The 49,631-nt window shown below is 62.6% G+C and carries 53 protein-coding genes and 2 pseudogenes (1 of these 55 only partly in view); 27 read left to right on the plus strand and 28 right to left on the minus strand.

Annotated features, from left to right (window positions below):
• From EA462_RS06625 to dnaJ, 5 genes are all read right to left on the minus strand, one after another.
• Positions 1-249 carry the 5' end (the start) of an acyl-CoA mutase large subunit family protein gene (locus tag EA462_RS06625; RefSeq protein ID WP_124177764.1) on the minus strand. It extends 1,434 nt beyond the left edge of the window, so the window shows 249 of its 1,683 coding nt (coding positions 1-249); the start codon lies at positions 247-249; its stop codon lies off the left edge, out of view.
• Positions 250-306: 57 nt separating this feature from the next.
• Positions 307-930, minus strand: coding sequence for a GNAT family N-acetyltransferase (locus tag EA462_RS06630; RefSeq protein WP_124177765.1), 624 nt, complete (start codon positions 928-930; stop codon positions 307-309).
• 123 nt (positions 931-1,053) lie between these two features.
• Entirely contained in the window at positions 1,054-1,653 is a 600-nt protein-coding gene (locus EA462_RS06635; RefSeq protein WP_124177766.1) for an FAD-dependent oxidoreductase, read from the minus strand.
• 50 nt (positions 1,654-1,703) lie between these two features.
• A complete protein-coding gene (locus EA462_RS06640) occupies positions 1,704-2,525 on the minus strand; it encodes a hypothetical protein (RefSeq protein WP_124177767.1) in 822 nt (273 codons plus the stop codon).
• 107 nt (positions 2,526-2,632) lie between these two features.
• Positions 2,633-3,796 carry a molecular chaperone DnaJ gene (dnaJ, locus tag EA462_RS06645; RefSeq protein ID WP_124177768.1) on the minus strand — a complete coding sequence of 388 codons (1,164 nt, stop codon included), beginning with the start codon at positions 3,794-3,796 and terminating at the stop codon, positions 2,633-2,635.
• Between the two features lie 184 nt (positions 3,797-3,980).
• Between dnaJ and EA462_RS06650 the strand changes: the two genes are divergently transcribed.
• Positions 3,981-4,406, plus strand: coding sequence for a hypothetical protein (locus tag EA462_RS06650; RefSeq protein WP_124177769.1), 426 nt, complete (start codon positions 3,981-3,983; stop codon positions 4,404-4,406).
• Between the two features lie 153 nt (positions 4,407-4,559).
• A complete protein-coding gene (locus EA462_RS17875) occupies positions 4,560-4,673 on the plus strand; it encodes a phosphohydrolase (RefSeq protein WP_394341816.1) in 114 nt (37 codons plus the stop codon).
• A gap of 69 nt (positions 4,674-4,742) precedes the next feature.
• On the opposite strand, the gene EA462_RS06655 is transcribed toward EA462_RS17875, so the two are convergent.
• The 3 genes from EA462_RS06655 to EA462_RS06665 form a co-directional block, all read right to left on the minus strand.
• Positions 4,743-6,893: a thioredoxin domain-containing protein gene (locus tag EA462_RS06655; protein ID WP_124177770.1), complete on the minus strand. Its 2,151-nt coding sequence runs from the start codon at positions 6,891-6,893 to the stop codon at positions 4,743-4,745.
• A gap of 72 nt (positions 6,894-6,965) precedes the next feature.
• Positions 6,966-7,961, minus strand: a complete 996-nt coding sequence (locus tag EA462_RS06660) for a methyl-accepting chemotaxis protein (RefSeq protein ID WP_124177771.1) — start codon at positions 7,959-7,961, stop codon at positions 6,966-6,968.
• A gap of 270 nt (positions 7,962-8,231) precedes the next feature.
• Positions 8,232-9,419, minus strand: a complete 1,188-nt coding sequence (locus EA462_RS06665; RefSeq protein ID WP_124177772.1) for an NAD-binding protein — start codon at positions 9,417-9,419, stop codon at positions 8,232-8,234.
• Positions 9,420-9,523: 104 nt separating this feature from the next.
• Here EA462_RS06665 and EA462_RS06670 point away from each other — a divergent pair, with 104 nt between their 5' ends.
• Complete coding sequence (locus tag EA462_RS06670; RefSeq protein WP_124177773.1) at positions 9,524-9,805, plus strand: ubiquitin-like small modifier protein 1; 282 nt, start codon at positions 9,524-9,526, stop codon at positions 9,803-9,805.
• 246 nt (positions 9,806-10,051) lie between these two features.
• On the opposite strand, the gene gatD is transcribed toward EA462_RS06670, so the two are convergent.
• Both gatD and EA462_RS06680 read right to left on the minus strand, forming a co-directional pair.
• Positions 10,052-11,356, minus strand: a complete 1,305-nt coding sequence (gatD, locus tag EA462_RS06675) for a Glu-tRNA(Gln) amidotransferase subunit GatD (RefSeq protein WP_124177774.1) — start codon at positions 11,354-11,356, stop codon at positions 10,052-10,054.
• Positions 11,357-11,416: 60 nt separating this feature from the next.
• Positions 11,417-11,614 carry a hypothetical protein gene (locus EA462_RS06680; RefSeq protein ID WP_243641375.1) on the minus strand — a complete coding sequence of 66 codons (198 nt, stop codon included), beginning with the start codon at positions 11,612-11,614 and terminating at the stop codon, positions 11,417-11,419.
• A 132-nt stretch (positions 11,615-11,746) separates the two neighbouring features.
• Here EA462_RS06680 and EA462_RS06685 point away from each other — a divergent pair, with 132 nt between their 5' ends.
• Positions 11,747-12,346: a DUF456 domain-containing protein gene (locus tag EA462_RS06685; protein ID WP_124177776.1), complete on the plus strand. Its 600-nt coding sequence runs from the start codon at positions 11,747-11,749 to the stop codon at positions 12,344-12,346.
• A 65-nt stretch (positions 12,347-12,411) separates the two neighbouring features.
• On the opposite strand, the gene EA462_RS06690 is transcribed toward EA462_RS06685, so the two are convergent.
• Positions 12,412-13,071 (minus strand): ArsR/SmtB family transcription factor, encoded by a 660-nt coding sequence (locus tag EA462_RS06690; RefSeq protein WP_124177777.1) that lies wholly within the window; start codon positions 13,069-13,071, stop codon positions 12,412-12,414.
• Between the two features lie 96 nt (positions 13,072-13,167).
• Positions 13,168-13,965 carry a hypothetical protein gene (locus EA462_RS06695; RefSeq protein WP_124177778.1) on the minus strand — a complete coding sequence of 266 codons (798 nt, stop codon included), beginning with the start codon at positions 13,963-13,965 and terminating at the stop codon, positions 13,168-13,170.
• Positions 13,966-14,215: 250 nt separating this feature from the next.
• Between EA462_RS06695 and EA462_RS06700 the strand changes: the two genes are divergently transcribed.
• From EA462_RS06700 to EA462_RS06715, 4 genes are all read left to right on the plus strand, one after another.
• Positions 14,216-14,626: a DUF5802 family protein gene (locus tag EA462_RS06700; protein ID WP_124177779.1), complete on the plus strand. Its 411-nt coding sequence runs from the start codon at positions 14,216-14,218 to the stop codon at positions 14,624-14,626.
• Positions 14,627-14,655: 29 nt separating this feature from the next.
• On the plus strand, positions 14,656-15,594 hold the full coding sequence (locus tag EA462_RS06705) for a Vms1/Ankzf1 family peptidyl-tRNA hydrolase (protein ID WP_124177780.1): 939 nt from the start codon (positions 14,656-14,658) through the stop codon (positions 15,592-15,594).
• 77 nt (positions 15,595-15,671) lie between these two features.
• Positions 15,672-16,706, plus strand: a complete 1,035-nt coding sequence (locus EA462_RS06710; RefSeq protein ID WP_124177781.1) for a DUF1611 domain-containing protein — start codon at positions 15,672-15,674, stop codon at positions 16,704-16,706.
• Positions 16,703-17,743 carry a dipeptide epimerase gene (locus EA462_RS06715; protein WP_124177782.1) on the plus strand — a complete coding sequence of 347 codons (1,041 nt, stop codon included), beginning with the start codon at positions 16,703-16,705 and terminating at the stop codon, positions 17,741-17,743. The genes EA462_RS06710 and EA462_RS06715 overlap by 4 nt, the downstream gene beginning before the upstream one ends.
• Before the next feature lie 24 nt (positions 17,744-17,767).
• Here the strand turns inward: EA462_RS06715 and cofC are convergent, their stop codons facing one another.
• The 3 genes from cofC to EA462_RS06730 form a co-directional block, all read right to left on the minus strand.
• Entirely contained in the window at positions 17,768-18,448 is a 681-nt protein-coding gene (cofC, locus tag EA462_RS06720) for a 2-phospho-L-lactate guanylyltransferase (protein ID WP_124177783.1), read from the minus strand.
• 177 nt (positions 18,449-18,625) lie between these two features.
• Positions 18,626-19,804: a tubulin/FtsZ family protein gene (locus EA462_RS06725; RefSeq protein WP_124177784.1), complete on the minus strand. Its 1,179-nt coding sequence runs from the start codon at positions 19,802-19,804 to the stop codon at positions 18,626-18,628.
• Positions 19,805-20,001: 197 nt separating this feature from the next.
• Positions 20,002-20,886: a complex I NDUFA9 subunit family protein gene (locus tag EA462_RS06730; protein WP_124177785.1), complete on the minus strand. Its 885-nt coding sequence runs from the start codon at positions 20,884-20,886 to the stop codon at positions 20,002-20,004.
• Between the two features lie 156 nt (positions 20,887-21,042).
• On the opposite strand from EA462_RS06730, the gene tmk reads away from it, so the two are divergent.
• From tmk to EA462_RS06755, 6 genes and pseudogenes are all read left to right on the plus strand, one after another.
• The gene (gene tmk, locus EA462_RS06735; RefSeq protein ID WP_124177835.1) at positions 21,043-21,654 is read left to right on the plus strand and encodes a dTMP kinase; all 612 of its coding nucleotides are present in this window, start codon (positions 21,043-21,045) and stop codon (positions 21,652-21,654) included.
• Positions 21,655-21,925: 271 nt separating this feature from the next.
• On the plus strand, positions 21,926-22,783 hold the full coding sequence (gene pstB / locus EA462_RS06740) for a phosphate ABC transporter ATP-binding protein PstB (RefSeq protein WP_124177786.1): 858 nt from the start codon (positions 21,926-21,928) through the stop codon (positions 22,781-22,783).
• Positions 22,784-23,015: 232 nt separating this feature from the next.
• Positions 23,016-23,207: pseudogene (locus EA462_RS17545) on the plus strand (DsrE family protein); the annotation flags it as partial.
• Positions 23,208-23,364: 157 nt separating this feature from the next.
• Positions 23,365-23,475, plus strand: a pseudogene (locus EA462_RS17880) (hypothetical protein); the annotation flags it as partial.
• Positions 23,455-23,769: a helix-turn-helix domain-containing protein gene (locus tag EA462_RS17885; RefSeq protein ID WP_394341819.1), complete on the plus strand. Its 315-nt coding sequence runs from the start codon at positions 23,455-23,457 to the stop codon at positions 23,767-23,769. The pseudogene EA462_RS17880 and the gene EA462_RS17885, both read left to right, overlap by 21 nt.
• Before the next feature lie 129 nt (positions 23,770-23,898).
• On the plus strand, positions 23,899-24,849 hold the full coding sequence (locus EA462_RS06755) for a phytoene/squalene synthase family protein (RefSeq protein ID WP_124177787.1): 951 nt from the start codon (positions 23,899-23,901) through the stop codon (positions 24,847-24,849).
• A 120-nt stretch (positions 24,850-24,969) separates the two neighbouring features.
• Here the strand turns inward: EA462_RS06755 and cruF are convergent, their stop codons facing one another.
• From cruF to EA462_RS06770, 3 genes are read right to left on the minus strand one after another with little or no spacing between them, the layout of a single operon-like run.
• Positions 24,970-25,866: a bisanhydrobacterioruberin hydratase gene (gene cruF, locus EA462_RS06760; protein WP_124177788.1), complete on the minus strand. Its 897-nt coding sequence runs from the start codon at positions 25,864-25,866 to the stop codon at positions 24,970-24,972.
• Complete coding sequence (locus EA462_RS06765) at positions 25,859-26,773, minus strand: prenyltransferase (protein ID WP_124177789.1); 915 nt, start codon at positions 26,771-26,773, stop codon at positions 25,859-25,861. The genes cruF and EA462_RS06765 overlap by 8 nt, the downstream gene beginning before the upstream one ends.
• Positions 26,774-26,784: 11 nt before the next feature.
• Positions 26,785-28,347, minus strand: coding sequence for a phytoene desaturase family protein (locus EA462_RS06770; protein ID WP_124177790.1), 1,563 nt, complete (start codon positions 28,345-28,347; stop codon positions 26,785-26,787).
• Between the two features lie 193 nt (positions 28,348-28,540).
• On the opposite strand from EA462_RS06770, the gene EA462_RS06775 reads away from it, so the two are divergent.
• The 3 genes from EA462_RS06775 (at position 28,541) to EA462_RS06785 (ending at position 31,070) form a co-directional block, all read left to right on the plus strand.
• Entirely contained in the window at positions 28,541-29,347 is an 807-nt protein-coding gene (locus EA462_RS06775) for a hypothetical protein (protein ID WP_124177791.1), read from the plus strand.
• Between the two features lie 119 nt (positions 29,348-29,466).
• Positions 29,467-30,528 carry a glycosyltransferase gene (locus EA462_RS06780; RefSeq protein WP_124177792.1) on the plus strand — a complete coding sequence of 354 codons (1,062 nt, stop codon included), beginning with the start codon at positions 29,467-29,469 and terminating at the stop codon, positions 30,526-30,528.
• A 71-nt stretch (positions 30,529-30,599) separates the two neighbouring features.
• Complete coding sequence (locus EA462_RS06785) at positions 30,600-31,070, plus strand: HIT family protein (RefSeq protein ID WP_124177793.1); 471 nt, start codon at positions 30,600-30,602, stop codon at positions 31,068-31,070.
• A gap of 65 nt (positions 31,071-31,135) precedes the next feature.
• On the opposite strand, the gene trpB is transcribed toward EA462_RS06785, so the two are convergent.
• Positions 31,136-32,287, minus strand: a complete 1,152-nt coding sequence (gene trpB, locus EA462_RS06790) for a tryptophan synthase subunit beta (RefSeq protein WP_124177794.1) — start codon at positions 32,285-32,287, stop codon at positions 31,136-31,138.
• Positions 32,288-32,491: 204 nt separating this feature from the next.
• Between trpB and EA462_RS06795 the strand changes: the two genes are divergently transcribed.
• A complete protein-coding gene (locus EA462_RS06795; RefSeq protein WP_165872027.1) occupies positions 32,492-32,794 on the plus strand; it encodes a HalOD1 output domain-containing protein in 303 nt (100 codons plus the stop codon).
• Positions 32,795-32,865: 71 nt separating this feature from the next.
• Here the strand turns inward: EA462_RS06795 and EA462_RS06800 are convergent, their stop codons facing one another.
• From EA462_RS06800 to EA462_RS06810, 3 genes are all read right to left on the minus strand, one after another.
• Entirely contained in the window at positions 32,866-33,054 is a 189-nt protein-coding gene (locus tag EA462_RS06800; RefSeq protein WP_124177795.1) for a hypothetical protein, read from the minus strand.
• Between the two features lie 13 nt (positions 33,055-33,067).
• A complete protein-coding gene (locus tag EA462_RS06805) occupies positions 33,068-33,262 on the minus strand; it encodes a DUF7511 domain-containing protein (protein ID WP_124177796.1) in 195 nt (64 codons plus the stop codon).
• Positions 33,263-33,525: 263 nt separating this feature from the next.
• Positions 33,526-34,650 (minus strand): S1C family serine protease, encoded by a 1,125-nt coding sequence (locus tag EA462_RS06810; RefSeq protein WP_124177797.1) that lies wholly within the window; start codon positions 34,648-34,650, stop codon positions 33,526-33,528.
• A 156-nt stretch (positions 34,651-34,806) separates the two neighbouring features.
• Between EA462_RS06810 and EA462_RS06815 the strand changes: the two genes are divergently transcribed.
• The 3 genes from EA462_RS06815 to EA462_RS06825 all read left to right on the plus strand — a co-directional run bounded on the left by EA462_RS06815 (position 34,807) and on the right by EA462_RS06825 (position 38,070).
• On the plus strand, positions 34,807-36,156 hold the full coding sequence (locus EA462_RS06815) for a tRNA pseudouridine(54/55) synthase Pus10 (protein ID WP_124177798.1): 1,350 nt from the start codon (positions 34,807-34,809) through the stop codon (positions 36,154-36,156).
• A gap of 69 nt (positions 36,157-36,225) precedes the next feature.
• The gene (rnhB, locus tag EA462_RS06820; RefSeq protein ID WP_124177799.1) at positions 36,226-36,906 is read left to right on the plus strand and encodes a ribonuclease HII; all 681 of its coding nucleotides are present in this window, start codon (positions 36,226-36,228) and stop codon (positions 36,904-36,906) included.
• Positions 36,907-37,065: 159 nt separating this feature from the next.
• On the plus strand, positions 37,066-38,070 hold the full coding sequence (locus EA462_RS06825) for a sodium:calcium antiporter (protein WP_124177836.1): 1,005 nt from the start codon (positions 37,066-37,068) through the stop codon (positions 38,068-38,070).
• A 77-nt stretch (positions 38,071-38,147) separates the two neighbouring features.
• Here EA462_RS06825 and EA462_RS06830 read toward each other — a convergent pair whose 3' ends face one another.
• From EA462_RS06830 to EA462_RS06840, 3 genes are all read right to left on the minus strand, one after another.
• A complete protein-coding gene (locus EA462_RS06830; RefSeq protein ID WP_124177800.1) occupies positions 38,148-39,788 on the minus strand; it encodes a preprotein translocase subunit SecD in 1,641 nt (546 codons plus the stop codon).
• A complete protein-coding gene (gene secF / locus EA462_RS06835) occupies positions 39,788-40,684 on the minus strand; it encodes a protein translocase subunit SecF (protein ID WP_124177801.1) in 897 nt (298 codons plus the stop codon). Before secF ends, EA462_RS06830 begins: the two co-directional genes overlap by 1 nt.
• Before the next feature lie 138 nt (positions 40,685-40,822).
• Positions 40,823-41,293: a DUF5812 family protein gene (locus EA462_RS06840; protein WP_124177802.1), complete on the minus strand. Its 471-nt coding sequence runs from the start codon at positions 41,291-41,293 to the stop codon at positions 40,823-40,825.
• 292 nt (positions 41,294-41,585) lie between these two features.
• Between EA462_RS06840 and EA462_RS06845 the strand changes: the two genes are divergently transcribed.
• Complete coding sequence (locus EA462_RS06845; RefSeq protein ID WP_124177803.1) at positions 41,586-42,887, plus strand: glucose-6-phosphate isomerase; 1,302 nt, start codon at positions 41,586-41,588, stop codon at positions 42,885-42,887.
• An 84-nt stretch (positions 42,888-42,971) separates the two neighbouring features.
• Positions 42,972-44,090, plus strand: a complete 1,119-nt coding sequence (locus tag EA462_RS06850; protein WP_124177804.1) for a CPBP family intramembrane glutamic endopeptidase — start codon at positions 42,972-42,974, stop codon at positions 44,088-44,090.
• Between the two features lie 142 nt (positions 44,091-44,232).
• Here the strand turns inward: EA462_RS06850 and EA462_RS06855 are convergent, their stop codons facing one another.
• Both EA462_RS06855 and EA462_RS06860 read right to left on the minus strand, forming a co-directional pair.
• Positions 44,233-44,691: an NOB1 family endonuclease gene (locus tag EA462_RS06855; protein WP_124177805.1), complete on the minus strand. Its 459-nt coding sequence runs from the start codon at positions 44,689-44,691 to the stop codon at positions 44,233-44,235.
• Positions 44,692-44,695: 4 nt separating this feature from the next.
• Complete coding sequence (locus EA462_RS06860) at positions 44,696-44,941, minus strand: PRC-barrel domain-containing protein (protein WP_124177806.1); 246 nt, start codon at positions 44,939-44,941, stop codon at positions 44,696-44,698.
• A 135-nt stretch (positions 44,942-45,076) separates the two neighbouring features.
• Here EA462_RS06860 and infB point away from each other — a divergent pair, with 135 nt between their 5' ends.
• From infB to EA462_RS06875, 3 genes are all read left to right on the plus strand, one after another.
• A complete protein-coding gene (gene infB / locus EA462_RS06865) occupies positions 45,077-46,882 on the plus strand; it encodes a translation initiation factor IF-2 (RefSeq protein WP_124177807.1) in 1,806 nt (601 codons plus the stop codon).
• A gap of 104 nt (positions 46,883-46,986) precedes the next feature.
• On the plus strand, positions 46,987-47,241 hold the full coding sequence (locus tag EA462_RS06870) for a hypothetical protein (protein ID WP_124177808.1): 255 nt from the start codon (positions 46,987-46,989) through the stop codon (positions 47,239-47,241).
• Positions 47,242-47,308: 67 nt separating this feature from the next.
• A complete protein-coding gene (locus EA462_RS06875) occupies positions 47,309-47,797 on the plus strand; it encodes a hypothetical protein (RefSeq protein ID WP_124177809.1) in 489 nt (162 codons plus the stop codon).
• Positions 47,798-47,823: 26 nt separating this feature from the next.
• Here the strand turns inward: EA462_RS06875 and tnpA are convergent, their stop codons facing one another.
• Positions 47,824-48,222, minus strand: coding sequence for an IS200/IS605 family transposase (gene tnpA / locus EA462_RS06880; RefSeq protein ID WP_124177810.1), 399 nt, complete (start codon positions 48,220-48,222; stop codon positions 47,824-47,826).
• Between the two features lie 43 nt (positions 48,223-48,265).
• Between tnpA and EA462_RS06885 the strand changes: the two genes are divergently transcribed.
• Positions 48,266-49,582, plus strand: coding sequence for an RNA-guided endonuclease TnpB family protein (locus EA462_RS06885; RefSeq protein ID WP_124177195.1), 1,317 nt, complete (start codon positions 48,266-48,268; stop codon positions 49,580-49,582).
• The last annotated feature ends 49 nt before the right edge of the window (positions 49,583-49,631 follow it).

The raw sequence follows: 49,631 nt of genomic DNA on the forward strand, positions 1-49,631 counted from the left end.
CCGACCACGGTACCCCGTCGAGTAGACGCCACGGGTGTACGGCGGTTGGCCCGGATAGCCCAGATCGTCGCGATAGTCGAGATCCGAGACGTCAGCCGGCGTGTACAGACGGTCGACCTCTTGGCCGCCCGTATCCGTCGTGAACGTCTCCTTTCTCTCACCGAACCGGTCGATCACTGGCTCGGCCGCCCGCTCGTGCCACTCCTCGTGGCCTGCCTGGATCTCCGCGAGGTCGTCGTCATCGAACATTGGTGAGATGATGGGGTGGTGGGGGTTTGAAGATTGATGACCGACCGATCGGGGCCGTCATCGACCCGTATCGTACTTGTACGTCGCCGTATCGGGGTCGATTCCGAAGTCCTCGGGAGGTTCGTCGCTCGAGACGTCGTCGCGGCCCGTTGGGGCCTGCTTGAACGCCTCCCGAAGTCGCTCGGGCATCCGAAACGCGTCGACGTCGATCGCGAGCGGAACCGCGTCCGGATCGACGCCGTCGCGTTTCGCCTCGAGTCGCCCCCGAAGCGGTGCCGGGAGCTGCGACTCGTCGATACGTTCGAAGCCGAACTGTGCGAGATAGCTCCCCGATCCGGTGAGCGTGTAGACGGTTTCGAACCCCTGATCGCTGGCGTAGTCGACGAGCCGTTCGATGACGTGTGCGCCGATACCCTGGTCGCGCCACCCCTCGAGAACGCCGATACTGGTCAGCTCACAGACGTCGTCCCCGTTCGCGCTGGCGCGGTCCGCGTCGCCGTCGGTCGACGAACCGTCGACTTTGTGGGTCCGAATCCGACCGAACCCGCCCTTTTCGCCGGATTCTTCGTCGATCGCGACGACGTAATCGCGCGAGCGGAACGCCGTGTCGTCGAGCCCCATCGCCTCGATGTGGTCGAGTAGCCAGACCTCCTCTCTGTTTTTCGCGTCCCGCACGTACATGATTCGATATAGGGAACGTGCGGCCAAAAGCGTTTGTGGGTCGACGAACCGTCGCTGCGCTCTCTTCGTCGGTTCGGCGCTCTCGAGTGTGATCGTCGCCGATACTGGTTCGACGTCGACCCGCTACTCGAGCGACGGGACGTCGTCGGGCGTATCGAAGTCGTGGAAATGGTCTCCCCGTTCCGTGCTCAGAATGTCCAGTGCGGCCGCCGCCCCGTCGCCAGCGGCGATCACGGCCTGCCACTTCTCCGCTCGAACCATCGCGCCGGTCGCATACAGGTTCTCGACGCTCGTTTCCATGTTCAGATCGACGTCGACGGTGCCGTCGTCGTCGAAGGCACACTCGAGATTCTCTGCGATCGACCGATCCGCTCCGGTCGCGAGGACGAGGTACTCGCCGGTGGAGACGTCGTCATCCGTTTCGACCCGGAACCGATCGGCGTCCGTCGCCTCGGTATCGGGGTCGTCGGCCGTATCCACCTCGATTTCGGTGACCGGTTCCCCGACTCGCACGTCAGCGCCGCGATCACCGACCTGGCCGCGCGTCAGTTTCAGAAACTCGTCGCCACTGATGCTTCGAATGCCCGGGTAATTGAACAGGTGTGCCTTGTGTATCCACGTCTCGTCGCCATCGAACACGACGGTCTCGAGGCCGTTTTTCGCGGTGAACAGTGCTGCGCTCAATCCGGCGGGGCCGCCGCCGACGACGATAACGTCCGACATACGCCGTCGACCACGACCGGGCGGATAAACGTTCCTCCCGCTCGATTCACTCAAAACAGGGGGTCGTCAAGCGAAACCGAGTCGGGGACGATCCGCTCCGGTTCCGGAACCGGCTCGCTCGAGACGGCGTACTCGCCACGAGCCGGTGGTTCGATCGATCCGTCGAGCTCTCCGTCCTCGAACGCGCGCTCTTTCGTTTCGTCCTCGAGCGCGCTTACTCCCTCGCCGTCAGCGAGAACGACCACGCCGTCCGCGAGCAGCGGCGCGATCACGCCAGCGACGACGGTCTCGAGCACCGGCCACGGTTCGCGGACGACAACGCGGTCGCCCGCCGCGAGGCCGTATTCGTCGATGACGTCCCGAGCGGCCTCGAGGGCCGTTTCGTGGCTCACCAGCCGGTCGCCGTCGCTCACCATCGCGACGCTCGGGTCGATCGATCGGGGCGGGAACGAGGGGTTCTCGCTCCAGAGGCCGGCGTCGAAGTGCTGGACCGCGGGCTCCGTCGGTTTCTCGCCGTAGCCGAGGCGCTGGGCGCCGGGCGGGAGATCGTACGTGCCCGACTCGAGGACGGTGACGGGGGCAACGAGCGCCCGAAACCCGTCCTCACTCGAGAGGTCCGATGGCGGCTCGAACCGCGTGGTTCCCTCGAGAAGCGTCGTTCCGAGAAACGAGACGAGCGCGAGCGGGCCGTCACCGACGACGCCGACGGTCGTCCCCTCCCGAACGCCCGCGTGGCGCAGGAAATTACCGGCTTTCCAGGCGGTCGTACAGAGCCAGTGTGCGTCGTACTCCCGTCCCGTCCTGTCGACGAGCGCTGTCCGCTCGTCGCGTCGATCGCGGGCGAACAGCTCGTCGACTGTCGCGACATCCATACGCGGATCTGGAGCGCCGATGAAAAAAGCGCGCCGACTCGAGATCGCGGGTAGTTACACCGTTCTCCGACGAGAACAGCGAGGCGGGTCGACCGATATTCGATCCGTCAGAACGCCCGTTTGATCTTCTCGAAGAAGCCTTCGGCCACCTCGATCTCGTCGCCGCCGGCTTCGGCAAACGCCTCGAGTGCCTCGCGCTGTTCTTCGTTGAGCGTCTTCGGCGTGACGATCTGTACCTTGACGAAGAGGTCGCCCTGGCCGCGACCGCGCAGGCGGGGCATTCCTTTGCCCTCGAGACGGAAGATCTCCCCGCTCTGGGTTCCCGTGGGGACGTCGAACTCGACCGTGCCGTCGAGCGTGGGTACGGAGACGGTGTCACCGAACGTGGCCTGTGGGAACGAGATCGGGAGCCGGTAGCGAAGGTCGTCGCCGTCGCGTTCGAACTGCTCGTGGTCGCGGACGATGATATCGATCAGGAGGTCTCCGTTTGCCCCGCCCTCCGGACTCGGTGCACCCTCTCGTTCCATCCGAAGGGTCTGGCCGTCCTGAATGCCCGGCGGAACCTCGACGGTCAGGGTGGCTTCGTTTCGAACGTAGCCCTCGCCGCGACACTCGCTACACGTCTCGGAGTACAGCGTTCCGTCCCCCTCACACCGCGAGCAGGTCGTCGTCTGTTGGACGCGCCCCAGCGGCGTCTGCTGGACCTGCGTTACCTGGCCGCGACCCTGACACTCCGGACAGGTTTCGGCGTCGGCACTCGGCGGATGGCCCTCGCCGTCACAGGCGTCACAGCGCTCCGGGCGTTCGACCGTGAACTGCTTTTCTGCACCCTCGAACGCCTCCTCGAGATCGATCTCGATGTTCGTCCGAAGGTCGCGCCCCGATCGCGGTCGACGGCGTCCGCGGCCGCCACCGCCGCCGAAGACCTGCTCGAAGATGTCACCCAGGCCGCCACCCATTCCGCCGCCGCCCATTCCGCCGCCGCCCATTCCACCGAACGGATCACCGCCCATGCCGCCCCCGCTCGCGTCGTATCCGTGTTTTTCGGCCTGTTCGTAGCGGTCGTGTCCCATCCGGTCGTAGGCGCTTCGCTTGTCCTCGTCGGTCAGGACTTTCTTTGCCTTCTGGATCTTTTTGAACTTCTCTTCGGCGTTCGGATCGTCGCTGACGTCGGGGTGATACTCCGTCGCCTTCTCACGATAGGCCTGTTTTATCTCCTCGGCCGAGGCGTCGGGGCCCACGCCGAGAACGTCGTAGAAATCCTCGCTCATTCGTTGTCACACCGTAAACCGTTGATCCACTTGAAACGCCCGCTCTCGGCCGGAAGGGGGCCACTGGAACGACCGCCACTGTCGGGCCGCCACACGGCGATCCCTCCGTCCGATCTCGTCGTTCAGCAAGTCGCTCGTCGATCGACCCGCAGATTTGAGGTGGTCCGGCTCGAACGTCCACTCGATGCCAGAGAACGGACGGTACAAGTTCTTCGGCGTGTACGTCTCACAGCCGGTCTACGACGCACTCACGGCGTACCTCTACGAGGAGGCCGGAATCGTCGACTTCGCGGAGTACTTCGATCCAGCCGAACAGACGATCCCGGTGGGTGATCCCGGCGCTGACGCGACCGCCGAACTCGTCTCGAGCGTCGTATCCGACTTTCCAGCCCTCTACGACGAGGCGGAGTTCGACGCGACGAGAGACGTGGATCCGAACTCGTTCGTCCTCGTTCGTCTCGCCGCCGAGCCGGGAACGGTTGCGAACGCTCGGGAACGGTTCCAGGCCGCAGCGACGGTTCGGGACACGGACCTCAGAACGGTCCAGACGGCGGTCCTCGAAGCGTGGCTCTCGCGGACCGACGCGGACGATCGAACCGAGCCGCCGTGAACGCTACGATGGTCCACGAGCCACCGCGTTGGATCTCGACCCGGCGACGTCGAGAGACGCTCGAGTGCGCCGACGGACCGTCGCACTCGGAAATAATTAACTCAGTTTCGTATTAGGGTAGTTTTACATAGGTCCACGTCGAAGTTGCCTTCGATGCCCGAAGTCACGATCTCGGATCGCCTGTACGAGAAGCTCGAGGAACAGTCCGACGACGCGGTCGAGGACGCGCTGTGGGAGCTGATGTACCACTCCCACCGGGATTACTAGTCGCCACAACGAGACGGAGGACCGCCACGACGGGACGATACTAGGACGATTGGCCGTGGATTTTTCGGTTCAGATCGGTGCCTGAGAGTCCGACCGATCGTCAGCACCGAGCCACTCTATGGCCTCCTCGACGTCCTGCGTCGGGGGCGAGCAGGTCCGGTTCCGACAGACGTAGAGCGTTGGCTCCCCGTCGCGCGCTCTGCGTCCGGCCCAGATCGGCGGGGCGTCCTCGAGTCCGAGGCGGTCGAGCCACGCTTCGAGTCCGTCGTCGGTCGCTGGCCGGAGCGCGAACAGACGGTCAGGGTAGTAGTTCTCCGCGACGCGCTCGCGCCACTCCGCCGGGAGGTCGGACGCGGCGACGGTGATCTCGAGTGTGCCCGACTCGAGGCGGCCGGCCGCGAGACAGAGCGAGGTGTGCTGAAGCGCGTTGGCCTCGATGCGGTTCGCGTGCGTCTCGAGAACCGTCGTCGCGATCTCTTCGAATCCGTCGTCGGAAAACCCTTCGAGGGCCAACAGGACGGAGAGTGCAACGCCGGCCGCAGCTGGCGTCGACTGATCGGTGAGTTCCTGGGGTCTCGTGACGAGCGACTCGCCGCTCTCGGGAGTGAAATACAGCGTTCCGCGTTCGTCGTCCCAGAACTCCGCTTCGATGACCCGGGCTAACTCGAGTGCGAACGCGAGGTGGTCGACGCTGCCGGTCGCCTCGTAGCACGCGAGCGCGCCGCGAGCGAGGAACGCGTAATCCTCGAGGTAGCCGGCTACGGCCACGTCGCCGTCTTTGTACCGCCGCGACAGCCGGTCGTCGTCGGCGTCCCAGAGGCGATCGCGGACGAAATCGAGGGCGTCGACGGCCATCGCCGCGTACTCGTCGTCTCCGAGGACGAGCGCGGCTTCGGCGCACGTCGCGATCATCAACCCGTTCCAGCCGGCGAGAACCTTCTCGTCGCGATTCGGTCGGGGGCGCGTCTCGCGGGCGTCGAACAGCCGTGCTCGGGCCGAGTCGAGCCGGTCGCGCACCTCGGATTCCTCGAGTTCGAAGCGGTCTGCAAGCTCCGGCACGCTGACCGCGCGATTTGGCTGAGTCGCCCCCTCGAAGTTGCCCGATTCGGTAACGTCGTAACGCGCACAGAAGAGATCGGCGTCGGTCTCGTCCTCGAGGACGGTCCGCACTTCCTCGGGCGTCCAGACGTAGAACGCGCCCTCTTCGTCCTCGCCGTCGGATGGATCGGGACTCTGTGCGTCGAGCGTGCTGAAGAAGCCGCCGTCGTCGTGAGTGAGTTCCCGCGCGACGAACGCGAGGGTCTCGTCGACGACCTCGGCGTAGCGCTCGTCGCCCGTCAGCTGATAGCCCGCAAGGAACGCCCGCGGAATCTCGGCGTTGTCGTAGAGCATCTTCTCGAAGTGAGGAACCGTCCAGTCTCGATCGACGCAGTAGCGATGGAAGCCGCCGCCGACGTGATCGTACAGGCCGCCCGCCGCCATCGCGTCGAGGGTCTCCTCTAGCACCTTCCGGTACTCATCACGCCCGGTTCGATCGGCGGCTCGAGCGAGAATCCGCAGGCGGGTGGGTTGGGGGAACTTGGGACCCTCGGAGCCGAAGCCGCCGTGGCGTCGGTCGGCGCTTCGCAGGGCCGCGTCCGCCGCCGTCTCCGTGACGTCGCTCGAGGGGGGCTCCGCTCCGACGACGGAGTCCGGCGTCTCCTCGAGTCGGTCCCTGGCGGCGTCGGTCCACTGATCCGCGCGGTTCTCGACTTCTTCGCGGTCGTTCTCCCAGGAGCGCCTGACGTTTTCGAGAACCTCGAGAAAGCCGGGCTGACCGCGTTTCGCTTCCCTGGGGAAGTACGTTCCGACGTAGAAGGGACGGCCGTCGGGGGTGAGCCAGGCGGAGAGCGGCCAGCCGCCGCGCCCGGTGACGAGCTGGCAGACGGTCATGTAGATGCTGTCGACGTCCGGGCGCTCCTCGCGGTCGACTTTGATCGGCACGAACTCTTCGTTCAACGTCTCGGCCACCGTCTCGTCCGCGAAACTCTCCGACTCCATGACGTGACACCAGTGACACGCCGAGTAGCCGATCGAGAGAAATATCGGCACGTCACGCTCTCGGGCGGCCTCGAGCGCCTCTTCGTCCCAGGGTTGCCAGTTGACGGGATTGTCCGCGTGCTGGCGCAGATAGGGGCTCTGTTCCTCACCGAGACGGTTACGTCGGGTCGGGTCGGTCACGGACGAGGCTACGGCCGGGCGCTGTAAAAGACCGGTGTCCAGTCAGCGTGGCACGCCCTCGCCTCCGATCGCTCACTCGGCGGGCGACGCGTTCGGCGCGAAATCGTCCACGAGGTGCTCGAGCGTTCGATCCATGGTCTCGATGTGATCCGTCTGAGACTCGACTTCGGAGGCGATCACGCCGGTGTCTTCAGCGATGCGTTCGGCGCTTTCGACCGTCTGATCGACCATGCTGGCGACCTCTTCGGTGCTCGAGGCCTGCTGGTCGGTCGCCTGTGCGACTTCGTCGATCCCGTCCGAGACGTCCTCGATGGTGTCGTGGATCTCCTCGAGGATGTCGACGGCGCGGTCGATCGATTCGATACCGCGATCGATCCGATCGTTGTTCTCGTCGAGGCTTTCGACGGCGTTTTCGGTGTTCGATTCGACCTCGCGGATCATGGTCTCGATCTCGGTCGCGCGCTTTTGAGAGTCCTCCGCCAGGGATTTCACTTCGCTCGCGACGACGGCGAAGCCGTCTCCTGCTTTGTCTGCGTGTGCCGCCTCGATGGAGGCGTTGAGCGCGAGGAGGTTCGTCTGTTTGGCGATGTTGTTGATCACCTCGACGATCTCGTCGATCTCCCCGACGCTTTCCTGGATGGCGTTGACGTCTTCGGTGACCCCGTTGGCCGTCCGCTGAATCGCACCCATCGCGGTCCCGAGTTCGTTCGCGGACTCCTGGCCGGCCTCTGCGAGGTCGCGTGCCGACTCGCCCGCTGCAGCGACCTCCTCGGACGACGACGCGATCTCCTCGACCGACGCCGACAGGTTCGACATCTCCTCTGCGACCAGCATCACCGACTCGTATTGCTCGTCGGCTTCGGCGTGAATCTCCTCGAGTCGATCGCTGATTTCGACGGTACTCTCCCCCAGCTCCGCGATCGACGACTGAATCTCGTTTGCCCGCTCGTCGTCGTACTCGGATCTCGAGGCGAGATCCTCCACGTCGGACGTATCGATGTCGGTATCGACGTCATCGTCGGGTTCGTTGGACTGGTCGGCCACCCCGCCGGAGTTATCGAACGACATCTCCCTCACGTTTCAAGTCGCCTACTGTCCACCCTCCCTGCGCGGTACTCGGCCGGAAAAACGTCCCGACGCCACTGAATCGATCGTTGATCAAGATGTCTCTATTTAGGCGATCAGGCGCTAAAACGTGTCGGCCAATTAGTTTGGTATTGGTTCGATGGCGTTCCAACTGAGACGGTCTGCTGTCAGTCAGTTCAGACAGTATGAGACGGCCGTCACACGACCTGCAGTTTCTTCCGGCCGATCGGCCACTCACCCACGGTGGCGACGCTATTCGTTTTCGGTTAGCAGTCGTTCGAGCAGTTCGGAATCGTCTCTGCCGAGGGCCGATCGAACCAGCAGATGTCCGCCGAGCAACGCAGGGCTAATTACTGCGTCCGCACCTGCTCGCTCGAGTTTCTTCGTGTTTTCGAGATCGGTCGCCGCGGCGACGACGCGGGTGTCGGGTGCGAGCTGACGAGCGGTAAGGATCGAGAGCGCGTCCTGTGCGTCCTGGTTCGTCGCGACGAGGATCGCGTTTGCGTTCTGGATCTTCGCGCGCCGAAGCGGCGTTTCGTCGCTTGGATCGCCGACGACGACGGGAATGCCACGATCCGAGAGATCGTCCATCACATCGCGGTTTTTCGCCACGACGGCGAACTCCCGGTCGGTCGCTGACAGTTCGTCGACGATCGGTTCAGTCAGTTCGCCGTAGCCGAGCACGAGGATGTGCTCGCTCAACAGTTCGAGTTCTGAGTCGGTCATTTTTCCGAGTGTCTTTGTAATTCGTGCCTGGATCGCCGGGCCGACGAGCGCCCCGATTGCAATACCGAAACTCGCCACGCCGAGGACCAGAACGGACATCGTGAACAACATTCCCTCCGTCGAGTCGATGTTGGGCGTCACGTCCCCGTAGCCGACCGTACTCGAGGTGATCAGCGTAAAGTAGAACGCGTCGAGGACGGTATCGATCCCGTCGAAGTGATCCCGGAGCGCGTAACCGCCGATGGTTCCGTACGCCTGCACGCCGACGAGCGCCGAACCGGCTGCGATCTGCGTCGTCCCGAGGGCGAGCGGTTTGGTAAATCGATCCCGCGTCAGCAACAGCGCCGGGATCGAAACGAGCGAGAGTACAATCAACGGAAGCGAGTACGGACTCACCTGGAGGAGACCCTGTACTGCAGTCAGCGGAAGCAATAGCAAAGTGGCCCACCACCCGGCGCGCAGCCCACGACGGAGAGCAAGCGCGCTCCCAACCATCAGAAACCCGGTCAGCGCGCCGGTGAAACTCGCGGTGTCCTGGACGGCAGCGGGGATGTACGGTGTAAACGGCTCGTAGACGGTGTCGGTTCCGATGTTGAGGATCGCCGTCGCGACCGAGAGCAGCGCCACGACCAGCACGAACGCGACGGTCGCTCGAGTCGTGAGCGCCCGTCGCCAGTTTTCGGGCAATCGCTCCCGAAGCGGCCGGTCAACCATACACTTCCCCTTCCGCGTCGACGACAATTAAGCCGATGTTTTCTCGCCCGCGCTCGGGACTCGAGAGCGGTAGCTACTTGCTTCCGGCGGCGATAGCGCCACCTATGTCCACGGAGTGGAAACTGTTCGCTGATCTCGCGGAACGAGCGGGCGACAAACGCGTCACCGTCGACGCCTCGGCGGGTGACACCGTCGGAGACGCCCTCGAACAGCTCGTCGAGGGCCGAGCTGAACTCGAGGCGCGCGTCCTCGAAGACGGGGAGCTTCGGTCACAGATCAACGTGCTTCGCAACGGAACGAACGTCCTCGTCGAGGAGGATGGTCTCGAGACGGTACTCGAGGGCGACGACGAACTCGCGCTGTTCCCGCCGGTCAGCGGCGGTTAGTTCGCGGCGATTCTCGCGACACGGTGAGATCGATTCCGAACACGAAATCCGGTTCCGCTGCGATCGATACACCAGCGTACGAAGCGTCGCTGACGTACTGTGGCGTTTCATACGGATTACTGTAACGATTTACCGGCGCACCCGCGACCCGGGCGGCGGGTGCGTCGGCAATGATTTACAGTAAACCGTATCAGGGATCAGAACCCGCGTTTCCTCTGCCTCGAGCGAGCGCTTTCGCGAGTCACCTCACTCCCAGGGAACGGATCGCCGCTGGAGTTCGCCGGCGAGGGACGTCTCCATCGCCGCTTCGACGTCATCGGCGTTCTCGAGCGCCCACATGAGCTTGACTTTCGCCGTTCCGGGGAGCGTATCGCCGGCCTCGATGACGCCCGCATCGAGGAGATCCCGACCGGTGTCGTAGACTCGATCACAGACCCGGCCCTCGAGACACTGGCTGGTCATGACGACCGTCGTTCCGTCCGCGATCAGCTCTTCGATGCGCGGAATCAGGTCGGTGTGAACGTGACCGAGCCCGGTTCCCTCGAGGACCAATCCCGCCGATCCCTCGACGACATCGAAGAACGCGGGGTCCATCCCGGGCGTGAACTTCAGGAGTTCGACGTCGCTCTCGAGCGATTCGATCGCGATCGGGGAGTCTCGTGGCTCCGACGCTCGATCGTCCGATCCGTCCGACGAAGTGTCGCCGTCGACGCGCGACCTGTACTCCCGGCGGAAACTGATCTCGCCGGTGTCGTAGTCCACCGCACCGAGCGGCTTTGCACCGACCGTCTCGAAGGCGTCACGCCGGGAGGTGTGATTCTTGCGGACGCGAGTTCCTCGGTGGAGCGCACAGACGTCGTCGCTTTCGGATCCGTGCATGCAGACCAGAACCTCGGCACAGTCGCCCTTCGCCGCTTCGACGGCACAGACGGCGTTCATCACGTTGTCCGAGGAGGGGCGATCGGCCGACCGCTGGCTGCCGGTGAACACGATCGGAACGGGCGTCTCGAGCGTGAATGCGAGAGCCGACGCCGAGTACTGCATCGTGTCGGTTCCGTGCATGACGACGACGCCGTCGGCACCGGCGTCGATCTCCTCGGAGACGGCCTCCGCGAGGTCGCTCCAGATCGTGGGATCCATGTTCTCCGAGAGGATGTTCGCCACGACCCGGCCCCGGTAGTTCGCGCGGCCGGCGAGGTCCGGAACGGCACGAAGGACGTCCTCGGCGTCGAACTGGGCAGTCACCGCACCGGTCCGGTAGTCGACCGTCGAGGCGATGGTTCCGCCGGTCGAGAGCAGTGAGATCGTCGGCAACTCGTCGTCGAACGCGATCTCGGAGGTTCCGTCTGCGTCCGTTCCCGCGGCGTCCGTGCCGTCGATCTCGTAGACGTCCTCCGCGAGAACGTCTACGTCTGTCCCGTCTCGATCGACGCCGACGTTGTAACCTCCGTCGAGTTTTACGACGAGGTGGTCGTCCGTGCTGGAGGGGAGCAACACGCCTTCGTACGTTCGGTCCGCGCGGTCGACGCGGACGCGATCGCCTGGGTTCATGGATCGAGATTTCGTCCCATCGGACTTGAAGCCACGCTTTCGTCCGTCGCGGATCGGCGGCTATATCAAAATTCCAACGGCGATCAGGCCGACTCCGAGCAAGAAGAGAACGCCGACGATCAGCGCCGTCAACAGTCGAACGGACGCGAGGGAGCCCTCGGTGAGGTCGAGACGTGGATAAAGGTACCGCACACCGGAGAGGAGGCCGACTCCGACGGCGATCGACATGACTCCGAACGCAACCAGTTCGACGTTCACCCTCACCTCTATCATGCTCGCCGTGAAAAAACGTGATCCCTTTTCTCAGCCGACAACACTCTGTTTCGTTCCGACGGACGGTTCACTGGTGGATGGGAAAAGTCCATGGTGCCCGGTCGAGACAGCTACCGTATGACCGACCGCTCTGACGAGCTCACTGAACGTCGAGAGACGGACTCGAGTCAGGACATCCTCGAGGAAACCGATCGACTGCTCTCGGAGTCGGAAGCCGGTGACGCGTCGTCCGAACGCCGCTCGCACGAGCGGGCGGACCGTCAGCACGCGGACGAACATCGAGAGACGGCGACGGAACATCATCAGCCGATGGACGAGCCATCGACGGCGACCGGCGGCTCGAGATTTCGGCCGAGCAGGTCACTGGGAGAGTACTTCTCCCCCAAAGCGTTTTTCGCGCTGGCCCTCCTCGTCAGCGCCGGTCTCCTCGCCGGACAGACGCTCTCTCCGATCGGCAGCATCGGACGGATCGGCGGTATGTTCGCCATCGCGTTCTTCGTTGGCCTACTCACGTCGAAACGACGCTATCTCGAGGTGAGCGCCGTAGGCGTTTCGGTGGGCGCAGTGGCGATGGTTCTCTTCGATTTTACCCTCGCCGTGGTGGGCTCCGGTCGACTCCTGGTCGCCATCGGTGCGGCGGTCGGTCTGGTCGCGACCGTCGCCGGCTACTACTTCGGTCGAGACCTGCGTGACGGACTGGTACGTGACGTTAACTAGTCGAGACACTCGCCCTGACTGGGGTCGCTGAGGGCGCCGACGTTCCGACGGCCGAAACGCGTCGATCACCCGTTGGTCGTCAGCTCCCAGCCTCGTTCCGTTCGACGAACGATACCCTCGTCGGCCATCCGCTCGAGTAACTCGGCGACGACCTCCCGCGGGACATCGAGGTCACCGCCGAGTTCACCGACCGACCGCGGTTCGGTTCGAATTCTCGCGAGCAGATCCGCGTAAATGCGGCTCTCCGGCCCACCGCCGACCTCCTCCGAGACCTGATCGAGGACGTCACAGAGGCGGCTCTGGACCCATCGCTGGGCGAGCGAGAGTTCGTTCTCGAGCTGTTCGAGGTCTTCGAGCGCGCCGAGGAGTTCGTCGAGCTCGTCGGTGTTGTCCCAGGAGATGTCGAGCGAGAGGTGCCGACAGGTCGTGATGTCGAAGCTATTGTTCGCGGGATACGCGCTCTTGCTCGCGAATCCGTAGGGTGAGACGTTGACCTCGAGTCGAACGTTCCGGGCGATGTGGAAGTACTTCCGGCGCTGATCGTCGACCCTGCTCTCGATCAATCCGGCCTCCTCGAGTTTTCGAAGGTGCTCGATGACCGCTTTGGGACTCACGCTGAGATACTCGGAGATTTCGGTTACGTAACAGGGTTTGCGGGCGAGGAGTCGAAGGATTCGCCTTCTGTTCTCGTTACCCAGCAAATCCAACAACGCCGCGGAGTCCATCGGGTGACGGTAAGGCCTCAGCGCTGAAAAGCGTGTCTGCTCGTCGGAGAACCGTCGGTGGAAACGGACGAGGCCGGCGGAAATCGCCCCTCCTCGTCACTGTCCGGGCGTTTCATCTGCCGATCCAGCACCGGTATCCGAAGAGGCGGTATTCGGTCCGTTCGAAGTCCCTCGGTCGTCCTCGTCCGCCCCGGTCTCGTTCCGGTCCGTTCCATCATCGGTCCCATTCGGAGTCGGTCCGTCGTCTGCGGTCTGGGTTGTTCCGTTACCGTCTCCGGTTTCCCGGTCGTCCGGTGTAGAGTCCTGTCCGGGAGGCGTGTCGATTCCGCTCTGTCCGGGAACACCGTCGTCTCCGTCGGTCGACGGACCGCCCGGTTGTCGATCGAAGCCGGCGACACCCCGTGCGATCGTTGCGACCTCGGGCCCGGCGAGTTCGGACGCGTTCGCCCGAAGCTCGTCGAGTCGATCGCTCTCGAGGCCGGTTTCGTTCGCCCGCGGGATGGTCCGGTCGACCGACTGCTCGAGAGATGCGACCTCGACGGACAGTCTCGTTATTCGGGCGTTGTACTCCGCACTCGAGAGGTTCGTCGCGTTCTCGCGAAGCTCCTCGCGTTCGGCCTGAAGCGCCGCCAGACGCTCTTCGAGGTCGTCCGTCCGGTCGCGTACGAGATCCGCTCGAGTGTCGTTGGCCGCGCTCTCGTATTCGGTTTCGAACAGCCCGGACTCGACGGTCGATTCGGCGTCTGCGGCGCTCGATTGCATGAACGACGAAACGGAGACGGTTTCGTTCGAATCGGCGTCGGAATCGGACTCGGTTTCCGCGGCCGATCCGACGACACCGGCCACCGGAGCAACCGTTAGCCCGACCGTAATCAGGACGACCGCTACGACCATCCGAAAGCCACGCATTGGGAGAGCCCTCGACGGAACATTGTAAAAAGGCGACCAGTCGTTCGAACCGTTCACGTGATATCTTGGACACCCGAGCGACTCGGAAAGCGTTTACGGTCCACTCATAGAGTTTTATTCACAGTGTCGGTGGTAAACACCGTCGATCGGATCGTCACCAGTACGGGTTGATAGCACGACTACTTACGTTTGTTCGAAAATAGTTAAACCGATCGAGATCGTGTGCCTAGTTAGCATGTTCGAAGTGTTCTCTGGAAGCTACTATCTGGGACGTCTCTACGTGACGCCGACGAACGCGGAGTCCGCGTTCATGCACAGCGATCAGCACGAACGGATCAACGAAGAAGTGTACGCGACCGGCCACGGGGTAGAACGGCTCGATGCACCGCTCGTCATGAAACTCGAGAACCGCCACTTCCCGGTTCACGGCGACGACGCCGTCCCGTCGGATACGCTCGCCGTTCCGGAGACGATGCTCGAGGAAACCCGGATTCGAAATCCGCCATCGCTTCGCGAGGTATTTCTCGCCCGACGCGAACGCGCCCGGCAGTTGCTCGAGTTCGCGGGTGGATGGCAGCCGTCGGGTGACGACTCGGACGCGACCACCGGCTCGAGTTCCGACGACTACCCGAACGCCGGAACGTAAAAGTACCCTCGCTTCGCGTGTTCGCCCGGATGTTCGACGTCGACCGGTTGCTCGGACGCGCATCGCTCAAAGAGCGGATCGACGAACTCGAGGACGAAACGGAGCGCCTGCGGTCGCGCTACGAAGCCGAATCCGAGCGCAGGGCAACAGCAGCCACGGCCAGACAGGAGGCCGAAGAGACGATCAACCGGCTCGAGGATCGGATCGCCCAACTCGAAGGGGAACTCGAGCGCGTCGATGGCGTGGACTCCGGACTCGAGTTTCGCTCGCGCGAGCGGATGCGGGGAACCGAACTCGCGGACGTACTCGACCGGCTCGCGTCGATCCGAACCGCCCCGGAGGGAGCGCTCACGGCTGTCGTCTCCGACGGCGAGACGGGCGTGGGCCACCGCGGCGTCGACCTCGATGACGTCCTGGGCGAACGGGCCGCGCTCCTCGACGACGCCTCGCCGTGCGTGTGCTACGTCGACGATGCTGGCCTCGTCTCGGTCGCGCTGAGGCCGCCGATTCTGCCGGCGATAGAGCCGACGTGGGACGACCGCTTCGCCGTCGACCGCGAGTGGTTCCTGGGGACCGACCGGTACGTCCTCGCGCTGGTCAGAGCAGATCTGTTCGCACTCGGCGTTTACGACGGCGACGAACGCACCGCGTACCGCGGCTTCGAAAGCGACGTCAAAGGAGCGCACTCGAAGGGAGGGTTCTCGCAGGCCCGGTTCGAACGGATCCGCGACGATCAGATCGACGACCATCTCGAGCGCTGTCGAGCGACCCTCTCCGAGTACCGATCCGATCGTCCGGGCGACGAACCGCTTTACTTGACGGGACAACGTGGCGTAATCGACACGCTCGTCGACGACGGGACTCTCGAGCCGGACGCGACGACTGCGGTCGATGCGACGGGCGATCCGAAGTCGGCGCTCGACGACGCCCATCGCTCGTTCTGGACGACGGACGTTCTCGTTCTGTAACCGTCTCGAGGGGTCGGCGGTGCGGACGCCCTCAACCGTCGTCCAGACTTAAGTCCTCCCCGTCGCTAGCCGCGTGTATGCGCGTTGCAATTCTCGCTCACGAGCTGTTTCCCAACGAGGCGAAAACCGCACTCGGCGTCCTTCGGTACGCCGACGACGAGATCGTCGCGGTGTTAGATCGCGACAATCCGAACCGACGGGTCAACGAGTTCGTCCCGGACGTTCAGGATGCACCGATCGTGACCGGGATGGACGACCTCGAGGACGACGAGGTCGACGCACTGCTGATCGGCGTTGCCCCCATCGGTGGCGGCTTCGAAGAGAGCTGGCGCGAGGACGTCCGGAAGGCACTCGAGCGCGGTCACGACGTCATCTCCGGCCTCCATTACTTTCTCAGTGAGGACGATGAGTTCGATCGGTTGGCCGAGGCGAACGACTGTGAGCTCAGAGACGTTCGAAAGCCGCCCGAAGACCTGTCGGTGAGCGACGGTATCGCAAGCGACGTCGACGCCGAGGTGATCTTGACCGTCGGAACGGATTGCGGAGTCGGCAAGATGACGGCGACGATGGAACTGGTTGCCGACGCCCGCGAGGCGGGCTACGACGCGGCCGTCGTTCCGACCGGACAGACCGGGATCATGATCGAAGGCTGGGGAATGCCGGTCGATCGCGTCGTCTCCGATTTCACCGCCGGGGCCGTCGAAGAGATGATCCTCGAGGCCGGAACCGACCACGACTACCTCTTCGTCGAAGGACAGGGAAGTATCGTCCACCCGGCGTACTCGGGTGTCACCTGTGGTATCCTCCACGGAGCGATGGCCGACCGACTCGTCCTCTGTCACGATGCCGGACGGGAGGCGATTCACGGCTACGAATCGTTCTCGCTCCCGCCGCTCTCGCGCTATATCGACCTCTACGAGGACCTCGCTGCACCCGTCAGCGAGTCGCGCGTCGTTGCGGGGGCGCTCAACACCTCGGGACTCGAGGATAGCGTGGCTCGCGAGGCCGTCAACGAATACGAAGCCGCGATCGACGCACCGGCGACCGACGTCATCCGCTTCGGAACGGACGGCGTTCTCGAGACGCTTCTGGAATCCGGGTCGGACCGATGAGCCTCGAAACGTCCGTTCACCGGCGGTCGCTCCCGCTCGAGTATCCGTTTACGATCGCGCGCGGAACGGTAACCGAGACCGACGTCGTGACCGTCCACGTCGAGGACGGGGAGGGACGGATCGGGATCGGTGCGGCCTCGCCGGCGTCACACTACGGTGAGACCGCCGCCACGGTCGAGGCCGTCCTGCCGGATCTCCTCTCGATCGTCGAGGACGTAGACGATCCGAGCCAGCACGCGCGGATCGAGCGGCGAATGCGCGAAACGCTCCGGGAGAATCCCGCCGCACGGGCCGCCGTCAGCATCGCGCTTTACGACCTCGAAGCGAAGCGACTCGAGGTCCCGCTCTATCGCTACTGGGGCCTCGATCCCGCCGAGAGCCTCGAAACCTCCTACACGATCGGAATCGACGATCTCGAGACGGTACGCGAGAAGACGGAAACGGCTCTCGACCGCGGTCATGGGACGCTGAAAGTCAAACTCGGAACCGGCCGAGACGACGAAATCGTGCGAACGATTCGGTCGGTCGCTCCAGACGCGCGGCTGTTCGTCGACGCGAACGAGGCCTGGTCACCGCGTGAGGCGGTTTCGACGATCGAACGACTCGCTGAGTACGATCTCGCTTTGGTCGAACAGCCCGTCCCGGCTAGGAACCTCGAGGGACTGAAGTTCGTCTCCGATCGATCGCCGGTTCCGATCGCCGCCGACGAATCCTGTGTGACGCTCGCGGACATCCCGCAGATAGCTGACCGCTGTGACATCGCGAACCTCAAACTGATGAAGTGTGGCGGCCTGCGGGAGGCCTGGCGGATGATCCACGCCGCTCGCGCACACGATCTCGACGTGATGTGTGGCTGTATGACCGAGTCGAACGCCTCGATCGCGGCTGCCTGTCATCTCGCTCCGGCGCTCGATTATGCCGACCTCGACGGCTCACTCTTGCTTTCCGACGATCCCTACGACGGCGTACCGATCGTCGACGGTCGGATCGATCTCGAGGCGCTCGAACGTCCGGGGTCGGGGGCGGCTCCGACGTAACTCGGCTGACACGTACTTTCTCGATCAGCGGCTTCGAGAGTCCGCGGAGGTGGAATCCAGAGAGCGTTCGGTATCGACTCGCCCGTCGGTTCGCTCGAGTTCGAAGCCGAGCGCACGGAGGCACTCCGGTGACCGACCGGTGCCGTGAATCAGGACCTCGACGAGGTCCGCGGGTTCGTCGATATCAGTTCCGAGTCGAAAGGAGTCGATCGTCTCGAGGCTCGCACCCACTCCGTTCGCGGCGGCGCGGTGGTCGAGGTAGGACGCGCCGTGGTAGTCCGCTCGAAAATCGGGGTGGCGAACCACGAGCGCGTTCGTTCCGCCACCGCGACCGGGTGCGATCACGACGTCCGCGTCGGGACCGAACAATCCCTCGAGCGACTCCGGCGTTGCCAGCGCGAGATCGGCCATAACGACGGCAACTGGTTCGCCGGTCCGACCACGGCGCGGAAGTCGGGCGTCGACGGCGTCGGTCAGCGGTCGATCGTCGACCTCGACACGAACGGTAGAAGGGACGCCGACGAGGTCGTCATCGGACGAGAGTGGCGACGTCGCGACCACGGTCAGATCGTGGCCCGTTCGCGCGAGCGCCTCGAGCACGTCAGCGAGCATCGCTCGAGCGAACCGCGAGCGCTCGGCGGCCGAAAGCACGGATCGAAGGCGAGTTTTCGGCGTTTCAGCCGCGAACGGGACGACGACCTGCATTACTTCTGGCGACGGTTACGCGCACGGGCTGAAAAGGGCGTCGGAGTGAGCACGGAAACGAAACCGGATCGTCAGATCGGTAGAACACCGACACCGATCGAGCCGACCGCGAACCGTCGCCGCGTCGCTTCGTGTCCCCCGACACGTACTGTGTGGCCTGGTCTGTGCGAACCGCCGTTAGAACAGCGGTTCGAGTTCGTCTTCGTCGTCTTCGACGAGTTCCTCCAGGTTGTCCTGGCTTTCGGACTGGATGTCGTCAATGTTGTCCTGTGCCTCGATGGCGACCTGCTGGAGGCGTTTGATCCGCGGCACGTTCGTGACGCCCGAGAGCAAGATCGCTGCGGCGACCTCCGGTTCGCCGCGCGGGAAGTCCCCGCCCCGGACTTCCATGCTTCCGGTTTCCTCTTCGAGCCATTTTCGTCCGCGTTCGATTCCCTTTCGGTTTAAGTACTCGGACGGACCGGAGAGAACGAGCAGGGCGCGCTCGGTTCCCTCGATTTCACACGGAAGGGTGAGTCGGCCAAGTGCGGCCTTTCGGACGAGGCTCGTTATGCGATTCGTCGTGTTCGCGGCGTCGAGGTCGTCGCCGCTGCGGTCGTCGGTCGTAAACCGCGAGAGGAGCCCGCCACCGGAGTTGAGTTCGACCCCCTCGCTTGCGAATCCGACGGTCGAGACGCCACCGCCCGAGAGCGTGTTGATGATCTCGGAGGAGTCGACGACGCTCTCTGCCACGTCCTGCCCGCCGGTCACCTCGCCGGCCCCAAAGAGAATACCAAAGCGACGGACGATCTCCTCGTTGATCTGGTCGTAGCCGCCCTCGACGGACTCGCCGGTCTGTCGCCAGGAGTCGTTGTCGAAGACCAGCAGGTTGTCGACTTCGCGGACGAACGTCTGGAACGACCGCGCCGCATTGAGCGTGTAGATTCCACCCTCGTCGGTTCCCGGCAGGACACCCAGTCCGTAAACCGGAATCGTATAGATCCGTTTGAGGTGCTTTGCGAGGACCGGTGCGCCGCCCGATCCGGTGCCGCCACCCATGCCGGCAACGATCAGGAACGCATCGACTTCGTGGGTCGGAATCGAATCGATCGCGTTCTGAACTTCGTCGATATCCTCTTCGGCGATTTCCGCGCCGAGCTCGTTGTCCGCGCCGACACCGTGGCCTTTCACCCGGGCCTGTCCGATGAGAACGCGATTATCCTGCGGGATGCGCTCGAGACCCATGAGGTCAGCTTTCGCGGAGTTAACCGCGATCGCAGCGCGGACGATCCCGCTGTCCGTTCGATCGTCGTAATCGAGGAATCGATCGACGATCTTACCACCGGCCTGTCCGAATCCGATCATCGCCAGCTTCATTGTTTGTCAGGGGGCTCCGTTGGATTGGACCAGTGCGATTAAGACTATAAGTCTTTTGATGATGTGAATTTCTCGCACAATACAATGTCGCCACAAAACGGATGACTGCACCGGTATTTTCGCTCTACCGTTGATATATAATCTATCTTATGATGAATCGGACGTTCAACTTTATACGCAGCCAGGTTGACAAACGATTAGTTCGAATCAGCGCCGAGATAGGTTCGCAACGTCGTGAGGTCGTCCTCGTCGAGACCGAAGGCTGACACGTCGTTCTCTCCGACAGTGTTGTCGATTTCGAGCGACCGGGCCTGATCCGGGCCGAACGGAACGAACGGAACCGGGCCAACCGCGGCGAGACCGATCTTGGCGAGCGCCATCGGCACCGGGAGGATCGAAACGGGTTTGTCTTCGGCCTCGTACGCCAGCTCGGTGGCGTCGGCAAGCGTCACGACCTGCGGACCGGCGACCTCGTAGACGGCTCCGATGTGGTCGTCACTCTCGAGTGCGCCAGCGAGCACCGTGACGAGATCACCGACCCAGATCGGCTGGAACCGGGTTCGGCCACCCCCGGGCAGTCCGGTCACGTACGGCGTCGTCACCTGCGTGGTGAACTCGAGGAACTCCGCGCCGTCCCCGAAGACGACCGAGGGTCGGAAGATCGTCCAGTCGAGACTCGACTCCCGGACGACCCGTTCGGCTCGACCTTTGGCACGGATGTGATCGATCTCGCTGTTCGGATCGGCTCCGAGCGCACTGATCTGGACGAGCCGGTCGACGTCTCCCGCCTCGGCGGCACGGACGAGGTTTTCGGTGCCACCGAGATGGACGCGTTCCTGTGCGTTGTCGGGCGCTTGATACAGCGGCGAGAGCGCGACGAGGTTGACGACCTTGTCGTGATCCGCGACGGTGTCTACGATCGAATCGTACGCGGTGACGTCGCCTACCGCCAGCTCGACGCCGTCCCGAACATCATCGTCGGGAGTACGCGAGAGTGCCGTCACGTCGTGTCCGCGCTCTACCAGTTCGGCACAGAGGTTCGTTCCGATGAAACCGGTACCGCCTGCGACGAGGACCTTCATATCTACCGATGGTCCCGAAACGGTAAATAATTGACCGGCGACGCCCTGACTGTGGCGGCCCGAACACCTGCCGCTCCGGACGCCGTGTCGAACCCTCGAGACGGGGTCCCGTCGGAGGTCGAACGATACATGTATTCGGCCCGAGGACATCCGAGCATGCTGGTCACGCTCGAGGGTCTGGACGGAAGCGGAAAGACGACGGTCTGGGAGTCACTACAAGAAGTCCATCCGGAAGCGACGTTCACCCGCGAGCCGACCGACTCGTGGTACGGCGATGCTGTCTATCGCTCGATCGAAGACGACGATGCCGATCCGCTCGCGGAGCTCTTTCTCTACACCGCAGATCACGCAGATCACCTCTCGCGACTCGTCGAACCGGCGCTGGCGCGGGGCGATCACGTCGTCTCGGATCGCTACTCCGATTCTCGCTTTGCCTATCAGGGTGCAACGCTCGAGGCCTGGGCCGAACGCACGACCGAGCGCGGACTCGAAGATCCGCTCGAGTACGTCGTCGACGTTCACGAGCCGATCTCGATCGAGCCCGATCTGACGATATACCTCGACCTGGACGCGGAGACGGCCGCGGAGCGTGCGGGGACGACGAACAAGTTCGAACGCGCCGACTACCTCGAGTCGGTCCGGGAGAACTACGAACGGCTGATCGAACGCGACCCGGACCGGTTCGTCCGAATCGACGCGACTCGATCGCCGGAGGCGGTCCTCGAGCGGACGATAGACGTGCTGGAAACGAGGGGAGTGGATCGGTGACGGACGAACGGGGACGCACACGAATTTCCGTCCCCGTGGATCGACGGATCCGCCACCGACGTGCGAGTGTAGCGAAACCGACCGACGACAGTTCGTCCAGCTCGACCGTCTCGGCCAGGAACAACGGGAAGTAACACGTTCTCGCGCTCCGAATTCGCTGGGTTCGGCTCTCGGGGAAGACCATACATTGTCATACATAGTCACGGATGACAAAACGTAGACCACATAGCACGCTATTTACTCTCCGGCGGCCGTTCTGGAACTATCGTCTATGACTGCCAACGGCGGCCCGCGAACGGTATCGAAGTCGGGGACAGACGACGCCGAGATCGAATCGGTAACGGCGAACGACGTCCCGCTGGGATCGCCGCGCATCTCGGACCCCGTCATCGAGTCCCGTGATCTCGACGTCTACTACGGCGACGATCAGGCCCTTCACGGTATCAACATGGGGATTCCCGAACGAAAGGTCACGGCGCTCATCGGTCCGTCGGGCTGTGGGAAATCGACGTTTCTGCGATCGATCAATCGGATGAACGATCTCATCGATATCGCCCGAGTCGACGGCGAGCTTCGGTTCCACGGGAAAAACGTCTACGACGAGGACGTCGACCCCGTTGCGCTCCGACGGAAGATCGGGATGGTCTTCCAGAAACCCAACCCCTTTCCGAAGAGCATCTTCGACAACGTCGCCTACGGGCTCCGCGTTCAGGGAAAAGACGACGACATCGAAGACCAGGTCCACAGCGCCCTCGAGCGCGCCGCGTTGCTCGACGAGGTCGAAGATCAACTCGACTCGAGCGGACTCGACCTCTCCGGCGGCCAACAACAGCGGCTCTGTATCGCCCGTGCGATCGCGACCGATCCCGAGGTCATCCTGATGGACGAACCCGCCTCGGCGCTGGATCCGGTCGCGACCTCGAAAATCGAGGACCTGGTCGAAGAGCTATCGGCGCAGTATACGGTCGTGATCGTCACACACAACATGCAACAGGCGGCCCGGATCTCCGATACGACGGCCGTGTTTCTCACCGGTGGCAACCTCGTCGAGTTCGACGACACCAACAAAATTTTCGAGAATCCGGAAAGCGACCGCGTCGAGGACTACATCACCGGAAAGTTCGGGTGAGACGGATCGATACATCCACACTACGCCCCGAACACCGATTTCGATCCACGAGCGGCTAGTAAACGGCTACCCCGACGACGTCACAGCGACCGACGGTACCGACGCACCGGACAGAACATCGCGCCGTTTTTGCCGAAGAGATGGCTCCGTTCACAGCGGTTACATCAGATCCGACCGAAACCCCCGTCTCGCGCGAAACGCCACGGAGCGTGTTCTCTAGGCGAATCAGCTCGGCCTCGAGGCGACAAAGGAGTTCGCGCATGCGGAGGGCGACGAGGTCGAACTGATCTTCGACGGGGCCGGAACGCAGTGGACCCCGGAACTCGAGGACGAGGATAGCGACTATCACGAACTCTACCAAGCCGTCCAGGGCTACTCCGCCGCCTGTGACTTCCGTGCCGGCGCGTTCGGCGTCGAAGACGCGGACGGCCACTGGCGTTCGTCTCCGTGGATGCGGTCGGCGGCGTCACCGAGAGTGCAGCCGAACTCGAGGACGTGACAGTCCTCTCGGAACACGACGGCGAAACGTTCTCGAGGTAACGCTTGCAGGCGGAGTCGTCACGGCGCTTGCCGACCACGGGGCGATGATCCAGCGAATGGAGACCGACCGCGACGTGACCGACGTGGTCCTCGAGTTTCCGAACGGCCAATCCGCCAGATCGACGTACGATATGCTCGAAGATCGATTCGATCGCGTCGAACTGATACGGTACACCGAGGTCGAACGGCCGGTACAAACGCCTGCGAACGTTTCGGCGCGCCTCGAGTCGACGCTAACCGATCGACAGTTTCTGGCGCTTCGAAAGGCCTACTTTGCCGACTACTTCGAGTGGCCGCGCGCCGTCTCCGGCGAAGACCTCGCAGAATCGATGGGAATCGCTCGCTCGACGTTTCACCAGCACCTTCGTGGGGCACAGCAGAAGTTGCTTGAAGAGCTCTTCGACGGGGGTTTGGGGGCGGGAGCGACCGTGAATAGTAACGGTTAGCGGGATGGATAGCAACGGACGACTGAGGCGTGAGCTACGGTGTTTCCCTACTAGTGAGGGCTAGCTCTTTTATATATCTCTGTTGTAGGGATAGACCTGACAGCTGTCAAGCGGTCAACGACATAGAGAATGCAACAGGAACACATCGACGCAGGGAAGGCGATACAGAAGCGTACCGGAAAGACGTTCTACCTGGCAACCCGGTTTCTCCCCGAGCGGGTCCGGCACGCGACACACGTCCTCTATGCGTTCTTTCGAATCGCAGATGAGGTCGTCGACGACGCAGGCGGCGTCCCCCCCGAAGACCAGCGAGCGGAGCTAGAAACGCTACGAGCGCAGGCACTCGGTGAGACGGAGCCCGAAAATCCTGTTCTGAAAGCGTTTCAGAACCTTCGCGGGCGCTACGACATCGCAGACGAGGAGATAACGGAGTTCATCGACGCGATGGCGACGGACATTACCACGAGTCGGTATGAGACATACGCCGACCTCGAGTCCTACATGCGCGGTTCGGCCGCGGCCGTAGGCGTGATGATGACCGCGATCATGGAGCCGGAGACGGAAGAAACCGCCCTTCCGCACGCGATCAAGCTCGGAGAGGCGTTCCAGCTGACGAACTTCCTGCGGGACGTTCGCGAGGACGTGCTCGAGCGCGACCGGATCTACATCCCACAGGAGACCCTCCGAAAACACGGCATTTCGAGCGAGGAGATCGAGGCGCTCGAGTGTTCCGACGGCTTCAAAGCAGCCATGAGCGAGGAGCTAAAACGAACAGAGAAACTGTACAGAGAGGGCGTCGCCGGTATACGCTATCTCCCCACAGACTGTCAACTGCCGGTCTTGCTCGCCGCCGTTCTCTACGCCGAACACCACGCACTCATTCGATCACAGGGGTACGACGTACTCGCGAGCGAACCGTCGCTGTCGACCTGGCGGAAACTCCTGTGTCTCGCGAAGACGCGCTGGCACTGGCACTGGAACCGCGATCCCGAAGCCGTCTTCCAGCGGGTTTCGGCCGTTCCCGTCTCGGACGCCGAAGCGCTCGATTCGAGGTTCGGTGGTCGAATACCGACACGGTGACGAGCGTCGTGCCAGTGGCGTCTTTTTCGAGTGCCTTTCATACGGTCTGTTGTAAGTCAGTACCGGCGTATCCGGAGACCGGGTGCCGGGTGCGTCGGTAAACAGTTACAGCAGACCGTATCAGCGACGACCGGGGAACGACGTTCGGACCATCTCGAGGTCGTAACGGTCGGTTCCGAACAAGCCGAGACAGAACAGTCCTGCGACGCCGGCGGCGAGCCAGTTGCTATAGAGCAGGTTGATCGTCCCCCAGAGCAACACGAAGCTCACCAGATCGTCGAGAACGAACTCGCAGTCGCGAACGCGCTCGAGCAGGGCTCGACGATCGAACGCGAGATCGACGAGTACGACGGCCACCGTCCCAGAGAGGACCCAGCCGACGTAGTTCGACACCGGGACGCCGTAGTAGACGCCCGGCGGAACGAACGCCCAGAAGCCAATTGCGACGGCGGCCGGATCGAGCACGAGATCGATCGCGACGACGGCGGCGATCGCGGCCGGGATCCGGTAGTGAGCGGCGTCGCTTCGGTCGCCCAGGATCAACAGCGTGAGCAGGTACGCGTTGATGACGAGCGGAATAAAAAACAGCGGCAACGCCAGCGGCACCGCGTCTAACAGCATCGGTCCGAGCTGAATCGTGTATTCGAACGCACCGTAGGGCCAGTCCGTTCGAACGCCGACGATCTCGATCGCGTAGGTGTAGACGGTGAGAACGCCGAGACAGGCCAGCGCCCATCCCCCGATTCGCGGGAGCAGTCCAACGACGAGCGGCGACCGCATCACGAGCGTTCCGAAAAGAATAAACAGCGGATTGTACGCGAGCGGGGCCGGTAACAGCCCTTCGGCGCTCGCAACCAGTGTCACCGCGCCGACGAACGGGAAGACGACGGCGATCGTAAACCGGTTCTCTCGAATCAGGCCCTCGAGTCGGTGCTGTACGCTTCCTCTCGTCCAGCTTCCCCGTTCGTTCGCAGAGCCTGCTTCCGTCGCGGATTCGGTGTTTTCGGGATTACCCACGGACGATCACCAGGAGTCCGCCGATCGTCAACACCGCGCCGACGACCGTGTTGATCGCCGGAAACCACCAGTACGCACGGTCGACGGCCACGCTCGAGCCGGCGACGACCGCGGTGAGTGCGGGGTAGGCGAGCATGACGAGACCGAGCCGGTAGTCTACGGCGGCGAAGGCGGCCGCGCTGGCGAGCCAGCACGCACCGCAGTAGGCGTACGTTCGATTCTCATCGAGGACGGTCGCGGTCGTACGAATGCCGGCCTCTCGATCCGGTTCGATGTCCGGAACCGCCGAGAACGTGTGCATTCCCATTGCCCACAGCCAACCGCCGAGGATTGCGAGCACCGGTGGCTGAACGCCCGAGACGGCGGCGTAGGCCACGATGCCGGGCGTGACGTACAGCCCGTTCGAAACCGAATCGAGACCGGGCGTCGTCTTGAACCGAGCCGGCGGCGCGCTGTAGGCCGCACCGAGGACGAGAAAGGCCACCAGCCACGGCCAAGCCGCCGTCGGAAGAACTACGAGAAACGAGAGGGGAACGACTGCACAGAGTGCAACGACGACGGGAACGTAACGCTGGCCGCCATAGCGAGCCTCGCGCTCCGATTTCTTCGGATTCTCCGCATCGATCTCGCGGTCGTACACGTCGTTGATACCGTAGAGGAAGACGTTCGCCGGAACCAGAAAATACGCGAACAGAGCAACGGTGACGGGCGAAAACAGCTGGCCGGTCGTCTCGGCCGCGTAGGCGACGCCGACGAGAACCGGTCCGGCGAGATAGAGCCAGAATCGCGGCCGCGACAGCGTCAACAGGTACGAAAGCTCACCGCGAAACCTCCCGATACCGCCGTTGTTTCCGTCACCGCCCCCGTTCCCGCTCTCGCCGCTCGCGGTCGTCGAATCCGCACTCATACTCGCCGCGCTCACGTTGCCTCCGGAGTTCCGTGATCTGTGACCACCGCATCGGCGGTCAACTGGCCGCTGATGAGACACATCGGCATCCCGATTCCGGGTGTCGTGTCCCCGCCGACGAAGTAGAGGCCATCGACCTCGCTCGAGCGGTGGGGCGGCCGGAACAGCGCCGTCTGACGGAGCGTGTGCGCCAGTCCGAGGGCCGTTCCCCGAAAGCTGTTGTACCGCTCGGCAAAATCGTCGACACAGAATCGCTCCTCGAAGACGATCCGGTCGCGAAGCTCCGTGCCGGTGTGAGCCGCGATATCCGTGAGGATCCGATCACGGTACTCCTCGCGAATCTCCGGCGTGTCCTCGAGTCCGGGCGCGATCGGAACGAGGACGAAGAGCGCGCTGTGATCGGGTGGGGCGACGTCCGCGTCGGTTTTCGAGGGGACACAGAGGTAGTAGGCGGGATCGTCCGGCCACTGGGGGTCCTCGAAGATCCGATCGAAGTGATTCTCCCACTCTGGCGGGAGTACGAGCGTGTGATGTGCCAGTTCGTCGACGTCGCCCTCGACGCCGAGATAGAGCAAAAACGCCGACGGAGCGTAGGTCCGTGACTCCCAGTAGCCCTCGTCGTAGCTCCGATTATCCGGTGTGAGCAGGTCCCGCTCGGTGTGTGCATAGTCCGCGTTACTGACGACCAGATCCGGTCGAAGCGGTCCCGTCGCCGTCTCGAGGATGAACGCGCCTTCGCGACCTTTGATCGCCGTCACCGGGTGTCCGGTCTCGTACTGGACACCGAGTTCCCGGCCGAGTTCTTCGATCGCGTCGATCACGCGACCGATCCCACCCTCGGGATACCAGACGCCGAGGTTGAAATCGACGTGGCTCATCAGATTATAGAGGGCCGGTGTGTTACTCGGAGAGCCGCCGAGAAACACGAGCGTGTACTGCATAATCTGCTGGAGCCTGGGATGGTCGAAGTACTCCTCGACGTGACCTTGCATCGAGCCGAGCAGCGACAGGCCGCGTGCCTGTCGCGCCACGTCGAGATCGAGAAAGTCCCGTACGCGTGAGCGATCCTCGTAGACGAAGTGTTTCATCCCGACCTCGTAGTTCTCTCGCGACTTCTCGAGGTAGCGCTCGAGCGCGTCGCCCGCACCCGATTCGTACTCCTCGAAGAGCGCTTTCGTTCGCTCGAGGTCGGGCGTGATGTCGATCCGGTCGCCGGTCGAATGGCTCGGCTCTTCGTGTGTCGCGCCGCTCGGGGCGTCCGCAGGAGGTGCGTTTTCAGCTCCCTTGAAAAAGATTCGGTAGTGCGGATCGAGCTGTGTGAGTTCGTAATAGTCCGTCGGCGTCCGATCGAAGTCCGCGAAAAACCGCTCGAAGACGTCGGGCATCAGATACCAGGAGGGCCCCATATCGAACCGGAATCCGTCCCGCTCGAGCCGGCTCGCCCGACCGCCGAGTTGCTCGTTTTTTTCGACGACGCGTACGGTGGCTCCCGAATCAGCCAGATAACACGCGGTAGAGAGCCCACCGATTCCGCCGCCGATCACGACGACGGACGCTCCGGAAAGCGATTGCATGTTCGTATCGACTGTCGGAGCGGTGATAAATGTACGTCACACCTATGTAGGGTTTGCAAACGTCCACGAATCCGTACACCTCGTCGGATAGCCGATTCGACGGGACGTCGAACGCCGTCGACGGTAGTCCGTCGCTATTCGCGGTCAATTGGTGTGCCTAACAAAGCGCACCGAACGGCGAGTCATCGACGAGATGTCGGACAGGGATCGGACAGGATACGAGGAGTCGGTCGTGATCGTACTCGTGACCGCATCGGTCGTCCTCGGTACGTTCGGACTGACTGTGGCCGTCGCCGGCCCCGACTTCGGCGGCTCGAGTGCCACCGACGTCCTCGAGACGGAAAACGAAAGCACCGACGGGACAGGCTCTGCGAACGATGCCACCGATCCGATGGATGAACACGGGTCGCTGGACCCGGAGAACGCCGACGAAACGGACGGCGTAACCGACGCGGACGACTCCGAAGGCGACGACGGCGAAGCCGACGACGACCGTTCGAACGAACTCGAAGAGTCGAACGAAACTGACGGTGAGACGGATGACGACGATCGGAATGAGACGGATGACGACGATCGGAATGAGACGGATGACGGCTCGGGAGTGGTCGACGGTGAGGCCGACGAGGAAGACGACAGTCCGGACGATGGTGAGGATAGCAACGACGAGGCGGGCGCGGATACGGACGCCGAGGGTAGCGACGAGAGTTCCGACGACGACGGTGATTCGGACGAAGCCGACGACGATCGGGACGGAACGGACGACCTCGATGGCGTCGGTAGTGACGACGAGGCCGCCGAAGCGAGTGGAGACGACAGCGAAGCGGAGGATGGCGATAGCGAGAGCGCTGACGAAGCGGACGACGATACGGTTCCCGGCGTCGATACCGAGCCCGGACCTGATTCCGACGATGTCGGCATCGGAGACGGCGTAACCGACGTTCTCGAGGAAATCACGTCGGTCGTCGAGGATGCGGTTTCGTTCGGTGAGGAACTGGGCTGACTCCTCGAGAGCGGAGGAGATGGCGAAAGCGGGGGTGACCGAGCCATACGAGGAGCGGCACCCGGACGAAGCGAGCGAAAGAAGTGACTTTTTATCCCGGCGATGCGTCCCGACCGCATATGCGCGTCGCGTTCGTCTCGTTCGAGACGATCTATCACCGAGACACCGAGACGAACCAGCGTATTCACTCGCTACTCGAGTTGCTCCGTGATCGGGGACACGACGTTCACCACTTCTGTGCGGCGTTCTGGGACGGCGAGATAGACGTTTTCGAACGCGACGAGATCACCTACCACGGCGTCTGTCACAGTCTCGAGGCAAGTTCCTCGTTCCTGCTCCGGCTTCCGGTTGCAATCGCAAGGACGTCGCCGGACGTGGTTCACGTCGGTGCTCGTCCGCCGGGCCAGGCGGTCGCGGCGAGCTGGGGTGCGACGATCGCTCGCGCGCCGACGTTGCTCGAGTGGTACGGCGACGGCGGCGTGTCGAACACCTGGTGGAGCCGCCGCGCGGCCAACTCCGTCGACCGAATCATCACGCCGTCGGACCTGGTGACGACCTGGGTTCGAGAGCTGGGTGTCGATCCCGGTAAGATCGACGTCGTGGCGAACCCGATCGATCTCGAGCGGATCAGGGCGGTCGATCCCGCCGAAAACGTCGACGTGATCTACGCCCGCAGACTAGACGAGGACGCGAACCTCGAGAGCCTGTTTCTCGGCCTCGCGGAACTGCGCGGCCGGGACTGGCAGGCGACCGTCATCGGTGACGGACCCGAACGCGAGACCTACGAACGACTCGCGACCGATCTTCGGATCGACGACCGGGTCACGTTCGCCGGGGATGCCCCGCTCGACGAGCGGATCGCGGCCTACCGGGGTGCACACGTCTTCGCACAGACCGCCGAGCACTGCGTGTTTCCGACGGAGATGCTGTGGGCGCTGGCATCGGGCTGTATCGGCCTCGTCGAGTACCACGCAGAATCGAGCGCACACGAACTCGTGGAAGGATGGGACCGTGGGTTCCGAACCACGAGCGAAGAAGAACTCGCCGACGCTATTCTCGAGGCCAGTGATCTCGAGCACCGCGAGTACGACGAGCGGTTCGAAGAGTACGATATCGACGACGTCTGCGACCGCTATCTCACCACCTACCGTGCGTTACAGAAGTCGTCGGGACTGTTGTGAGCGAACAGCACCCACACCGATCGATCGCCACGAGAGAATAGCTCTCTGGTGACACTCGAGAACGTGTCGGTATGGACGACTGTACGTTCTGCCGGATCGCGGCCGGAACCGAGCCCGCATCCGTACTCTTCGAGGACGAACGGACGATCGCATTCCTCGATACACAGCCGGCCGTCACGGGACACAGCCTCGTCGTTCCTCGTGAGCACGAAGTCGAGTTGCTGACGGCGGAGTCATCGACGACGGAAGCGGTGTTTCGAACGGTTCGAACGGTCGCGAGCGCCCTCGAAACGGCGTTCAAGCCCGACGGATTCAGCGTCTTTCACAGCACCGACAATCTGGTCGGGACCGTCGAACACGCACACGTTCATCTGGTCCCTCGGTATGAGACGGACGACGTCTCGCTGTCGCGACACGGGTTCGACGACGAAGAGGCGGCGACCGTCACGGGTTCGAAACGCCTTGAAAACGGACGCCGTGTGAGCGACACGGCCGGGTATACGGTTCCTGAAGAGCAGGTCGTTTCATACGGATTACTGTGACGATTTACCGGCGCACCCGCGACCCGGGCGGCGGGTGCGTCGGCAATGATTTACAGTAAACCGTATCAGAGATCGAACTTCGTCGCGGCGGTCTCCATGTCCTTGTCGCCCCGCCCGGAGAGGTTCACGAGGATCGTCTCGTGTTCACCTGTTTCGGCCAGTTGAATCGCTCGAGCGATGGCGTGACTGGACTCGAGAGCCGGGATGATTCCTTCGGTCTCGGAGAGTTCACGGAGCGCGGCGAGGGCCTCTTCGTCGGTCACGCCGTGGTATTCACAGCGGCCGACGGCCCGGAACATGGCGTGTTCGGGACCGACACCCGGATAATCGAGGCCGGCCGACACCGAATGGACCTCGACGTCGTCGTCGATGACGCGCGTTTTCATTCCGTGGATGACCTCGTCGGTTCCATTCACGAGCGGCGCGGCGTGGCGTTTCGAGTCGGAACCCTCGCCGCCACCTTCGGCTCCGTAGAACGCCACGTCGTCGTCACGGAACGCGTGGAACAGACCGATCGCGTTCGATCCGCCACCGACGCAGGCGACGGCGGCGTCGGGTAGCTCGCCCGTTCGATCGAGAATCTGCTCGCGGGCCTCCGTCCCGATGACGCTCTGGAAGTCCCGAACCATTCGCGGGAACGGGTCCGGGCCGACGACGCTCCCGACGAGATAGTGGGTGTCGTCGACGTTCTGAGCGAAATCCTCGAGCGCGGCGTCGACGGCGTCGGCAAGCCCTTCGCCACCGCGGGTCACTTCGTTGACCCGGGCCCCCATGAGTCGCATTCTGAAGACGTTCATCTCCTGGCGCTCGACGTCCTTTTTTCCCATGTAGATCTCCGTCTCGAGGCCGAGCAGGGCACCGACCATCGCGGTTGCAGTGCCGTGTTGGCCCGCACCGGTTTCGGCGATTATCCGCCCTCGACCGGCGCGTTTTGCGAGCAGCGCCTGTCCGAGACAGTTGTTGATCTTGTGTGCGCCGCCGTGGAGGAGGTCCTCGCGCTTGAGATAGATCTCGGCACCGTACCGATTGCTCAGGTTCTCGGCGTAGTACAGCGGTGTTGGTCGGCCGGCGAACGATTCCAGACGGTCGCGAAACTCGTCTTGGAACGCGTCGGTTCCGGCGACGTCGTCGTAGGCGCTCGCGAGCTGCTCGAGTGGGTCCTGAAGGGGGTCAGGAACGTATCTCCCACCGTAGCCGTCGAATTCTCCGTCGGGCATACTCGTCCACTTTCGCGTTCACCGTAAAGTAAGTTCTGTGCCGACTCGAGAGCGACCGCTACGGTTCCAATCCGCCAGACGAATCGTGCTAATGTGAACACTCGACATGCTCTCGAGTGGGAACGAACGGCGTCAGACGGAGAGCAGACGTGCGTCAGTGGACGAACACCCGTTTTTATATGTCAGTGTCTGGCAGCCCCGGATATGACTCATCCGCAACTGTGTCTCGAAATCGCCGAGGAAATCGCTTCGCAGGAGGGAGTGACTCCCGAAGCGCTCTCCCCTCCGCTGTACGAGGTCGTCGATACGGAGGCCCTCCAATCTCTCTTCGATCCGAACGATCCCGACCGGTGTCCGGTTTCGGTCGAGTTCACGTACGAGGGATACACGGTACGTATCGACGGAGCCAACGACGTCACGGTCACGCCCTGTCGGTCCGACAGCGTAGATCGAGACGGCGACGGTGGACTGCCCGCCGACGCACGGTCGTTGTGTCGCTCTGGCTGATACGGTCGGCTGTACCGAGTTCTCGGAGCGACCACGGGACGGCACCCGGTCGATCCGGAAATGACTTCGGATTATTGCGATCGAGACGCCGGATACTCGTGGCCGACGACGAGCGCGAGAACGTTGATCGCGAGGAGGCCGAGAAAAACCGAGAGCATGGTCACTGAATCGATTCCAGTGAAAAAGACCGGGAGGTACGCAACGGGCAGGAGAGTTCCGAGCCAGAACCCGGCCGCGGTAACCGAGTCGTTCAGGTGCATGGCTTCGAGAGTCTCAGCGTACTGACTCGAGATCGACGAAGTCGTCCCCACGCGCCGTAACCCAGGCGGATCGAAGCTCCGCTTCGGTTGCATCGGTGGGAAAGACGGCGCATTCGTCGGGATCATCGTCGTTTTCGACGACAGCGTGCTCGAGTCTGATCGACGGGTTCGGAGCATCGGACGGGCGAGAGTCGACGTCGGGAGTCATGTGATAGCGGGCACCTCCACGTACCAGCAGAGCGTACGCACAGACACACCATTGTTATCGACGTATTACTCGAGCGAAGGCAGCCACTCCCGCTCCGGACGGCCACGTTACTGCCAGTTCGATCAGGTGAAAAAGAGTTCCACGAGAAGTAACGTGTTCGGTGTGGGACGACCGGAACACGCCGAGTAGGCAACCCCTACGATCACGAAATGCGAACGTTCGGCGGCGAAGAGCAGTGCGTTGAAGCGTCCGCTCGGCGGGTCCTAGCCCTGCGAGCGCGCGCCGAGATCCAGCGACTCGGACGTCTCGGAACCGTCGCGCCGAAGCGTTATTTCCAGCGTCTCTCCGGGACTCGTCTCGAGGGCGAGAACGGTCGAAAGTGCGTGTCGGTCGGGAATCGGGTGTCCGTTCATCTCGACGATAACGTCGCCGCCGATTGGAATCGGTTCTCCGTGCTCTCTGGTAACCCGGTCGGCACCCTGAAGAACGCCATCGGCCGGGCCGCCGGAAACGACCTCGGTGACGATGACGCCGGTCGCCTCCTCGAGATCGTTCGTTTCAGCGATGATCCGATCGACGGACGCGAGTCGGATCCCCATATACGAGTGTTCGAACTCGCCGGTTTCGATCAGTGCAGGGACCACCCGATCGGTCAGGGCGGCGGAGATGGCAAAGCCGATGTTGTCGCCGCCGCCCGCGTTGATGACGCCGACGACGTTCCCGTCCAGATCGACGAGCGGACCGCCGCTGTTTCCCGGATTGACGGCGGCGTCGGTCTGGACGACGTTCGGGAACGAGAAGGTTCGTCCGGGCGCATCGACGGTTCGTTCGACGCCGCTTACGATACCGGAGGACATCGAGCCCTCGAGGCCGTAGGGATTTCCGATTGCGAGTACCTGCTGGCCGACCGACGGACTGTATTCGGCCACCGAGAGCGGTGTTGCCGACGATGGAACGTGGTCTGCTTCGAGAACGGCCAGATCGCTGAACGGATCGGTACCGACGAGTTTGGTGTCCGTCCAGTCGCCGTTGATGTACTGGAGATCGACCTCTTCGCCGTCTGCAACGACGTGGTCGTTCGTCACGATGTGGCGGTCGTCGTATACGAACCCAGATCCCTGGCCGCGCCCTTCGCCGCCCGTGAGCGGGTTGTCGACGCCGAACACTCGGACCTGTGTGACCGAATCGATGATCGCATCGTAGACGTCGGTGAACCCGGCGTCGGTTTCGAGTTCCCCGTCGGTTTCGTGCGTTGCACTCTGTTCCTGTGAGGAACTCCCCTCGACGGCGCTGTCGCGCTGGGGTGCCGCACAGCCAGCCAACACGCTCGCGAAACCACCACCCGCGAGCGAGAGGAGACGCCGGCGATTCAATCGATGGTCATCCATACTCGACGGATAGGACCCCACCCATTTGAACGCCGGGGGAACGTTCGTGACGCGCGTCGACGACGAGAGCGGACGCCAGAACCGAGTCGATCGCGACTCGACATCGTGGCCAGACGAAGGGAAAGCGTGTTACCCGCGGCCACCCACTCTCGCGACATGATCACGGAAGACGTTCGCGCGCTGTTGGCGACGGGGGCCGTCTGTGACTCCTGTCTCGGTCGTCCGTTCGCTGAACGGAGCTTTGGACTGACGAACGCCGAACGCGGTCGGGCGCTTCGAACCACGGTCGCACTGGCCGACGACGACGATTTCGAACCGGACACCCCTGGCGATTGCTGGGTCTGCGAAGGATACTGCGGAACGTTCGATGCGATCGCTGATGCCGTCGTCGACGCGCTCGAGGGAGTGGCGTTCGCGACCTACCAGGTCGGCTCGCAGGTTCCGCCGCTGGTCGAAGAGAACGAGCGGCTCCTTCGCGATGACGCCGACCTCAAGCCAGACGTCGGTGAGTCGATAAAACGCGAGGTGAACCGGGAAGTCGGTCGACGGATCGGCGCACGAACCGGGACCGAGGTCGATTTCGATCGACCGGACGTCCTCGCCGTCGTCGATCTCGAGGGGTTCGACCCGTTCGAAACGCTCGAGTCGAACCGAGTCACGAGTCACGCGGTCGACGTCCAGGTCAACCCGGCGTTCGTCTACGGCCGGTATCGAAAACTCGAACGCGACATTCCCCAGACCGAGTGGCCCTGTCGGGAGTGTGGTGGCAGCGGCGTCCAGCTTGGCGACGACGGCGAAGAGCCCTGTGACTACTGCGGCGGCTCGGGCTACATGTACGAGACGAGCGTCGAGCAAGTCGTCAGACCCCACGTCGTCGAGGCGATGGACGGCGACGAGGGGACGTTCCACGGCGCTGGTCGGGAGGACGTCGACGCTCGAATGCTCGAGGGAGGGCGACCGTTCGTCCTCGAAGTGAAACGACCGCGGATCCGCGATCCGGACCCGGCCGACCTCGAACGCGAGATCAACGCTGCGGCCGAGGGGGCGGTCGAAGTCGACGGGCTCCGGCTCGCGACCTACGAGATGGTCGAGCGCGTCAAAGAACACGACGCGAGCAAACAGTACCGCGCCGACGTCGTCTTCGAGAACCCCGTCGACCGCGACGCGTTCGAGGCCGTACTCGAGGAGCTCTCGGGAACGACGGTCGAGCAGTACACGCCCCAGCGCGTCGACCACCGGCGGGCGAACCTCACGCGCGAGCGAATCGTCTACGAGATCGGCGGTGAACTGCTCGAGCCGACGCGTGCGGAGGTCAGAATTCACGGCGCAGGCGGCCTCTACGTCAAAGAACTCATCAGTAGCGACGACGGTCGTACGGATCCGAGCCTCGCCGGGTTACTCGAGACCGGCGCGGAGGTGACCGCACTCGACGTCACCGGCGTCGACGGAGAAGACGAACCCTTCGAACTCGAGGAGTACTTCCGGGACGAACCGCGCGCGACGTGACGCCTCTCGCGACGGACGAGCCGTCCGGACCAGAAAACGATTTACCGGCCGGGACCCCACCGTGAGCGTATGCCATTCGGCGTCGACGAGGCCGGAAAGGGACCCGCCCTGGGATCGATGTTCGCCGCGGCCGTCTCCCTCGAGGATCCCGAGTACCTTCCGGAGGGAATCGCTGACTCGAAGCGACTGACGCCGGAACGACGGGAGGAACTCGCCGCGACGCTGCGCGACGACGACCGGATCGCCGTCGGCGTCGCTGAGATCACGCCGGCGCGGATCGATCACCCGGAGACCGACATGAACTCGCTGGCCGTCGACGCCCACGCCGGGGCGATCGACGACGCGTTCACCGACTGTGACCTCGACCCGTCGGAGGACTCTTCGATCGGCGGCCTCTGTGACGCCTGTGATACCGACGCGGATCGGTTCGCCCGCCGAGTGACCGAGGCGTGTTCGTCCGAGACCGACCGTCGGCTGGATCTCGAGGCGCGCCACGGCGCGGACGAGGATTCTCCGATCGTCGGTGCGGCGAGCGTGATCGCGAAGGTCGAACGCGACGCCCACGTCGACGCCATCGCCGCGGAGCACGGCGACGTCGGTAGCGGCTATCCGAGCGATCCGACGACTCGAGAGTTCCTCGAGACCTACGTCGACGATCACGGCGACCTCCCGCCGTTCGCGCGCGAGTCGTGGTCGACGTGTGCCGACGTGCTCGCGGCCGCAGAGCAGACCGGGCTCGAGCAGTTCTGAGGGCGAAACGGAACTCGAGCAGTTCTGGCGGTCGTCCGAACCATCCGCCGTAGGTGCGATATCGATCTGATTTCGCTCAGTTGAGGAGGGGGGAATCCGTCTCGACCGCTTCAGGGAGCACGTCGGCGTTTCATGGTCGTGGCCGGCGCAGGGAGAGACGTGCTCGAGGTCCTGACGCTGCTCGGATTGGCCGTCGTGGCGACGGCGGTCGTGTGGAAAGGCAGCGCGTGGCTCGAAGAAGCGACCAACGATCTCGCGGCGGGCTACGGGGTGCCGTCGATCGTTCAGGGGGCGGTCATCGCGGCCGTGGGCTCGAGTATGCCCGAGTTGGCGAGCGTGCTCCTCGCGACGTTGCGCCACGGCGAGTTCGAACTCGGCGTCGGGGCCATCGTCGGCTCGGCGGTGTTCAACCTCCTCGTCATCCCCGGAATCGCGGTACTCGTCGGCGGGCGGATGGACACCAATCGCGACCTCGTCTACAAGGAGTCGCTGTTCTACATGCTCGCGGTCGCTGCGCTCCTGTTGACGTTCTCGCTCGCAGTTATCTACTACCCAGTCGAGGGCGATGTTCTCCAGGGGACGGTGACCCGACCGCTCGCGCTATTCCCGCTCGCGCTGTACGCGCTCTATCTTTTCACACAGTATCTGGACGCGACCGGTTCCGGCGTAGAACCAGCCGACGTGTCGCGTCTCGGAGCCTGGAGCTGGTTCGCTTTCGGACTCGTACTCATCGTCGTCGGCGTCGAAGGGCTTGTTCTGGCCGCGATCGGACTCGGGGAGGCGTTCTCGACGCCCGCATTTCTCTGGGGGATGATCGTCGTCGCCGCCGGTTCGAGCGTTCCGGACGCTTTCGTCAGCGTCGCCGCCGCTCGGAAAGGGCGGGCAAGCGTGAGTCTGGCGAACGTCCTCGGGAGCAATACATTCGATCTCCTGGTTGCGATCCCGGCCGGCGTCCTCGTCGCGGGCTCGCTTTCGGTCTCGTTTACGCACGTCGTCCCCATGATGGCCTTTCTGATCCTTGCGACCGTCGTCTTCTTCGCCATCGTCCGAACGGACATGCTACTCTCGAAGCGTGAGGCCTGGACGCTACTCGCGCTGTACGGCGTCTTCGTGTGCTGGCTGGTACTCGAGAGCGTCGGTGCGACGAACGTCGTTCCGTCCTGACTGTCGGGCGACGCTCGAGACCCCGAACGCGACCACGCGAACGCGAGAATCAGCGAACCGAAATCGTTCGTCCGTCGTTACTTGTCCGTCAGCAGACGCTGAAGGATATCACCGTAGGCCGGCCGGGTGATGAGCACTCCGATGAGCACCCCGAGGATCGTGATGATCGCGAACCCGCGGAGGTCTCCGAGGCTCAACACCGCAAGCGGCGACAGCGCGATGATCGTCGTCGCCGCGGCGGCCCCGATGATCCAGAACGCCTTCCGGAAGCGAGATTCGAACACCCGCCTCGAGTTGACGTCACCTTCGTCCATCACCTCGTCAGCGATGATGACGAGGTCGTCAACCCCCGTCCCGACGACGGCGATGAACCCGGCGACGTGCGAGAGATCGAGCGGCATGCGTATCGCGGCGGCGAACCCGAGCAGGATGAGCACCTCGGCCATCGCGGTGAGGAACATCGGCGCGGCGACGCGCGGATCACGGTAGCGCAAGAAGATCATCCCGCAGACGGTCAACACCGCGAGGCCGCCGATGAGCAGCGAGTAGAGCTTGAACTGATCGGCGAGGGCGGGCTGGAGCGTGAACGTCTGATCGCGCTCGAAGTCGAGTGGCGCGGTCAGCGCACCGGATTGCAGGTTGACCGCAAGGAAGTGTGCGTCCTGCTGGGACGGAACGATCATTTCGAAGGTCGGATCGTTCTCCCACGTTCCGGTTCGCATGTTGTCAGCGAGACCGTCGCCCATGCTGTGAGCGTCTATGACCTCGTCGTCGACGACCGTGAGCAGACACCACTGGGGATCGTCGGGATCGAAGTCGAACTCGTCGGCTTCGCGATCCTGAATGTGACATCGTCCCTGCCCTTCGCCGGTAAATCCATGCTCGTTCATGGCCGCCTGGTATTCGGAAGCGGGACTGTTCTCGTCCTCGTCTTCCGTCCCGTCGACCGTGATCGGAACGTAGTGGTATCCGCGCTCGTCGTTGTACGACGCCACGCCGGAGTCGGCAATTCCTTCGCCCTGCAGAACGGTCTCGTTCGTCTGGTTTCCGTCCTCGTCGGGATAGTACGCGACGATTCGAACGTCGCCACGATCGCTCAACAGATCTCGGAGCTCATCCGGAGTCATCCCCGGCACTTCGGTGACGATGTAGTACTGGCCGCCGAGCGTCGCCTCCTGATAGGCGGACCCGCCGTCCAGACCGGCCTCGTTGATACGCAACTCGATCGTCTGGATGATCTCGTCGCGGGTCTGCTGGGTGACGCCCTCCTCGATGTCGTCCTCGGAAACCTCGAGGCCGACGTCCGCGGACTCGAGGGCCGCCGCGAACTCGGCGGGTGTCACCTCGTCGGTGAAAATCTCCGCAGTGAAGCGGTTTTCTTCCTCGTGGAACCTGACGGTGGCGTCCCTGGTCTCGAGATCGGTGTTCTCGTAGTCGTACTCGTACAGTGCCGAAGCGACCTGCCGTTGCTCGTCGTGTTCGATGTCGAGGTTGTCGGCGGTCATTCCGGTCGGCGGTGCGCTCACCCGGGTTCCGCCGTCGAGCCCGAGGCCGTACTCGATGTTCGTGGGGTTGTCGTCGACGCTCTCGTTTTCGCCGGCTAGCGAGTCGTCAGCGACTATCCCGCCGGGAACGAACAGCGCGACGAGTGCGACGCTGATGAACGCCACGAGCAGGACGATCCGCCAGTGTTCTTTGAGGAACGAGACGGGACTCATTACGATCTCACCCCCTCGAACTTGTACCAGCGAAGCAGGCTCACGTTCAGCAGGTACGTGTTCATCAAGTCGGCCGCGAGCCCGACGAAGAGGACGATCCCGATCGACGCGAGCAACTCGACGCCGAACAGCGTCGCTGCGATCCCCATGACGAGCATGGCCGCCATCGACGTCACCGTCATCGTGATACCGGTTCGCGTCGCGCGGTGGGTACTCTCGTAGAAGTCACCACTCCGCCGAAGGATGTGGTTGTTCAACAGGATGTCCGAGTCGACCGAGTATCCGATCAACATTAACAGCGCCGCGACGGTTCCGAGCGAGAGCTGGATGCCGGCCACCGCCATGAACGCGAGCGGAATCATGATGTCCGAAAACGCCGAGGCGACGATCGCGATGGAGGGAACGAACGTCCGAAAGAGCACGAACGCGAGGACGCTCATCCCGAGAAAGGCAACGGCGATCCCTAACAGTGCGGTTTGCTGTGTCTGCTCGGCAAAGCTCGCGGAGACCGTCGACTCCGACTGGACGATCGCCGCGTCGCCGTCGGCCTCGAGATTCGTCTCCGCTTGCGTGCTCAGTGCCTGAATCGCGTCCCTGTCTTCGACACCGGCGAACTGCACCGTGTACTGGTTGTCGACGCCGGGTGCCTGGATCGCCTGAACCGAGTCGGGCTCGATGTCGAACGTCTCCTGAATCTCCGCTTCGGACGACGTCGTTTGAACGGTCAGTTCCGCTCCGCCAGCGAAGTCCATCCCCAGCTGTACTGGCGCACCGGTGACCAGAAACGAGCCACTGAGGACGAGCAACGCGACCGCAAGGATCGCAAGCGGAACCGCCGCGAGCTGGCGATTGCTGTACCGGGAGTACTCAATCTCCGGTACGTCGAAATAGCCCATTATCGGACCACTTGTAGTCATCCGAAGTAAGCCTTCTCAATTTCTACGGCATGTTTCGTCTCGATCATATGGGACCTGCAAGGCTGAAACCCCCGCCCTGTAACGATCGAGAGCTGTTTTGGGAACAGCGGTTCGAGTTCAATCGGGAAGGTAGCGAACGCTCACGACGCCGTCGGCGGATCGTCGCACCTCGACGCGGACCGCCTCGAGTCGAGCCGCTCTCGCGATCGTTTCGTCGTCGTGGAGGACGTCCTGTGCCGCAGCGTCAACCTCGTCTTCTGGGACGCGAACGACGTGAATCGCGCCAGTACCGGCTCGCTCTTCCGTAACGAGCTCGCCGACATCGACGCCGGCCGCCAGCTCCTTCGAGTGCTGGGTCGGCTCGAGATCGGTGTCGACCAGGTCGATCGATCGCCGGTTTTCGACCGCGATCACCTGCCAGGTGACCTCGAGTGGCGGATCGGGCGCGACGGTCGCCTCGAGAACGTCGTGAACCTCGAGGCCGGGATTGGTAGCGAGGGTGTGGACCTGTGCGGTCTCGACGTCGCGAACGATGGCCGACTCGTCCTCGGCGTGGGTGACGACGAACGTGCTCGTCTTTTCGCTCATGGGTGTTCGTACGCGAAGGATCGGTTTCGGGGTTTCGTCTTCGTCCGAGAATATGTCGCGACGATCGGTGCGGGTTCGAGAGGAACGAACCGCGATCCAGCATCCGCCGGGAACGTCCGCCTTCGCCGCCGGCACCCGCTTCGGAGGACCGTACGGGGTTCGATGATCACCGGATTGGTGGGCCGATAACCCGATGCAACCGCTAACTGTCAACGACCGTGGAGATAGCAGACAGTAGACCGTATCAGTCCGTGACGGAACGGTTTTAGCTCCGGCGGCCGCGCTCTGGAGTATGAACGTCGATATCGGTAACGCACTCGCGTCCGTGTCCGCACCGGGCGTTTCGAGGGGATCGCTCGAGGCCCTGGACGAACAGGTAGCCGCGGCACACGAGCGCATCGAAACCGGACGGGCGAACCGAGAACACGGCTACGAAGCCCTGAATCTTCCCGACCGGACCGATCCGGAGACGATCCGATCGGCCGTCGAGCCGATCGCCGACGCGGACGCGATCATCACCGTCGGAATCGGCGGCAGCGCACTCGGCGCGGCGACGATCACGGACGCGCTCGCTGGGGAAAGCGAGACGGAGGCGATCTACCTCGACAACGTCGACCCCGAATGGGTCTCGAGTCGCCTCGAGCGACTCCCGCTCGAGAGGACGGCAATCAACGTCGTCTCGCGCTCGGGAACGACGGCCGAAACGCTCGCGAACTTCCTCGTCGTCCGCGATGCGTTCGAGTCCGCCGGCGTCGACTGGACGGACCGAACGATCGTCACGACCGGCGACTCCGGCCCGCTTCGAGACCTCTCGGACCGTCACGATCTCCCCTCGCTGAAGGTTCCCGACGGCGTTCCGGGTCGGTTCTCCGCGCTTTCGTCGGTCGGACTGGTCGCGCCAGCCGTCTGCGGCCACGATCTCGAGGCGCTACTCGAGGGCGCGGCGGCCGAAGCCGACTCGCTCAGTGGATCGCTGTTCGAGTGTCCGGCGTACGCCTACGGAGCGACGACGTACGCACTCGATGCGCGCGGTGCGGGCATCAACGCGATGGTTCCCTACAGCGAGTCGCTCGAGACCTCCGCCGAGTGGTTCGCCCAGCTGTGGGCCGAAAGCCTGGGGAAAGACGATCTCGGACAGACGCCGGTTCGGGCACTCGGTGTAACCGACCAGCACTCGCAGCTCCAGTTGTACCGGGCCGGGCCGCGGGACAAGTTCGTGACGTTCGTGACGACCCGCCAGCGCCGCGACCGATCGATCCCCGAAACGGACGTCGAGGACCTCGCGTACCTCGGGGATGCGACGCTCGGGGAGTTGCTCGAGGCGGAGTTCGAAGCGACGGAAGCGAGTCTCGCCGCTGCCGGACGGCCGAACGTCCGCATCGAACTCGAGTCCGTCGACGAGTACGAACTCGGCGGGTTCCTCTACGGAATGGAGGCCGCCTGCGTGCTCGCGGGCGAGCTGTACGGTGTGAACACGTTCGAACAGCCGGCCGTCGAGTGGGCGAAGAAGGCGACCCGAGGGTTGCTCGGCGGCGGCGCGTTCGAGGAGGCCGAGGCCGTCGCTGAGAAAACCGAACTCCGAATCGAGCGATAATCCGTCGCCGTCCAACCGGCGGCCGAACCGGAACGATCGTCCAGTTGCGGAGGCCATATGTGATCGCAGGCGAAACGTCGACCCATGACCGAGACTGTGCGGACCGATGCCGGCTCCGGTACGTCCGCGGTCGTTTCCGGCGTTGGAACCGGATTCGCGGCCGTGACGATGGCAGCCCTCGTCGTTCCGATCCGTCGCGGCGTCGAAGCACCCAGCGTGTGGGCCGGAGCCGCCTTCGCCATCGTCTGCGTTCTCGCCTTCCTCGCCAGTCGTCGCACGGGAATCGACCGACGGATCGTCTCCGCCGTCGCCGCCGTCTCGAGCGCCGTCGTCGTGATCGTTTCTGCGTACGCGCTGAATCAAGGGATCACCGCCTCGGTACCTCTCCCCATCGGTAGCTGGTCCCTTTCGCTCGTCTTCGTCGCGTTCTTCACCGCCGGACTCACCGCCGGAATCGGCGTCGCACAGTTCGTCGGAATCGACGGAGGCGGGCTCAAAGATCGAAGCCTGCACACCACGTCGCTGACGGTGCTCGGGCTCGGTGGACTTGTCGCCGCACAGGTCGCGACGGCGTTGGTCGCGCTCCCGTTGATGCTCGTCATCGGGACGCTTTCGCTGACACAACTCGTCGTCGTGAGTCAATTGGGGATGGCCCTGGGAACGGGTGCCGTCGCGATCGGTTATCTCGTCTATCGGGGCGACGGACTGTCCTATCTCGATCTCGAGATGCCGACGGTTCGGGACGCTCTCTGGATCGTCGCCGGCGTATTCGTCCTCTTTGGCGCGCTCATGGCGATTTCGGCGGTGTTCTACACCGTCGGTGTCGAGAGCTCCGAGCACGGAACGGCCCAGCAAGCACAGACGAATCCGGAAATCCTCCTGGTGTTGATCCCCGCCTCGCTGTTGATCATCGGCCCTTTCGAGGAGTTGCTCTACCGGAACGTGATCCAGAAATCCCTGTACGAGACGTTCTCTCGCTACGGTGCCGTCGTCGTCGGCAGCGTCGTGTTCGCGATCGTCCACGTTCTGGCCTACGGCACCGCTGGTCCGGGCGAGGTCATCGCGAGTCTCGGCGTCATCTTCGGGCTCTCGCTCGTACTGGGAACGATCTACGAGCGGACGGAAAACCTCGTGGTACCCGCCGTGATTCACGGAATCTACAACGCGATTCTCTTTACGAACCTTTACGCGATGTATGCGTGAGCCCGCCGTCTCGTCACGATCTACGAGTCTGTAACGACTGACTCGTCACAACCGACGTGTCCTGTATCGACTGTCTCGTCGCGGTCAGCGTCCAGATATCGCTCCGGAGACGGTGTGCGAGTGGCTCGAGAACTGATCCCGATCAGGTGGGGTTTTTCCGCGTGAGTTCGGAGCCACAGATCGGACAGCGATCTTTCTCCTCGTCGAACTCGCGTCCACAGCCCTGGCACTGGAACGTCCAGTGGCGCTGTTCGTCGATACCCTCCCGGGCGATGACTTCGACGGCGACGTTTAACTTCTCGGAGACGTTCTGCATCGCGTAATCGTCGGTGACGAGCGTCCCGTCGAGTTCGAAACTCGCGGCGACGAGTCGAACGTCGGTATCCGAGAGCACCTCGAGATCGCCGGACTCTTTTGCGGCGCGTCTGACCTTCTCGGTCGTATCCTCGTTGGGGATGTGAATGTGCATCCCAGAGCCTTCCATCGCGTCGTAGCGATAGGCGCTCTCGTCCTCGAGTTCGTCGCGAACGAGCGGGATCGTTGCAGTCTGTTCTGTCGTGTGAAAGTCGTGAATAAAAGCCGAGGAGTCGAGAATGTACATACCGTTAGCGCTTGACGACGATGTAGTCTTTGACCGCCTGAACGCGGTTGACGGGGACGAGGAACCGACCGGCCTCGTCGACGTCGAAATCGATCGCGTTGGACGGGAGTGCCTCGTCGGGTTCGACGATGAGGTTGTGAAGGGATCCCGATTTGAGATCCATCGTGATGTTGTAGAGCAATCCGAGCTCGGTTCCGTCGGAGCCCATGACGGATTTACCCGAGAGGTTTTCAGCGAGTATATCGCTCATGCATACCCGTATTTACTAATCGGTATTAAATACCACGGGGACCCCACACGACGGTGAACTCCGAGAGCGCCGTGACGATGGGTTTAACTACCGCCCTGCGGACGCTCTAGACAAGACCTTCTTTGGTGGTTCACCATGTCGGAACCGGACGCAGACACTCTCGACCCTACATCCCTCAGAACTCCGATCGTCGCCGTCCTCGGACACGTCGATCACGGAAAGACCAGTCTCCTCGACAAGATCCGCGGCTCCGCGGTCATCGAGGGCGAAGCAGGCGCGATCACCCAGCACATCGGTGCAACGGCGGTCCCGCTCGACATCATCTCGACGATAGCGGGTGATCTCGTCGACCCCGACGACTTCGACCTGCCGGGCTTGCTGTTCATCGATACGCCCGGTCATCACTCCTTTACCACGCTTCGCTCGCGCGGCGGGGCGCTCGCGGACATCGCCATCCTCGTCGTCGACGTCAACGATGGCTTCCAGCCACAGACGCTCGAGGCCCTCGACATCTTGAAGCGCTCGGAGACGCCGTTCATCGTCGCGGCGAACAAAATCGATACCGTCCCGGGCTGGAACCCGAACGAGGACTCACCGATCAACGCGACTTACGACGCCCAGAGCGACCGCGTCACCGGTCGGCTCGACGAGAGCCTCTATACGATCATCGGCAACCTCTCGGACGAAGGGTTCTCCGCGGACCTCTACTGGCGCGTGCAGAACTTCCAGCGCAACGTCGGCGTCGTCCCCGTCTCCGCGATGACGGGCGAGGGCGTCCCCGACCTGCTCGCGGTCATGATGGGGCTCTCCCAGCGCTACATGAAAGCGGAAATGGAGATCGACGTCCAGGGGCCGGGCGTCGGTACCGTCCTCGAGGTCAAAGAGGAGAAAGGGTTCGGGACGACGATCGACACCGTCCTCTACGACGGGACGATCCGCGCCGACGATCAGGTCGTCATCGGCGGAATGAACGATCCGATCGTCACCGAGGTTCGCGCGTTGCTCCAGCCCCGGCCGCTCGCTGAGATCCGAACCGAAAGCCGATTCGAAAAGGTCGAGGAGGTGTCGGCTGCGGCCGGGATCAAAGTCGCCGCCCCCGATCTGGCGGATGCGATGGCCGGCGCACCGGTTCGCGTCGTTCGAAACCGAGAGCTCGAGGAGGTCGTCCACGAGGTCGAAGCCGAACTCGCGGACATCGCCGTCGACACCGAAGAGCAGGGCGTCGTCGTCAAAGCGGACACCCTGGGGAGTCTCGAGGCGATGGCCGACGCGCTTTCGGAGGTCGAGCTTCCGATCGTTCACGCGGAGGTGGGTGACGTCGCCCCGCGGGACGTCTCGGTCGCTTCGACGGCCGAAGACCCCAAACAGCAGGTTATCCTCGGCTTCAACGTCGACGTACTCAGCGACGCCGAACGACGCGCCGAGATCGACGACGTGACGGTCTTTACCGACGAGGTCATCTACCAGCTGATCGAGGAGTACGAGGAGTTCGTCGACGAACTCGAGCGCGCACAGCAAGACACCATCCTCGAGAACATCGTGCGACCGGCCCGGTTCCGGATCCTGCCGGATCACACGTTCCGCCAGAACGACCCCGCGGTGGTCGGCGTCGAGGTGAACGCCGGAACGATCCAGAACAACGCGAACGTCGTGAAGTTCGAGGGGACCGAGCCCGAGCGCGTCGGCCAGGTCAAAGGCATCCAGGAGCAGGGTGAAGACGTCGACGAGGCCCGTGCGGGCAACCGCGTCTCGGTCGCGATCGACGGGCCAACCGTTGGCCGCCAGATCGAAGAGGACGACGAACTCTGGATCGAAATTCCCGAGAAACACGCGAAGATCCTGGAGCAAGAACTCACGAGCGAGATTCCGGGCGACGAACTCGAGGCGCTGAACATGTACCTAGACAGGCAGCGAAAACGCGACCCGTTCTGGGGCAAATAAACGCTGGGGTACTTCATTTGTACTTTATTACACCTGGGTTTTAACATATTTGTTGAATTAACTACATTCTGAAGTAGTCTTCACTCTAATATTCAACTGCGAATATGACTGATGAGACCCCGAACTCCGAGAGTGGCAACGATACCTCAAAACCATCTAAGAAGACGCTGAAGCCGAACAAACTGAAAATTAAGGCTTGCGACCTTGAGGTGGAAGCGGAGTCGAACGAGGAGACAGTCGAGGAGATCGTGGGGTATCTCTCGCCGAAAATGGAGTCGCTAATGCGTCATCATCTCGCCGGTCAGTTATGTCACTTCTATTTCCCACATTTCTTGTATGTGCTACTGACGCCCGTATAATGCCATAGCACGGTTTTAGGCTGAATTATGTCATCAGTTACTTATTGGATAAGTCTCTACTGACACCATGAACCGCAGAGATCTACTTGCCTTTGTTGGCTCTGCCACAGCCGTTAGTCTCTCAGGATGTTCAGGCTCTCCAGAGGTGTCGGAGGGTCAGAGCGATGACCAAACTGATGATGGAACTGACCAGAGCGATGACCAAACTGATGATGGAACCGACCAGAGCGATGACCAAACTGATGATGGAACCGACCAGAGCGATGACCAAACTGATGGTGAAAATGGAATTAACGATGAAGATGGTGAACCTGTAATTCTATCCTATCCTGCTAAAGACGACTGGGGGGTTGAATCTAACCATACTGAGAACGGTAAACGGATTAATAGTGAGGGTAATTTAGAGATGTCAAATAACGATTCTCATGGTCAAACAAGGTACAGCACTAATCAGTTTGATAATGATGGTGAAGAAATAGAAGTTACGGTAACTATCGAAGACGCTGACGGATATGAAAATCTAAAGGGAACAGCGAGAGTTCCACGGGTCACCTGACCCGTGGGTGAATCGCGTACGCTTGCCTAATGTTCAGTCTCCTCGATGTACCGACGAACCACATCCTCAGAAACTGCACCCGTTGTCCCGACGTAGTATCCGTCCTTCCACAGACCACTTCCCCAGAAGTACCGCTGTTTGATCTCGGGGTGACGCTTGAGAATCGTTCGTCCCGAGTAGCCCTTGAATTGCTTCGCTATCTCGGCAGGACTCCATTTCGGGTCGGCCTCGACGAACAAGTGAACGTGGTCGGTGGCAATCTCTCTGGACACAATCTCGTGACCGAACCGTTCAGCAGTTCCTTGGAACAATTCCGCAAGTTCGTCTTGAACTAACTCCAACACCTCGTGCCGGTACTTCGGGCACCACACGAAATGATATTTACACAAACTAATCGAATGTGCATGACTCTTGTAACTTTCCACCATAATCCCTACTTTTATCATCATTTGATACGATAGTCAAGATATGGGTATCGAAGAAGTCACGAAGACCGCACGCACCCGACTCTGCATAGAGTCTGGTGAGCGGTCGTGGCTCAAAGATGCCCGTTACACCGCACGAGACATCGCCAACGACACACTCCGACTCAAACAACAAGGCTACAACAAGACCGAGATTCAACGCGAGGTTGACCGCGATGACTTCCTTCGGAACAACAAGTGCGCGGTCGTCGGCAAAGCCCTGCAAGCGTGGGACTCCTACAAAGAACTCCTCAACTGGTGGTACGACCAAGACGACACCAACGTTGGAAAACCGTCGCCACCAGCCACAGACAAGAAAGGAGCCTACCCACTCGTCATGGCACACAGCGAAGGGTACCGCCTCACCTACAATGACGAAACTGACCGTCTTAGGTTTCGTGTGAGTCCGAAGCCGTACAAGAAGGTGAGAGGACATCTTCGAGGGAGACAAGAAGACCTCAACCTCATCGAGGCAGCCTTGACCGAAGAGGAGTGGTCGTTGGGACAGGCCGAGCTTCTGTACCGAGATGGCGTGTACTACCTACACGTCACGGTCAAAACAGAAGTTCAAGTGCCTGAACCCGAAGACGCTGACACACTCGTCGGCGTCGATATTAACGAACGCAACATCGCTCTCACCGCTCTTAACCGTGAGACGATGGACACGCTCGGAACACTCGTGCTTGATTACGGCTCGGTGAAAGCCGAACGCCAACGCTACCACACCATCACGAAACGCTGTCAAGAACATGGGCAACACTCTATCCACAACCAACTCGGTGAAAAAGAAGAACGCTACACCGAGTGGATTCTTCACCGACTGTCGCGAGTCGTGGTGGAGTTCGCCCAACAGTTCTCAAACCCGGTCATCGTGTTCGAGGACTTGAGCGGGATTCGAGACGCCATCAAGTACGGCACGTACATGAACCGTCGTCTGCACAAACTGCCGTTCCACAAGTTCGAGCAACAAGTTCGATACAAAGCAATGTGGAATCAGATTCCGTGTGAGACGGTTGAGTCGCCGTACAACTCGAAGTCGTGTTCGTGCTGTGGACACCGTGGCTACCGCCAAGGTCGGCGGTTTCGGTGTACGAACGACTCGTGTGCAGTTCAGCAAGATCACGCTGATCGAAACGCGAGCGTGAATGTGGCGTGGCGATCGTGGGCGAAACACGCTGGTGTAGACGTTGAATCAGTTAATTACCGGACTCGCAAAACCCAACCGTTTGTTCGGAAGGTGAGCCTGTCTGGGTCGGGGCGCTCTGTAAACCGCCCATCCTCATCCCGCGAAATCGCTTCGCGTGGAGTGCTTACGACGTAGGCTGAGGGAATTACAAAAGCCACGGGTCACCTGACCCGTGGTTGTTTAC

This window comes from Natrarchaeobius halalkaliphilus, from assembly GCF_003841485.1.
Taxonomy (GTDB): domain Archaea; phylum Halobacteriota; class Halobacteria; order Halobacteriales; family Natrialbaceae; genus Natrarchaeobius; species Natrarchaeobius halalkaliphilus.

What these genes read in the sequence shown, in the direction of transcription:
- EA462_RS06630 (WP_124177765.1), bottom strand. Translation starts at nt 930, where the DNA reads ATGTACGTGCGGGACGCGAAAAACAGAGAGGAGGTCTGGCTACTCGAC.
- EA462_RS06635 (WP_124177766.1), bottom strand. Translation starts at nt 1,653, where the DNA reads ATGTCGGACGTTATCGTCGTCGGCGGCGGCCCCGCCGGATTGAGCGCA.
- EA462_RS06640 (WP_124177767.1), bottom strand. Translation starts at nt 2,525, where the DNA reads ATGGATGTCGCGACAGTCGACGAGCTGTTCGCCCGCGATCGACGCGAC.
- dnaJ (WP_124177768.1), bottom strand. Translation starts at nt 3,796, where the DNA reads ATGAGCGAGGATTTCTACGACGTTCTCGGCGTGGGCCCCGACGCCTCG.
- EA462_RS06650 (WP_124177769.1), top strand. Translation starts at nt 3,981, where the DNA reads ATGCCAGAGAACGGACGGTACAAGTTCTTCGGCGTGTACGTCTCACAG.
- EA462_RS17875 (WP_394341816.1), top strand. Translation starts at nt 4,560, where the DNA reads ATGCCCGAAGTCACGATCTCGGATCGCCTGTACGAGAAGCTCGAGGAA.
- EA462_RS06660 (WP_124177771.1), bottom strand. Translation starts at nt 7,961, where the DNA reads ATGTCGTTCGATAACTCCGGCGGGGTGGCCGACCAGTCCAACGAACCC.
- EA462_RS06665 (WP_124177772.1), bottom strand. Translation starts at nt 9,419, where the DNA reads ATGGTTGACCGGCCGCTTCGGGAGCGATTGCCCGAAAACTGGCGACGG.
- EA462_RS06670 (WP_124177773.1), top strand. Translation starts at nt 9,524, where the DNA reads ATGTCCACGGAGTGGAAACTGTTCGCTGATCTCGCGGAACGAGCGGGC.
- gatD (WP_124177774.1), bottom strand. Translation starts at nt 11,356, where the DNA reads ATGAACCCAGGCGATCGCGTCCGCGTCGACCGCGCGGACCGAACGTAC.
- EA462_RS06685 (WP_124177776.1), top strand. Translation starts at nt 11,747, where the DNA reads ATGACCGACCGCTCTGACGAGCTCACTGAACGTCGAGAGACGGACTCG.
- EA462_RS06690 (WP_124177777.1), bottom strand. Translation starts at nt 13,071, where the DNA reads ATGGACTCCGCGGCGTTGTTGGATTTGCTGGGTAACGAGAACAGAAGG.
- EA462_RS06695 (WP_124177778.1), bottom strand. Translation starts at nt 13,965, where the DNA reads ATGGTCGTAGCGGTCGTCCTGATTACGGTCGGGCTAACGGTTGCTCCG.
- EA462_RS06700 (WP_124177779.1), top strand. Translation starts at nt 14,216, where the DNA reads ATGTTCGAAGTGTTCTCTGGAAGCTACTATCTGGGACGTCTCTACGTG.
- EA462_RS06705 (WP_124177780.1), top strand. Translation starts at nt 14,656, where the DNA reads ATGTTCGACGTCGACCGGTTGCTCGGACGCGCATCGCTCAAAGAGCGG.
- EA462_RS06710 (WP_124177781.1), top strand. Translation starts at nt 15,672, where the DNA reads ATGCGCGTTGCAATTCTCGCTCACGAGCTGTTTCCCAACGAGGCGAAA.
- EA462_RS06715 (WP_124177782.1), top strand. Translation starts at nt 16,703, where the DNA reads ATGAGCCTCGAAACGTCCGTTCACCGGCGGTCGCTCCCGCTCGAGTAT.
- cofC (WP_124177783.1), bottom strand. Translation starts at nt 18,448, where the DNA reads ATGCAGGTCGTCGTCCCGTTCGCGGCTGAAACGCCGAAAACTCGCCTT.
- EA462_RS06725 (WP_124177784.1), bottom strand. Translation starts at nt 19,804, where the DNA reads ATGAAGCTGGCGATGATCGGATTCGGACAGGCCGGTGGTAAGATCGTC.
- EA462_RS06730 (WP_124177785.1), bottom strand. Translation starts at nt 20,886, where the DNA reads ATGAAGGTCCTCGTCGCAGGCGGTACCGGTTTCATCGGAACGAACCTC.
- tmk (WP_124177835.1), top strand. Translation starts at nt 21,043, where the DNA reads ATGCTGGTCACGCTCGAGGGTCTGGACGGAAGCGGAAAGACGACGGTC.
- pstB (WP_124177786.1), top strand. Translation starts at nt 21,926, where the DNA reads ATGACTGCCAACGGCGGCCCGCGAACGGTATCGAAGTCGGGGACAGAC.
- EA462_RS17885 (WP_394341819.1), top strand. Translation starts at nt 23,455, where the DNA reads ATGCTCGAAGATCGATTCGATCGCGTCGAACTGATACGGTACACCGAG.
- EA462_RS06755 (WP_124177787.1), top strand. Translation starts at nt 23,899, where the DNA reads ATGCAACAGGAACACATCGACGCAGGGAAGGCGATACAGAAGCGTACC.
- EA462_RS06765 (WP_124177789.1), bottom strand. Translation starts at nt 26,773, where the DNA reads ATGAGTGCGGATTCGACGACCGCGAGCGGCGAGAGCGGGAACGGGGGC.
- EA462_RS06770 (WP_124177790.1), bottom strand. Translation starts at nt 28,347, where the DNA reads ATGCAATCGCTTTCCGGAGCGTCCGTCGTCGTGATCGGCGGCGGAATC.
- EA462_RS06775 (WP_124177791.1), top strand. Translation starts at nt 28,541, where the DNA reads ATGTCGGACAGGGATCGGACAGGATACGAGGAGTCGGTCGTGATCGTA.
- EA462_RS06780 (WP_124177792.1), top strand. Translation starts at nt 29,467, where the DNA reads ATGCGCGTCGCGTTCGTCTCGTTCGAGACGATCTATCACCGAGACACC.
- EA462_RS06785 (WP_124177793.1), top strand. Translation starts at nt 30,600, where the DNA reads ATGGACGACTGTACGTTCTGCCGGATCGCGGCCGGAACCGAGCCCGCA.
- trpB (WP_124177794.1), bottom strand. Translation starts at nt 32,287, where the DNA reads ATGCCCGACGGAGAATTCGACGGCTACGGTGGGAGATACGTTCCTGAC.
- EA462_RS06795 (WP_165872027.1), top strand. Translation starts at nt 32,492, where the DNA reads ATGACTCATCCGCAACTGTGTCTCGAAATCGCCGAGGAAATCGCTTCG.
- EA462_RS06800 (WP_124177795.1), bottom strand. Translation starts at nt 33,054, where the DNA reads ATGCACCTGAACGACTCGGTTACCGCGGCCGGGTTCTGGCTCGGAACT.
- EA462_RS06805 (WP_124177796.1), bottom strand. Translation starts at nt 33,262, where the DNA reads ATGACTCCCGACGTCGACTCTCGCCCGTCCGATGCTCCGAACCCGTCG.
- EA462_RS06810 (WP_124177797.1), bottom strand. Translation starts at nt 34,650, where the DNA reads ATGGATGACCATCGATTGAATCGCCGGCGTCTCCTCTCGCTCGCGGGT.
- EA462_RS06815 (WP_124177798.1), top strand. Translation starts at nt 34,807, where the DNA reads ATGATCACGGAAGACGTTCGCGCGCTGTTGGCGACGGGGGCCGTCTGT.
- rnhB (WP_124177799.1), top strand. Translation starts at nt 36,226, where the DNA reads ATGCCATTCGGCGTCGACGAGGCCGGAAAGGGACCCGCCCTGGGATCG.
- EA462_RS06830 (WP_124177800.1), bottom strand. Translation starts at nt 39,788, where the DNA reads ATGAGTCCCGTCTCGTTCCTCAAAGAACACTGGCGGATCGTCCTGCTC.
- secF (WP_124177801.1), bottom strand. Translation starts at nt 40,684, where the DNA reads ATGGGCTATTTCGACGTACCGGAGATTGAGTACTCCCGGTACAGCAAT.
- EA462_RS06840 (WP_124177802.1), bottom strand. Translation starts at nt 41,293, where the DNA reads ATGAGCGAAAAGACGAGCACGTTCGTCGTCACCCACGCCGAGGACGAG.
- EA462_RS06845 (WP_124177803.1), top strand. Translation starts at nt 41,586, where the DNA reads ATGAACGTCGATATCGGTAACGCACTCGCGTCCGTGTCCGCACCGGGC.
- EA462_RS06850 (WP_124177804.1), top strand. Translation starts at nt 42,972, where the DNA reads ATGACCGAGACTGTGCGGACCGATGCCGGCTCCGGTACGTCCGCGGTC.
- EA462_RS06855 (WP_124177805.1), bottom strand. Translation starts at nt 44,691, where the DNA reads ATGTACATTCTCGACTCCTCGGCTTTTATTCACGACTTTCACACGACA.
- EA462_RS06860 (WP_124177806.1), bottom strand. Translation starts at nt 44,941, where the DNA reads ATGAGCGATATACTCGCTGAAAACCTCTCGGGTAAATCCGTCATGGGC.
- infB (WP_124177807.1), top strand. Translation starts at nt 45,077, where the DNA reads ATGTCGGAACCGGACGCAGACACTCTCGACCCTACATCCCTCAGAACT.
- EA462_RS06870 (WP_124177808.1), top strand. Translation starts at nt 46,987, where the DNA reads ATGACTGATGAGACCCCGAACTCCGAGAGTGGCAACGATACCTCAAAA.
- EA462_RS06875 (WP_124177809.1), top strand. Translation starts at nt 47,309, where the DNA reads ATGAACCGCAGAGATCTACTTGCCTTTGTTGGCTCTGCCACAGCCGTT.
- EA462_RS06885 (WP_124177195.1), top strand. Translation starts at nt 48,266, where the DNA reads ATGGGTATCGAAGAAGTCACGAAGACCGCACGCACCCGACTCTGCATA.